This window comes from Algoriphagus marinus (assembly GCF_001936475.1).
Lineage (GTDB): Bacteria > Bacteroidota > Bacteroidia > Cytophagales > Cyclobacteriaceae > Algoriphagus > Algoriphagus marinus.
This window is the reverse complement of the sequence record NZ_MSPQ01000010.1, coordinates 1-57,671: the sequence shown is the minus strand read 5'-3', so window position 1 is coordinate 57,671 and position 57,671 is coordinate 1. Positions and strand designations below refer to the sequence as shown.

Genomic DNA, 57,671 nt, shown 5'->3' with positions numbered 1-57,671 from the left:
ATCGAATTGCAGGATATTGAGGAAACACTCGGTGATGAGGAGAGTGCTGTAGAAGTGGATTTTGAAAAGCTGGAACATACAAGAGATCGATTGAGTAGGATTTATCAGCTTCAGAAAAAACATGGCCTAGCTACGGTTGAAGAATTGATGGCTTTGGAAAAAGAACTGGCTGAAAAAGTTTTTGAAGTTCAAAATCTGGATGAAGTCCTTCAAATTACAGCTAAAGAATTGGAGTTAGCTCAAGAAAATCTTTTTGACTCTGGTTTGAAGCTTCAAAAAAAGCGGATTTCCTGTTTTAAAGTATTTAGCAAAGAACTGGAAATTCTTCTTTCTGGCCTCGGTATGGAAAATGCTAAAATTGAGTTTGAACATAAATCTATTTCACCGAATTTAAGTGGCATTGATGAAATAGAGATTCTCTTTTCTGCCAATAAAGGGTCAGCTCCTCAACCTTTGAAAAAAGTTGCTTCCGGTGGAGAGTTTTCAAGGCTACTTTTTGCGATCAAATATTTGATGGCAGATAAGATGGCACTTCCTACACTTATTTTCGACGAAATAGATTCTGGTATTTCAGGGGAAGTCGCGCTTAAAATGGTTGGGATGATGCAGGATATTTCTAAAAATCATCAGGTTATCTGTATTACGCATTTGCCACAAGTTGCAGGAAAAGGCGATGTTCACTTTTTTGTATACAAAGACAATAGTTCCGCAAAGACGATAAGTAAAATAAAATTATTGAATCGCGAGGAGAGAATTGAAGAACTTGCAAAGATGATTGCTGGGGTTTCGCCATCAGCTTCAGCTTTGGAAAGTGCCAAGGAATTACTGCGGTAATTAGGCTGTTGTTGGGGATTGAAGTCTAGAATCATATTTTTTACCTATTTTTGAACATATTTTTGAAACCAACCCAATAGCTATATGCCAGAAAATTTGCTGAAAGGAAAAGTAGGAATCATCACAGGTGCACTGGATGAGAATTCAATTGCTTGGAAAACAGCGCTAAAAGCTAAAGAGCAAGGCGCTAAATTTGTCCTAACCAATGCCCCAATTGCTATGCGAATGGGAGCTATCAACGAACTAGCCCAGGAATGTAACACGATCGTGATTCCAGCTGACGCCACAAGTTTGGAAGATATAGAAAAACTTTATACCGAAGCAAAGGAGTACCTCGGAGGCAATTTTGACTTCCTTTTACATTCTATTGGAATGTCACCAAATATCAGAAAAGGTAGATCTTATGGTGATTTGAACTACGACTGGGCGATGAAGTCCTATGATGTCTCTGCGATTTCTTTTCATAAGATGATGCAGGTAGCTGAAAAGCAAGATGTGATGAACGAATGGGCATCAATCGTTGGGTTATCCTACATTGCCGCACAACGAGTTTTTCCTTTTTATACAGATATGGCAGATGCCAAAGCTTTACTTGAAAGTATCGCAAGAGGCTATGGCTACCGATTCGGAAAATTGAAGAAAGTAAGAGTAAATACTATTTCCCAATCACCTACAAAAACAACTGCAGGGACAGGAATTGGAGGATTTGACTCCTTTTTTAACTTTGCAGAGTCTCTCTCTCCACTAGGTAATGCCTCAGCAGAATCTTGCGCAGATTACATTGTCACTATGTTCTCAGACTTGACACGGATGGTGACTATGCAGAACTTATTCCATGACGGAGGCTACTCATTTACCGGAATCTCAGAAGAGATGATGGAAAAAGTAAAAGATTTATAACAACCACCAACCTTATACCAAAAAGCCCTTGAGATTTTCTGAAGGGCTTTTTTTTATACTTTCCTTAGTCAGGATCAAGTTTTTTGTTAAAGGATTTTCAGCTATCTTATTGATCTGATTTTACCACCATACCTTATGAAATCGAGCTTGGCTTAGATTCACAAAATGTGATTGTCATAATCCTTGAGAGATTCCATGTGGTCTATTAAAAACAATTATAAACAGATGAAATCGAGTATGACTCAAAAGTTACGTATTGGGATAATTATATTCTGCGAGATTTCATGTGGCCTTTAGAAAACAAAATATGATCATATGAAAAAGAATTTCGCACTATTCATCGTACTCGCTTTCTGGACTTTGCTTCCAGCGCTCTCTCAAATCCAACCAGCCCCAGACCGGGCTGAAGGCGACGGACAATACGGACGCTTGATACTTCGGGGAGTCATCTTAATCGATGGGACAGGAGCGCCGCCTATAGGTCCAGTGGATATTGTAGTGGAGAAAAATAAAATAGCTCAGATTCAAGTGGTGGGCTATCCAGGCCTTCCTATCCCAGAAAGCCGTCGTCCAAAAGCAGGTCCAGATGACAAAGTGTATGAACTCGAAGGTCATTATTTGATGCCTGGATTTATTGATTCTCATGGACATATTGGGGGGACTGGACAAGGTACTCCTGCAGAATATGTTTATAAGCTTTGGATGGCTCATGGAATCACTACGGTGAGAGATCCTTCTGCAGGCAATGGATTGGATTGGGTGCTGGAGCAAAAGAAAAGATCAGCTGGTAATGAGATTACAGCCCCTAGGCTTTTTGCGTATACTTCTTTTGGACAAAAAGCTGAAAAACCAATTACAACTGCTGAGCAAGCAAAATCTTGGGTTAATGAAAATAAAGCTAAAGGTGCTGATGGGATTAAGTTTTTTGGAGCAAGCCCTGAAGTCATGCAGGCAGCTATTTCAGAAAATAAGCGTTTGGGACTTCGCTCGGCAATGCATCATCAGCAACTTGATGTGGCAAGATGGAATGTGTTGAACTCAGCCCGGGCGGGATTGACTTCGATGGAGCATTGGTATGGTCTTCCAGAGGCATTATTTGAAGATCGTACGATTCAGGATTTCAGATTGGATTACAACTATCAGAATGAGCAACATCGATTCGGAGAAGCAGGAAAGCTTTGGAAGCAAGCCGCAGCACCCTATTCAGAGCATTGGAATAATGTGATGGATGAACTGTTAGCGCTGGATTTCACCCTTGACCCGACATTTAATATTTATGAAGCGAATCGGGATCTTATGAGAGCAAGGACTGCCGAATGGCATCCCGTTTACACCTTGCCTTCCCTTTGGAAATACTACCAGCCTAGTCGACAATCTCACGGTTCTTATTGGTTTGATTGGACCACAGAAGAAGAGATTCAGTGGAAGGAGAATTATAGACTTTGGATGACGTTTATCAACGAATATAAAAATCGTGGAGGTCGGGTTACAGCAGGTTCAGATTCTGGGTTCATTTATCAGTTATATGGTTTTGCCTTTATCAGAGAATTGGAATTGCTGCGAGAAGCAGGATTTCATCCTTTGGAAGTCATACGGTCAGCTACAATGTATGGGGCAGAACTCCTTGGTATGGAAAAGGAAATTGGAACTGTGGAGATTGGCAAATTGGCGGACTTTGTGATTCTTGAGGAAAATCCACTTCAAAACTTAAAGGTTTTATATGGAACTGGAGCAATCAGACTTGATGAGAATAACCAGCCAATTCGAGTGGGAGGAGTAAAATATACCGTCAAAGATGGAATCGTTTACGATGCTAAAAAATTATTGGATGATGTAAAAGTAATGGTTGAAAAAGCCAAAGCTGAAGAAAATATCATTTTAAAGCAGCCAGGATTAGATTGGGAATGAAAATTCCCTTTTCGATAGATTCTTTACAAGACAACGAACCAAAGCAAAAATGGCAGAGATAGATGTAAATGGGGTTAAGATCCACTATCAAGATACTGGAATCGGAGAGGAGACTATTGTGTTTTCACATGGCTTATTATATTCCAACCGGATGTTTCAGGATCAGATTGATTTTTTAAAAACAAACTATCGGGTCATTGGCTATGATCATCGCGGTCAAGGACAAAGTGAAGCTATTGGTCCTTTTGATATGGAGACCCTGACTGAGGATGCAGCCCAGTTGATCAAAAAATTGGTAAAGGGACCGGTTCACTTTGCGGGACTTTCTATGGGAGGATTTGTGGGTATGAGACTTGCGGCCCGCCACCCAAAATTGATCAAGAGTCTTATTCTTCTTGATACCTCTGCCAATCCAGAGCCGGTTGAAAACCTGCCGAAATATAAAATGCTAAATGGTATCGTGAGATGGTTTGGGGTCATACCTCCTGTAGCCAATCAAGTGATGCCGATTATGTTCGCTCAAAGTTGGCTTAATGATCCTATTAATAAAGAGTCAATTATCTTTTGGAAAAAGCAGTTGAGTTCAAATAAAAAGTCAATTACAGGGCCTGTAGAGGGGGTAATTTATCGAAGAGGAGTAGAAGAAGAACTTTCAAAAATCAACTGCCCTACGATGGTTATTGTCGGGGACGAGGATGTGGCTACGAAACCGGAAAAAGCTAAATTTATTCAAATGGGGATAAAAGGATCAAAACTTCATATGATCCCAGGAGCTGGACATAGTAGTAGCATTGAAAAGCCAGCAGAAGTAAATCGATTAATTGAAGATTTTTTGACTAGAAACAATCCATAAAGTAAAAAAGCCTCACAAGAGGCTTTTTTACTTTATGGATTATTCTGAAATACCCTGACATAGTCAACTATCATATGCTGTGGGAAAGTTGTACTGGAATCTGGTGATCCTGGCCAATCTCCTCCTACAGCTACGTTGAAAATAAAGAAGAATTGTCTTCTGAATTCATCTAGTTCTGCTGGACTAGTATCTATGACATGATATTGTTTGTCATCGATAAACCAACGAATAGTCGTAGCGTCCCAACTGATTGAATAAACATGGAATTCATCTGCCAGCGTTCCGGCTGTCAGCTTTTTTTCACCACCGAATTGGGCTCTTGAGCCATTATTGTCCCAGTGGACTGTGCCGTGAACAGTATTCTCTCTCCCTTGGCCACCTATCATCTCCATGATATCGATTTCTCCACATGCTGGCCACCCAACAGTATTGAAATTTGAGCCGAGCATCCATAGTGCAGGCCATAGTCCTTGGCCCCTAGGCATAACGGCTCTTATATCTATTCTTCCGTACCGAAATTGTTGTTTATTAAGGGTAATCAATCGAGAAGAAGTGTATTCACTTCCTTCAAAAGATTCTTTTTTTGCCGTAATAATCAGATTCCCATCTTGTAGAGAAGTATTTTCCCTTCGATAGAATTGAAGTTCATTATTACCCCAACCATTTTGTCCTCGTCCAGTCTCAAAAGTCCAATTTGATGTATTCAGACTATTTCCGCTAAAGTCATCCTCCCACACTAAGGTCATTCCGCCATACGAGTTTGGTGAAGTGAAACCTGTCGTCGGAATAGGGATTTTAGCAGAACTGCCTCCAAGAGTGTTAGGACTCTCTTCATCACCACAAGCTGTAATTAACCCAAGTATAAAAAGAGAGAGAATTAATTTTATTTTTTTCATAATCAATGGGATTATAAATGATAATACCCGCCTACACTAAGGGAGGCGGGTATTATGAAAATATTAGGCTGATACTAAAGTAAATGTCCACCTTACTGATCCGCCTACATTGATCTCAAGAACCATTCTTTTGGTAGTTCCATCGGAAGTAAGACTTAGTACGTCGTAAGTCACCTCGGTCGGTACAGGTACACCAGGGAGTTCACCACCATTGACTGCTTTAGGAAGCACTACATGTGCCCCAGTTCCGATTAGCTTTAATTTATTACCATTAAGCTCATAGCTGTATGATCCTGTTCCATCGTGTGGAGCTACTGGTGTGCCACAGTTGCCGTCTGGACTTCCACCTTGCCAAGATTCTAACCAAGTGGAGTTACCCATTTCAATTGAAAAATCTCCATTGGCATCAAAAGTGTAAACATCATCGAACAAACAATTTCTACCTGTTACATCACTTAATGGATTAGAGAAGAATACTTGGTTACCATCGCCCACTATAAACGCTCCTGCTTCTGGTGCAATCTTCCAATTACCCTCGACAGTGGTCGCTGTAGAAGATGCTGCTCCAGAAACTAGCTTGAATGTCCACCAAGCTCCAGGGCTAACTTGGATATGAAGTGTCATTCTTCTCACATTACCAGTTTGAGACTGCTCAGCAATAGTGTAAGTGATTTGATTAGCTGGCGTATCTCCGGCCGCAAGCTCCCCATTGTTAAATACTTTGGCTAAGCCAACATGAGCGCCTACTCCTACAAGCGTCAGACTAGTAGATGAATAAGTATAGGTATAACTTCCCTTTCCGTCAAAAGGCGCAATTGGAGTCCCGCATGCATCTGGACTAACTCCTTGCCAAGATTCTAGCCAAGTAGCATCACCCATATCGATCTTGAATGTACCGTCTGCCTCGAATGTATACGTATCATCATAAAAACATGCTCTCGAAATAATCTGACCAGCGTTGATAGAGAAGAAATCTCCTGTGCCTGGACCTGGTCCTACCGCTAATGACCCTGGAACTTGCTCCACTGACCAAACCCCAGTGATATCAAATGCAGGTTTGGCAGGTGTCACAGTAAATGAAAGGTTGTCAACGTTTGAGTTACCATTTGAATCACGTGCAGTAACATCGAAATTGTAATCACCAGCAGAAAAACCACCAGCCACTCGAATAGTTACAGTCTGCGTCCATCCGGTCAAAACTTCTTTTCCTGAAGCTACTGAAGCACCACCACTTGTGATCACATAGTCAAGTTCGCCGAGGCTACTAATTTTACTCCCTTCGACAGCATCTTTAAGGGTGACACTGATGACAAAATCTTCGCCCTCGGTGGTTCCACTTGTGACAGCTCCTAGTTGGATACTTGGGGCAGTATCTACAATTGGAATATCTGCAAAACCGTTGTCGCAAGCAGATATAATAACTACTGAAAAGAACAGTAGTAATCCGTTTTGAATTAAATTTTTCATGGGTTTATTTTTTTATTTCAAATAAGCCCATATAGTTTTCAAATTACAAAATTAAGTATGCTACAAGATTTCATCAGATGGAATTTTTTAATACATCAAAAATTCATCATTTTGCGAATTATCTTCTATTAAATAGAATTGAGCAGGGTTTAAAATTATTTCGACTTTCGCAAGACCGCGAATGTCTTTTCGCAAAAGGATAGTGTATGAAATTAATTTTACAAAGATGGATCAGGGGAATCAATTTGTTTTTTTGTATACAAGTCCTCACTTTATTGAGCATCAATGCTCAAAATAAGCAAGCCTTTCAAGGACTACCCATGATTACCAATTACAGTCCTGAAGATTACAAAGCAGGCATTCAGAATTGGGACATTATTCAAGATAAATCCGGATTTATCTATGTCGCAAACAATATGGGGGTATTGCAATTTGACGGGAAATATTGGGGGCGTTTTGGAAGTGATACCAAAGTCAGATCAATTGTCCAAGCAGAAGATAACAAGATTTATTTGGGTAGCCAAGCGGATTTCGGATACCTAGGGGCGAATATTTCAGGTGAACTTGAGTATGTATCAATAGCAGATAGTCTTCCTGATTCACTAAGGGATTTTGATGAGACTTGGAAGGTCTTTGAAATCGAAGGCAAAATTTATTTCTGCACGTTTAAAGGTATTTATATTTATGATGGAAGTAATTTGGAATATATTCCGACTGAAACCCGTCTTGATGTCTCCTTCAAAGTTGATAATAGGCTCTATTCATATGAATTTGAAAAAGGTCTGGTTCAACTGAAAGACGGAAAATTGGACACCGTTAGAAATGGCGATTTTTTCATAGATAAGAGAATCTCAAATATTCTGAATTTTGATAAAGAGACTCTTTTGATTACAACCTTTAACAATGGTGCTTTTCTTTATAATGGATCCGTTTTGCCTTTTGAATTCAAAGGCGATTTTTGGAAGGATAATTATCTAATCAATTACAGCACTAGACTTCGAAATGGCTCCATAGCTCTTGCCACTCAGAATGCAGGCCTTTTCATTATTTCGGAGGCCGGTGAATTAATCTTACATCTGGACAAATCCTCAGGGATTCCAGATTTAACCATTAACTATATTTTTGAAGATAGTTTTGAGGGGCTTTGGTTGGCTCTGAATATTGGGATTTCCCGAGTTGATCTTAATTCTCCATTTTCATTTATAGATGATAGAATGGGTTTATTGGGCGCTGGATATACTTCTCTTTTAGTAGATGAAAAACTGTATCTAGGTACCAATGTTGGATTATACCTTTTGGAGAATGGGAAGCTCCAATTTTTACCAGGATCAGAAGGACAAGTTTACACCATCCAACAAATCAATGGTCATGTGTTGATGGGGCACGATGCGGGGACTTTTCTTGTGAAAGAAAAAGAGGTTCGGCAGATTTCAAACCAAAAAGGAACTTGGATTTTTAAGCAGATGCCGGGTAATGAAAATCTTATTATTGAGGGTAAATATGACGGACTTTCACTTTTAGAATCAACCCAAAGTGGGGTTAAATATCTCCGGAAAATAAAAGGGTTTAATGAGTCTTCTCGACTAATTGAATTCGATGAACAGAATCTGTGGGTTTCACATGGATATAAAGGAGTTTTTAAAGTCAGTCTGAATGATGAAAAGACTGAAGTGGAAAGCTATAAGCTTTACAATAGTAAAAACGGATTCCCGCGAGATATATTAATTAATGTTTTTAAAATCGCTAACAGGTTAGTATTCACTGGGGATAGTGGTTTTTTTGAGTATTCAGATATTGAAGATAAATTTATTCCTGTCGAACTCTTTTCTAATATACTCGGAAAGGAAGCCACGATTATTGACATTGAAAGTGATGTCTTGAATAATCTTTATTTTATAGAAAGGGATAAGCTTGGAGTATTGAAAACTGATCCGGTGGACGGATTTAGACTTGATTATTCGAGTTTTAATAAAATCAAAAGTTTTTGGAATGACGATTTAGCTAACGTTATGGTTTTAGATGAGAAAAATATTCTCATCGGAGGGAAGAATGGATTTATACATTATTCGCCAGACCTTGATTTTTCAAGAGTTTCAGAGTCCAAAGTTCTGTTTAAATCAATCGTCAATCTTGGGGAAAAAGATTCAATTCTTTTTCAGGGCCATGATTTTGATGGGGATGTTTTTGAGCGAATAAAAGAAGTAAGTTTTCCATTCGCTCAAAACTCCATGCGTTTTGAATTTATTTCACCTCATTTTGAAAGTGGTGATGAGATAAAATATCAATATAGACTGCATGGATTTGAGGAGAATTGGTCTGACTGGACCTATGAAAACAGGAAAGAATATACTAATCTCAGAGAAGGAGATTACGACTTCCAATTAAGGTCCAGAAATATATTTGATGAAATAAGTCCTGAATTGAGTTATTCCTTCTCCATAAAACCCCCTATTTATAGAAGTGTCTTTGCCTACTTGTTTTACTTTTTCGGGACTCTTTTTACTCTTTTTCTTGCCTATAAATGGTTGGACCGCCGATACAAAATCAGTACTGTTAAAATGGAGAAAGAACAAGGTTTGGTTTTGCGTGAAAAAGAAATGGAACTTGAGAACTTAACTCAACGAGCCGAGCAAGAGATTATCAAACTTAAAAACGAAAAGTTACAGACAGAAATAGATTATAAAAATCAAGAATTGACATCTTCCGCGATGCATTTAATTCAAAAGAATCAACTTCTGGCAACTATAAAAAGTACTCTGAAAACCATTTCAAGTGAAGAAAAAAGTAAAGCATTGAATACACAGCTTTCCAGATTGATTAAGTCAATCGAGCGGGATCTTGAAAATGGAAACCAATGGGAACAGTTTTCAGAAAATTTTGATCAGGTACATGGTAATTTTATCACCCGACTAAAAGAAATGTACCCAACACTCACCCCTCAGGAGATAAAGTTTGCCGCGTACATTCGGATGAACCTTAATACAAAGGAAATTGCTAATCTGCTAGGCATCTCAGTAAGGGGAGTTGAAATTGGAAGATATCGGGTTCGAAAGAAACTTAATTTGGAGCGAAAGGATAATTTGAGTGACTATCTCATAAGATTTTAAGGGCCTAATTTGTTCTGATTCACGGTTTTCCTGTTTTTTTAAAAAAAAACTCAATAAGAATAAACCTTTTCATACATTTACATGTATATACATTAAATACAATTACAAATATCATGGGCAAAATAGAAGATGCCATTCAGCAAAAAGTATTCAAGGACCCCTACAATAAAGTCGTGGTGAACTTACTCTATACCAGCAGCTATTTGGTGACTTCCCAGCATGCTTTCTTTAAACCTCATGGAATCTCGCCTGAGCAATACAATGTGCTCCGAATTCTCAGAGGGCAAAATGGTGTTCCTACAACGGTTTCTTCTATTCAAGATCGAATGTTGAATAAAATGTCAAATGCAAGTAGGCTGATTGAAAAATTAAAACAGAAGGGGCTTGTCAAAAGAGAAGAGTGTCCAAATGATCGTAGGCAAGTAGATGTTATGATTACCGAGGACGGTTTAAACTTACTCAATCTGGTTCAGCAAGAAGTGGAAAGAGCTAATAAGCAATTTATTAACCTTGAACTAGATGAAGTAAATCAGCTGAACGATCTACTGGATAAAATGAGAGGTTAAATTTTTTACCGTAATAAATGTATAGACAACAAATGTTGAAACAAATAATAAACTAATAACAAAAAAACAAACACAATTATGAGCACAACAAAATGGACTATCGACCCAACTCACTCTGAAGTATCTTTCAAAGTGAAGCACCTGGTAATCTCTACAGTGACTGGTTTTTTCAGAAAATTTGAAGGAAGTGCAGAAAGCACATCTGATGATTTTGCAGGAGCTAAAGTGAATTTTTCTGCAGCAATAGACAGCATCGACACAAACCAAGCTGATCGTGATAATCACTTGAAATCAGGTGACTTCTTTGATGCTGCTAATCACCCAAATCTGACTTTCTCTGGAGTGATCACCAATGAAGGTGGAGATTATAAATTGGTAGGAGATCTAACTATGAGAGGAACCACTAAAGCGGTTGAGTTGGATGTAGATTTCGGTGGTGTAGCTGGCGATCCATATGGTCAGACTAAGGCAGGATTTGAAATCGACGGTAAAGTAAATAGAAAAGATTTCGGATTATCTTGGTCAGCAATCACTGAAGCAGGTAGTGTGGTAGTGAGCGATCAAGTAAGATTGCACTTGAATGTGCAGTTGGTAAAACAACAAGAAGCGGAATTAGTAGAGGAAAATTCTTAATCTAAAAGCTGCCTCAATGGCAGCTTTTTTTTCAAAAAGAAAGGAAAATAAATGAAACCATTAATCACAGGAATCCACCACATTACTGCAATCGCAGGAAATCCCCAAGCGAATATTGATTTCTATACTGGGATTTTGGGATTGAGATTGGTAAAGAAGACTATCAATTTTGATGCTCCGGATGTCTATCATTTCTATTTTGGGGATGAGCTAGGCAGACCGGGTACCGTCTTTACGACATTCCCTTTTACTGGAGCCAGAAAAGGAACTAAAGGAACAGGGGAATTGACTTATACTGCTTTTTCTATTGCTGCTGATTCTCTGGATTATTGGAAAGCTAGATTAGAGCGATTTGATGTCAAAGTTTCTGATGTGTTGACTCGATTTGGAGATAAGTTAATTCGTTTCGAAGATCATGATGGGATGGGAATAGAGCTCATCGCCAATGATCAAGATGATCGGGAGGGTTGGTCTTATGGACAGATTCCTGTTTCCCATGCCATTCGTGGGTTTTATGGTGCAACTTTAAATTTGCGAAGCAAAGAACTCACTGCTCAGCTCCTCACTAATCACATGGATTATCGATTCATTGGGGAGGAAAATGGAAGATTTAGATATGGAACTCAGGGTAAGCCGGGAGATATCGTAGATATTCTGGTCAATCATAGCGGAAATCGAGGTCAACAAAGCGCAGGAACCGTGCATCATATTGCATTCCGGACAGCCAATACCACTACTCAACTTGAGATTCAAAAAATCTTGATGAATAATGGATACCAAGTCACAGAGGTAAAGGATCGAAATTATTTTATGTCTATTTATTTTCGCGAGCCGGGTGGAGTTTTATTTGAAATCGCTACCGACGAGCCAGGCTTTGCGATTGATGAAGAGGAAGCTCATTTGGGTGAGTTATTGAAATTGCCTGAATGGGCAGAACCTAGCAGAGCACAGATCACTAAAGGACTTGCGCCAGTTGTATTATATCCTGAAAAATATGTCTAAAGTTTTGTCGGCAGGCTTGCCACTCGACCAAGCGAAAAAAGTAGCAATTCTGATCCATGGAAGAGGGGCAAGTGCCTCAGGAATTCTTGGTCTCAAAGATCATCTTCACCTTTCGGATTTTGCGCTACTAGCTCCTGAGGCGGATGGTAATTTCTGGTACCCTTACAGCTTTATGGCCCCAGATGCAAGCAATGAACCTGCTTATTCCAAAGCAATCAAGCAGTTGGAAGAAATTGTCCAAGGCTTGTACGCTAAAGGTTTCAAATCCGAGCAGCTCTACTTTATCGGTTTTTCGCAAGGGGCTTGCCTTTCACTTGAATTTGCTGCGCTTCATGCTAAGAAATATGGAGGCGTGATTGCATTCACCGGAGGGTTGATTGGAGCGGAATTGAAAAGAGAAAAATATTCTGGAGATTTTTCCTCTACTCCAATCTTTATCGGAAGTAGCAAGCAAGATTTTCATGTTCCTTTAGAAAGAATTAAACTTTCTGCCGACTTACTGGTTCAAAAGGGAGCGAAAGTAAAAACGCTGATTTTTGATGACTCGGATCATACGATTCGAAAAGAAGAAATTGATTGGGTCAATAGTAAAGTTTTAACATAAGGTTTTCTTAGATGATAAAAGGCCCTGGCAATCGTCAGGGCTTTTTGCTTTTATCCAAATCTCAACCGATCAATAGGAATAGCTGACTTGTGAACCTTTTTCCGGATCAAGTTCGATCTGGGCAAAAACCCCAATTTCCTGCTGCAATTCTTCCACATGACTGATTATTCCTACTATTCGGTTTTCATGGCGAAGCGATTTCAGCGTTTCAAAAACTACCCGAAGGGCATTTCGATCCAAGGCTCCAAAGCCTTCATCCAAGAAGAAAAAGCTCTGATCGGCTTGATTGAGTGATTTTACTTTTTCTGCCAAAGCCAAAGCCAAGCAAAGTGAAGCCTGAAAAGTCTGTCCACCCGAAAGCGTCTTGAGCAATCGCCGCTTGCCACCGTTTAAATAATCAATCACCCAGAAGGTATTGTCATCATCGATCTCCAGGCTCAGACTGTTTTTGCTCAATTTCATAAATCGCAAGTTGGCCGTGTTGCAGAGTTCTTTGAGGTAGATCGAACTCACATACTTCACGAAGCCGCTTCCTTTAAAGAGCCGCTCTAGTTCTTTGAGATTACTTTCCCGGATTTCCAGTTTGGCTAGCGTCTGCTCCAAAATCACTTTCTCAGCCAATTTACTTTGTGTTTCTTTGATGGATTGCTGGAGCAGAATCAGTTCCTGCTGCAAGGCTTCATGCTGGGATTTTAAATTTTGAAAATCGAGTTTTAAATCTGAAAATCTTTCCTCCTCAAAATCCGAAACGCCCTTTTCATTCTCCAATTCCTGAATTCTGCTGACCACCGTTGCCAATTTTTGATCAAACTGGCGAATCTCCAAATCGACTTTTTCTGCATCGATTGAATGCTCAAAAAGCCGGATCAGGGCTTGCTCGTCTTGAAAGTCATATTGGAGTTTAAGCTTGGAAAAAGTGGAGGATAATTCCTCATGCTTTTTCTTCAACTCCTGTTTTCGACTTTCAAAATTTTTCAGATCGGCAAGATTGGTACTTTGTTCCGCTCTCTTTTCTCGAAGGTGTTTTTGTTTTCCATCCAAAAGTTCGATTGCTTTTTGGATGTCATTTTCCACATTTTGGATGGTAGCCTTGATGACTTCCAGGTTTTTTTGGAAGAATGGCTTGCAAAAAGTCGGATCTTTGATTTCCTCTTTTTTGGTGTTGATGGCTATCTGCTTTGACTGAAAAGAAAGCGTCGCCTGATGAAAGGATTTTTCCAAAATTTCAACTTGGGCTCGCTCGGCCTCCCAAGTTTGACGGACCGTTTTGAGTTCCTGATCGAGCTTGGTTTTGAGCTGTGCCGCTTGGTCCATTTCGCTGATTCGCTCAGCTAATTTGGATTGATCAGCTAGGCCAAAGGAGTCAAGTTTATTTGAGAGAGCTGATTGGGATTTTTGAATTTGAGCCAGTTCCTGAGTTTTTTCGTTTCTGTTTTTCTGTTGATTCTCTTTCCGAATATCCAATTCCTGCTGCTTTTGGATCAGTTTTGAAATGCGCTCCAAGTCTGACTTTAGGGATTCGATTCGATGATTGATGGCCTGAATTTCCTTTTCTTCGGCTTCGGCTTGCAGCGGATTTGGATGCTCGAGCGAACCGCAAAGTGGACAAGACTCACCCGCGTGCAATAAGTGAACATGGGCCGCCAATCCCTGCTTGGTGATCAATTTTTCCCGATCGATTTCCAAAGCTTTTAAAGCTGATTTTTGAGATTCTGACCAGCTCAGTAATGTTTTTTCTTTTTCAGGAAGATTGGCAAGTAGCGATCGATAGGCTTCTTCGAGCCCCTGATCTACTTCAGAGATTTGTCGGAGGCTTTCTTCCAGATAGGTTTTTTGCTTTTCGAGTTGCTCCCATTCCCGAGCGGCACTTTTCAAATCCGCCAGCTGGCTGGAATCTACCTTAGCCAAATTCTCGGACTGAGCCTCCAGCGCCTTGATTTGGCTTTCCAGCGATTTCTGAGCGCTTTTCTTGGATTCAATTTCAGGCTGAAGGGTTTCTACTTTTTTGCTGGCTTCAGCGAGCTCTTGATTCAAGGCTTGAATTTCAGCTACTTTTTTAAGATCCCGGATTTTTGCTTCCCGATTGGGGCGATCTTGATTTTTTTGCTTGAGCTCGGTTTCTTCCTGAACAAGTTCGGCGACTTCCTGCTCGTAGCGAATGGCAAACCTTGCGCAATCATCCGCACTCACTTTTGCTTTTTCCAGTTCTACTTGGCAATCCTGAAGCTTGTCCCAGGTTGGTTTTAGATTTGTCTTGGCGCTGATAAATTCCCGATGCAAAATTCGATTTCGCTCGATTTCAGGTTTTTGAACTTCCAGCTTAACGCTTTCCTCGCGGTACTTCAGTAGTTCGGCAAATCGTTGCCCCTTTATTTCCAGGGTTTTCAGTAATGCTTCCTTGGCTTCCAGACTTTTGCTGGAGTCCTGTGTTTTAGTTTGGACTTCAGCGTGTTGAAGCTCAGCTGCCTGAAGATTTTCTTTGGTATAGGGCTCTAAGCCTGCTAATTGGGTTTCTAAGCGGATTTTATTTTCCTTTTCAATTTTCAGCAATGCTCCAGTTTTCTGCGAAAGATCGAATCGCTCCAAGCCAAACAACTCCTTCATCATCTCCGCTCTAGGTCCCGGAGTGAGGTCGATGAATTCCCGAAATTTGCCCTGTGGGATAATCACCGTCTGCTTGAAGTGCTCCTTTTTCATTCCGATGATTTCCTCCGCTCGTGCTTCCAAAGGTTTCCAAGCTCCGCCTTTATCCTGATAAAAAGTATGCTCCGCTGGATCGACTTTTTCCCAGTCTTTTTTATTTCGCTTAGCAGCATAGCGCGCCAGATACAAGGATTGATTGTTTTGTCCTGATCGAAATTGAAAGCTGATCGTGAGCGAATCGCTTTGTAGATTGATCATGGAATTTTTTTCACCTCGATCGGAAAGCCGCTCTGTACTTCCATAAAGTGCCAAAAGTACGCCCTCTAAAATCGAGGATTTTCCGGATCCAACTGCTCCAAAAATCCCAAATAATCCAGCTGCCGTCAACTTGTCAAAGTCGATGACTTGCTTTTCCCGGTAGGAATATAGCCCCTGAATTTCTAATCGAATCGGTATCATACGCTGCCCTCCTGACTGATTACTTCCTGAAATAAGGTCAAGATTTCCGCATTGGGTGCTTCACCTTTTTCACTTTGGTAAAAAAGAGAAAACAGACTCGTCATGTCTTTTCCCAGATCCTCTACTTTCAATGCGCTACTTGCAGCTCCAGCTCGATCTTTCAATTGTGGAATCAGATTGACGATGCCATCATGGGCCTTCATAATGGCCTTTCGGGTACTCGCTTCGATGGAAGTCTCCGCCACAAAAGTCAGCTCCACAAAGCAATAGGGATTCACTTCCAGCCAAGTGAGTGTTTCGGGTAGATTATCAAATTTCATTCGGTAAAGTGGGCGACCGCTTTCCAGGGGAATGGGCTGATACGTCACTTTTTTTCTAGGTTCGGCTTCGATCAAGACCACTTGTTTCTGCTGATCTGCTTCGCTAAAAGAGTAGGCAAGTGGCGAACTCGAGTAAACCACTGGCTGTTGGGATTTACTTACCGCATGATAGCGATGAAGATGACCCAACGCAGCGTATTGAATTTGAGAAGGAATATTATCAGTGAAAAGTGCTTGAGTTCCTCCCACATGCAAGATCGGACGCTCTGATTCGGGTTCTGCTTCTAATGGTTCCCCTTCTTTGGTAAAGTAAAAATGCCCGATCAAAAGATTCACTCCATTGGCATCACAATGCGTATCGGCTAGCTTGGCCCATTTATCGGCTAGGATTTTGCGAAATTCCGCTTCCCGATTTTCCTCTCCTAGATAGGTTTTGAGGGACACCTCATTGGCATAGGGAGCTAAAATAATTCGGATAGGGAATTCAAATTTTGGAAGTCGAAGCTCCATAAATCCTAGTTCGGAAGCCGTGATTTCGATTCCGGAATCCAATTTTCCGGTGGGAATGAGATTTTGATAAGTACTGTAAAAAAAGATCCCGAGTTCTCGCGCCAATGGATCCGGAGCCTCAATGAATTGATTGCTATCGTGATTTCCTGCAATGGCGATGATCGGTCTTTCGCCATTTTTGGAGAGTTTCCGTAAGGTTTTATAGAGTAACTCCACCGCCTCATGACTGGGATTGAAGGAGTCAAAAATATCACCGGCTAGTAATACCAGATCCACTTCCTCACGGTCTGCGATAGCACAAATTTCGGCCAACACAAGCTTTTGCTCCTCGATGCGTGAGAACTCCTGCAATCGCTTGCCCAGATGCCAATCGGCTGTATGTAGAATTTTTAGCATAGATTTTTTTAAAATGCTGAACGTCAATCAAAATCCGTTTACTTCGAAAAAATGAAGAATAAGTAAATTTTCGACTAGAAATCTAAGTTAGATTTTATCTCCATTTGGAACAAACTTTAACCTTGACTTGTCAGCAATTGGCAGGCTTCTTGGAAAGCAGGGACGAAATCTTAGTTTTGTATATGCGGCTTTTCTTGCTTTCCGTCTTTCTTATGGCTTTTGTCAGCTCCTCTTTTGGACAGCTTGCCGATTCGGTAAAGATCCAAACGGGCACTGCTAGTTTCTATGGGAAGCGTTTTCATCAGCGAATGACTTCCAGTGGGGAGATTTTTCACATGGATTCCCTGACTGCCGCACATAAATACCTTCCTTTTAATACCTGGGTGAAAGTAACTCGAGTGGATACCAAAGATTCGGTCTGGGTCCGTGTCAATGATCGACTACCCAAGACTTCACGCAGAATCATCGATATCTCTAGAAGCGCAGCGAAAGAACTCCAAATGATCGATAAGGGAATCGCACAAGTGAGCATTCATGTCGCCACCATTGAAGATATGAACCGGCTTTATAAGCACTTTGAGGGAGAGGCACCGGGTACGATCCGCGTCAGAATCTATGAAAAGCCAATTTCCGTTGCCCGTCCGCAGCCGACTTGGAGCTGGGAGGTAGGAAGAGTTAGTGTTACTAACTAGCAGATATAGAGTGAGTTGAATTTGTTTTATGAACTAAAGCTAAAAATTTAACAATTGAAAATCAGTTAGTTAGAAACTTTCTAATAAAATAGTTCAAACTAATCTCGCTTATTAGTTTTCTTTTTTTTGATATTGGTAACGAAAGATCAAGGTACTGGCCAGTCGGAGATTTTTTTAATTCTATTATTTCTAACCTGCTCTCAGTTTTCGTAGCTCGAGGGCACATCCAAATTTAAAAATGAAAAAGTTAATTTTGAAATCGAGTATTGCTGTATTTGCAATGGTAGGGATGTTTTTTATCGATATTCAAAAAGCTGATGCTGCGCAATGTGTTTTTGTAAGAGAAACAGAGAATCCACTTTTTGCAATTTATAATTGTGAAGGAATAGAAATCACTGTAATGAAAGGTGCTGAAATTGGTGGATAAAAATTCAGAGGCTTAGTTTAATGGACAAAGCCTTTGTTTCAAAAGATGAAAAATTTAACAATTTTCCTAATCATTTTGCTTTTCAAATTTGGGTGTACTAGAGATCCAAAAGAGGTAGGTTTTACAATAGAAAAAGGTCAAATCGATTTTATTGATTCTGTGAAAATTCAGGAGGCGGGATATGCTTTTAACTTTGTTTTTAATGAGAAAATTTATCAAGATTCTCTTTTAATATTTGGGGATGGCTCATTTTCTTCTATTCATTTATTCAATACTAAATCGGGTAAACGAATTGGTATATTTAATTCAGAAACTGTTGATGAATACCCTATTCCAGAAAGAAGTTACACCAATGCCTTTATAAGCCAAGATTCAATTTTTTTACTTAATCATTTTTTGAATAAGATCTTTGTATTTAATATCTCCGGGGATTTTCTCTTTGAGAAAAAATTGAATTTTAGTAAGCCAAACTACGTGCTCGACTATGAAACTTTCTTTGATAGAATTGGAGATAAGTTATTTATAAGTACAAGATTTGATGGACCGATATCTCAGGCTTTTAATGAATCAACTGTTTTATCTATGTTTTCCTATGATGACGGAGCTTTTTTAAAAACCTTCGGAAATTTCCCATCAACGTATTCAAAGGGAGCTTTAGCTGTGAGCCAAAGTGAAAATGTGATTTCTAAGAATGGGTTTATATATGTCCTTAATGTGGCTGGGGTGCCAATATTGAAAAAGTATAACCTTGAAGGTGAGTTATTAGAATTTTTCGAGCTGAAAAGCGAAATCCACGAACCTTTAATGTCATATTTCAATGAGGATCCGTCAGAGTCCCAATTGATGGATCAATTCTTAAGTCTTTCGACTGATAAAAGTAAAGATGATAATATCTTCTATGCGGCCTACACTCATTTCGATGATAGGAATAAAGCATCTGGTGGAGACACCTTCAGTTATGTGCTTATGAAAATTGATTTGAATTCGAAGACTATAAAGGAAAAAGAAATTCTAGGTTCTTGGCATTATTATGAACTCAGGTCTCTGCTCCGAGAAGTCAATGGGGATACGCTTAGCCTGCTGGTCAGAGGAATGGATGAGAATTTGTACTTAAAGCGCTTTCTGTTTGATTGAATAATTTTATTCTAATTCAAAACGGGTATTCTATTATCCATTACCCTTTCCCGTCCCCAGCCTACTTGGAGCTTGGAAGTAGGAAGAGTTAGTGTTAATAACTAGCAGAAATAGAGTGAATTGAATTAATTTTATGAGCAAAGGCTAAAAACTTAGTAATTGAAAATCAGTTAGTTATAAATTTTCTAGTAAAATAGTTCAAACTAATCTTGCTCATTAGTTTGTTTTTTTTTGATATTGGCAACGAAAGATCAAGGTATTGGCCAGTCGGGCATTTTTTTAATTCTATTAATTCTTACCCGCTCTCGGTTTTTTAGCTTGGGGGCACAAATGACAAAAAAATGAAAAAGTTAATATTGAGTTTAGGAGTTTTTGCAATTAGTATTTCTGCATTTCCATGTGGAGGTTCTTGGAATTATTGCAGCACAGTAGAATCGTCAGAGCCTTTTGAAGATGATGCGATTGAAAATTGCTGTGCTGGAACCGCAGTTATGCTCAATGACCTTTGTGGTGATGAAGACAAGCTAATTATTGTAACTTCAAATGGCCCAAGTTCTAGTTGCATAGGAGAATGAAAAAAATTATCCCTTACCTATTTTTATGTTTATTCTCCTGCTCCGAAGAGAAGTCTCCTGAGCAGGAGATTCATATTGCCTTTGAAGGTCCGGAAGAGTTGGATCTCGGAGACACAGGTCTATCTTCTTATTTAATGAAGTCCTATAAGATGACAGGAACACCTCTCAATAATGGGGTATTGGTTTTCAATAATTATTATGATAGAATTGACACTTTATTTTTTCAAGAGAGTCTAAGTTATGCCAAGAAAGGTAAAGGAATCCAAAAGGAGGGACCTCGTGGGATTGATAATTTTAGATGGTTTGATTCAAGTTCCGAGGGCTTTATTTTTTATAGTCAGAATGATGTTTATATCGAGGATTCTTCGGAATTAAAACGAGTAAATCTATTAAATGACCCTCTGTTTGGGAATGATAATACACATCAAATCATCCAAGATTTTTCCTTCAATAATTTCGCAAATTATTATTTGGATTTGAAAACGAGTAGTTACTTCTTAACGAAGAATTTTATAAATGAAGAGATAAGTTTTTTTAGACTAAATCATGCTGATTATAGGCTTGAAAAGGTAAATGTCCCGTTTAAACGAAAGCTATTGGAAGACCATACTGTATCGTATTCAGCTGGAAGAGCCAAAGTATATCGACCGAATACTCCACATGTCTTAATGGACTCTACAAATAGGATTATTGTGTCATATCCATTTACAAATCTGATCCAGGTAGGAAATATCTTAACAAATGATTTCTCTGAATACGAGTTTGAAACGTTCAACTATCCGCATCAAAAGAAATTACCACTAGCAGTAAGTGGTTTTATTTCAAAAAAAGATGCTGATGAGATGGGATCCTTATGGAGTAATGATGTGCTTTTTGCACCTATATATGCTTTAGGAGAAAGAAACTATGTAAGGATAGTTAGAGGACCCAAACAAGTTGGTGAAGATTCAATATTCTATTTGGAGGTTTATGATGCAGATTTCAAAAAATTGAAGGAGTTATCTTTAAATGATTTTACCGATGATTTGGATAAGTTTCATTTGATAGTTGGAGATGAAATAATCATCAAAGCTAAAAATCAACCTAATGAAGACCGTTTTAAATTTTACAGATTGAAATTAACAATTCCATAAATAACTGTTTCGTTGACCAATTCCTTTGTAATAAAGAAATATAGATATAAGGAAGGTAGCTGTTTTCACTTCTGCAGGAAATTCGGGAATACCTTATGTAAACTAGTTTTTGTCGGTCCGCAAAGTCAACCCAATGAGGATATTCTGAATTACTATCTAATTGAGCTAAGCTAGCATTAATCAATTTTCCTAACCATGAGAGCTCATATAAGACATTTGTGATTAAATTTTTAGCAAGTTACAGGTACGATCTGAATCAGAATTTTTAAAAAACCCATTACCCCGCTCCGTCCCCAGCCTACTTGGAGCTGGGAGGTAGGAAGAGTTAGTGTTACTAACTAGCAGATATAGAGTGATTTGAATCGATTTTATGAACTAAAGCTAAAAATTTAATAATTGAAAATCAGTTAGTTAGAAACTTTCTAGTAAAATAGTTCAAACTAATCTTGCTTATTAGTTTTTTTTTTTTGATATTGGAAACGAAAGATCAAGGTAGGCGCCAAAATCTGGAATTTTTCAAAATCAATGAATTCTAACCCGCTCCCAGTTTTCGTAGCTCGAGGGCACATCCAAATTTAAAAATGAAAAAAGTTTTTGTTTTCGCTATTGGCTTCGCAATGGCAATTATGTCCACCCAAGACGCAAATGCGTGGGGTTGGAAAAAGGAAAGTGTCGATTGCACCGTTACAAAATCGTACGATTTTATTTTTTACGAGTATTCGGAATCGTATGCAGGTACAAAAAATGTTTGTAGAGATGGTGACGATTGGTGGTGTCGCAGTACTTATTGCGGATAATAATTTATGACTATTAATAAGTTTTGGGGGGTATTGATTGCCTCCCTTTTTCTGTTTTCAGCATGTGAAAGACAGAAAGATGAAGTGACAGAAACTGGAAATAGCAAATTTCTCAGTTTTGTAGGGTCTGACTCTTTGAGTACCGAATTTATCTATTCTGAAAGTGATCCTGTTGTATTAAATCTGGACGAGAATCAAATAGATGCGAAGATCAAGCTTTCAGACTTAATGACTGACTATAGATTGCTGAGTCTGAAGAATTGGGATGGGGGCGTGGTCGGAGATATTGATAAAATCCTTCTTTCGGATTCTCTGGTTTTTATTCTGGATCAGTACACCTATAACTCATTGCAAATTTTTGATTTATTCACAGGTGAGCAGGTAGGCCAATTTATCCCTACTGGGGAGGGACCAGGAGAAATGAAATCTATTTCTGAATTTGATTTGGATGAAGCGAATCGAAGAATCCTGATTTATGATAATTCTTTGGCAAAAGTCCTGTCTTTCAGTTTTGAAGGAGATTTTCTATCTGAAAAGAGACTTCCGCTAAGAGCACATTCTTTTAAGATTTTCCCTGGAAATCAACTTTTTTTCTCAAGCTTTAATAATGGGAATGGTCATTTAGGGAAAACCGCTGAAAGTGATATTTTTTTGCTGGATAGTAATTTTATCATTCGGAGCACATTCAAGTACCCCAAAATCGATCAGATGCTTTCAAATTATGTTCCTAGGGATGTAATCAGAGAAAATGGAGGAGTGGTGACTTACTTTCCAAGATTTTCAAATGAGCTTTTGAAGGTAGATGTAGCAAACAATACAATATCTCCGATCTTCCAAGTAAATCTGGAAGCTAAAGGATTGTCAGAAAAGGATTTTGGAGATATTGGTCCTGAATTTATTTCAGAAAGAAAAGAAGATAAAAAATTCTATGGTTTTGGGCTTCATTTTGTTAGCCCAACTTGGATGGGTATGAAATTTAATCGGTTTGGTGGGCCGGAACTTCATGTTTACTATAATAAAACAACTGGAGATATTATTTCAGGTACAGGATTAGAGTTTGATTTTGAGGATTTGATTTTCTATAGTTTCCCTCTGGCATGTGTCGATCAAGAATGTGTTTCCTTTATAAGGTTAGGAGGCAAACAGTATAAAGATTATGAAGAAATCTTTAAAAAGGAGGAGGGAAGTGGCAGGGATTTTACCAAGGTTAAAAAATTCTTAGAGTCCGTAGAGGATTTTGAACAGCCGGTTTTGTTGATCTTTAAATTAAAAGACTAGAGGACATATTCAAGTTGTATCTGTTATTTTGAAATTAGTTCAGTTTTGAGGAGCACTATAACTTCGAGTTAGGATTTCTGTTTTTGCTGAGTTGAATAATCAGGATTCTGATATACTGAACTAATTTTCACCCTTTTTAACAGCTTTTCCGAATTTCTCGTTTTGATTTTGAATGATTAGTTAGTTTATTCAGGTTGAAAACTAAAACCAGATGAAAAATTATACCCAATTACTTTTTGCATGCCTGCTCATCTTTACCTTTTCCTGCAAGGAAGAAAGCGAAAAAGTCGAAGAAGCTCCCACCGAATCCTTTCGAAATGAAGTTGCCGCTACAGAAGTTCGCACCGCCGCCGCCGAGCGCAAAAGCTTCGATTACCTGATCAATGCCACCGGAAAGATGGAGGCGGGTTCGGAGGTGATGGCCATCATCGAGCAAGCTGGATACCTTTTGGAAGTCCATGTGAAAGAAGGACAGTTTGTGAAAAAGGGAGATATCATTGCCAAGCTTGATCCGGCAGAAGCTCAGTTTCGCTTGGAGAAAGCGCAGATCGCCCTTCGGAATGCGAAAGCCGAATATGAATCCATGAAGCTAGGTTATGATGCCGTTTTTTCTTCTAATGATCAGGAGCGAATCCGACTGATTGATGATCAGCTCAAAGCAAAAAGTGGGGTGTTTTTGGCAGAATTGGAGCTCAAAGAAGCCCAAATGATTTTTGAGCGCTGCGAAGTCAAAGCTCCGATTTCCGGTCAGGTAGCCGATTTGAAATACAATTCCGGAAGCTTGGTCAGCAGTTCCCAGGCACTTTGTGAGATTCTAAGCACCAATCAATTGCTTCTACGAGTGAACGTATTGGAATCTGATATTCCACAGATTTCCATCGGACAATCCGCCGAAGTCTATCCGATCACTGCAACTACCGTTGCGCTAGCGGGGCGAGTGGCTGGGATCAATCCTAGAGTCGATGAAAACGGCCTAGTGCAGGTGTCTATTGCTTTGGCAGGAAATAAAAATCTGCTACCCGGCATGAACGCTCGTGCCATCATCCGAGCCCCGCAAAATAATTCTCTGGTTGTTCCAAAAGCTGCTTTGGTCTATCGTTCCGGTAGGGCGGTGGTCTTTACCATCGAGAATAATGAGTCCAAGTGGAACTACGTAGAAGTAGGTAAAGACAATGGACAGGAAGTGGAAATATTGGATGGTATCGAAGCGGGAAGTACGGTCATCACTACAAACAACCTGCAACTAGCGCATCAGGCACCGGTTCAAATCGTAAAAGACTAAGCCCATGGTACGATTTTTACTGGCCCGGCCGATCGCCGTTTTCATGACTTTTATGGCCTTGATGGTATTTGCCTTCATTGTCCTTCGCACGCTTCCAATTTCCCTTCTGCCTCCGATCGATGTGCCGCAGATCGTGGTAAAGGTCAACTATCCCAATGCCTCGCCAGAAGCCATCGAGCAAAATGTACTGAGCCCAATCCGGGAAGGATTGATCACTTTGAACGGCTTGGAGGAAATGGATTCGAAGGCTGGTTCGGAAGTGGGAACTATTCGATTGACTTTCGACTACAGCACTCAAATGGAGCTGGCTTATATTGATGTCAATGAGAAAATTGACCGACTGACTAATTCCCTTCCCGAAGATCTTGGCCGACCGGAAGTGATCCGAATTAACACTTCGGATATTCCAGTGGCCCGTGTGCAGGTGGTTCCCAAAGAAAATGTGGACGAAGTGGAGGTGAGCTTATTGGCAGAGAATGTTCTTAAAAAACGAATCGAGCAACTTCCCGGAGTTTCACTTGTCGATATCAATGGGAAAAAGGAACGCATCATCACCGTGGAGCCTGATGAGCAAGCTCTCGCAGCTTTGGGGATGACCCAGCAGCAAGTCATTTCGGCGATCCAGTCCGGCAACTCAGAGCTACCTGGAATCTCCGTAAAAGATGGGCAGTTCCGCTATTATTTGAGACTGGCAACTCGGGTGGATAGCCCAAGTGATATCGAAACACTTCCAGTAGCGGCTCCTTCCGGTGCGATTATTCCCTTGGGTCGATTGGCAAAAGTGACCTATGAATCCAAGGAAATGCTCGGCTATCATCTCTTTGGAGCCAAAGAAGCCTTAGTCATCACGGTTCACAAGCAGGCTTCAGCTAAGATGAATGAATTGATCCCAGAGCTGAAAACTGCGCTGGAACTATTTAAAACCGACTATCCTCAGGTAGATTTTGAGCTGACGCAGGACCAGTCTAATCTTTTGAATGCGGCTATTTCCAATCTTCAAACTTCCTTGCTTTTCGGAGGGATTTTCGCCTTTGCGGTGCTTTTCCTTTTTATGAAGGATTACCGTTTGCCTTTGATTATCGGGGTGAGCTTACCTTCCTCACTCTTGATTAGTTTTCTGATTTTCTACTTTTTCGATATTTCCATTAATATCATTTCCCTCTCCGGTTTAGCACTTGGGATTGGGATGCTGATTGATAATGCAATTATTGTGTTGGATAATATTACTCGCAAGCGGGAAAGTGGATTGGGACTTTTTGATGCTTGCGTAGAAGGAGTGGAAGAGGTGATGGGAGCGCTGATCAGCTCGGTGCTGACTACCTTGGCGGTATTTGTACCGCTGGTATTTTTGAGCGGAATTTCAGGAGCTTTGTTTTTCGATCAGGCAGTAGCCGTTGCTGCGATTCTGTCGGTTTCGTTGGCAGTTGCATTTATCCTGCTTCCCATGCTTTATTTTCTCTTTTTCTCCAAAAGTAAAAAAGTGGACGATGGAAAAGAAGGGCCTTTTTTCTCCAGAATTTTAGATTTATATGAGTTTGGTTATCGCAAAATCACTGCGAATCGGAAGTTGGCGATTTCGATTTTTGCGATACTGATTCCACTGGGATTGTTGATTAGTCAGGTTTTGAAAACTGAAGGGCTTCCTGAAATTGAAAAGCTGGACGCTACGCTGGAAGTGGATTGGAATGAGCCGATTTCTGCTCTGGAAAATCGGGAAAGAGTGATCCAACTGATGAAAACTTTGGAAGGAGATTTTTCTCAGGCAGAAGCAGATGTGGGAGTAAGGCAATTTTTGCTTTTCGATGGGGAGAATTCCATACAGCAATCCCTGCTTTATTTGCTATTCCCAACTGTGGAAGAAAAAGAGGCTGCGATAGTGAAGTTAGAAGAATTTGTAAGCAGCACCTATCCGCAAGCGGCATTTACCTTAGGCGACGCCCCGAATGCGTTTGATCAATTGTTCAATTCGGCGATGCCTTATTATGAAGTACGGTGGAAAGATCTGACAGCGAAGGAACCCGTGCCAGAGGAAAAAATGGATCCTTGGTTGAGTCAATTTCCAACTCAAGAATGGGAGCGAGGACCAGGTTTGCAAAAGGAAGCTTCGGTAGTTTTTACGCTTCGAGCAGATCGATTGGCAACTTATCAAATTCCTGTGAATACAATTCAGGAGCAGCTTTCTAAGCTTTTCGGAAGTTTCACCATCACAGATATTCGACGATTTGGGGAGATTACCCCGATTCGGTTAAAGGAACCGGAGGATCGATTTGAAGATTTACTCCGAAATACCCGAGTTTATGCTTCGGATTCCACCTCTTACATTTTAGGTGAGTTTGTGGATTTTCGGTATGAGGATCATTATAAATATGTGACTGCTGATAAAGGCGGAATCTATCAATCTGCTTTGGTGACTGCAGCTGATCCAGATGAACAAGCGAGTGAATTTTTCAGCTGGGGACAAGACAAAAATTTGGGAATAGCCATCGTGGGGCAATACTTCAAAGACCGGGAAAATATTCAACAACTTATTGGGATTTTACTTATCTCAGTTTTGCTCTTGTATTTTATTTTGGCAGCTCAGTTTGAAAGTTTTGTTCAGCCGCTGATTGTGGTCTTTACGCTTCCTTTGGGTATAGGAGGGGCATTTTTGGTGCTTTGGTTGGCAGGTTCTTCGCTGAATGTCATGTCTGCGATCGGATTGGTGGTGATGCTTGGAATCATGGTCAATGATGCGATCTTGAAAATTGATACAATCAATCGCTTGCGACTGGTCTATGTAGAATCGGATGAAATCAATGCTGAACAAGCTTTGGAAATGGCACTTCATCGCGCAGGTCAGATTCGATTGAAGCCGATTCTGATGACTTCGATCACGACAATTCTAGCTTTGATTCCGATTATTTTCAGCAGTGGTCTGGGAGCGGACTTGCAGCGACCTTTGGTGGAAGCGGTGATAGGAGGTTTGACTATCGGAACACTCACAGCTTTGTATTTTGTGCCATTAGCCTACTGGTTTTTTGTACCAAAGTCAAAATTAAAGCAAAGCTGATATGACACCATTTCGAATTCTTATCGCCTTTGTTTTGCTTTCCATCTGTGGATTTGCGGTTATTCCTTTGCTTTCCGTGGATTTGAACCCACGAGAGCGGGAGCCCGTGCTTCGGATCAGCTATTCGATTCCAAGGTCTTCACCTGAGATCGTGGAAAAGCTGGCAACTTCTCCGCTGGAAGGGACTTTCTCCAGACTTTCTGAGCTGAAAAAGATTGAATCAGTTTCCAATTACGATCAGGGTTCGATCACACTCACATTTGACAAGAAAGCAGACATGGAGCTCAAGAAGTTTGAGGTTTCCTCCATGATTCGGCAGGTTTATCCGCAACTCGATCAGCGGGTTTCGTATCCTTTGGTCAGTCAGACTGCCGAAAGGCGAAATAATGTCAAGTCTCCCATTTTGACCTACAGTGTCAACGGACCTTTTGCTTCCTTCGAAATCAAAAAAATAGCGGAAGATATCTTGAAACCTGCCTTGACCAAATTCGAAGCGGTGGAAGAAGTCTCTGTTCGTGGAGCGAATGATTTGCAGCTTTATGTGACCTTTGATATCCAAAAGATGCAGGCTTTTGGTGTGACTCGAAGCGAATTGAATTCGAGAATCAATCAGGCTTTTGGACGGGAATTTCCTGGCGCAGTGGTGAATACTAAAGGAGAAACACTTTTTGTACAAGTGGACCGCTCCCTGGAGGAAATGGATCAACTCGAAGAGCTGACGATCCGACAGGTAAACGGAATGCCGGTACGTCTTCGGGATGTTGCAAAACTCACCTTGGAGGAGGCTGAACCCAGTAGCTATTACCGGATCAATGGGAATAACTCTGTAACGCTTTCTATCTTTAACCGAGATGGGGTCAATAAAGTCCTGCTTGCGCAAAATCTTAAAGAATCCATCGAACAAGCCGGAAAGCTACTTCCTGCAGGATTTGAGGTTCGTCTCGAAAATGACGACACGGAGTTTCTGGAAAAAGAGCTTGATAAAATCTACAAGCGTTCGGGACTCTCGATTTTGATCTTGATCCTGTTTATTTTCTTGATCAATCGCAATTTGAAGTACCTTACGATTCTCTTTTTGGGGATCGTCGCGAATCTGAGCCTTTGCGCGATTATCCTCTATTTTCTGAAAGTGGATATTCATCTCTATTCCCTTGCGGGTCTGACTATTAGTTTTGGATTGATTGTGGACAATGCGATCATCATGATCGATCACTTGCACAAGCATCGAAACCGTAAGGTTTTCTTGGCTTTGCTGGCAGCTTCGCTGACTACGATTGCAGCGCTGATGATTGTGTTTCTTCTTCCGGAAGAAGATCGAAAGAACCTGACCGAGTTTTCCATTGTGGTATCCGTGATGCTGGGAATCAGCTTATTGATTGCCTTATTTTTCACCCCAGCCTTTTATCAGGTGATGTTTAAAGAGTCCGTCAAAAAGGCCAGAGGATTGACTATTCCTAAACTCCGTAAGCGAGTCAAGGCTTTGCGACGCTATGAAAGCGGAATTGCGTGGACTGCTCGCTACCGAAAGTCCTTTATCACGGTGATGATTTTGTTGTTTGGGACTCCCATTTTCTTTCTTCCAGCCAAATGGGAAGGTCAGGAATGGTATAACAAAACGGTGGGAAATACCTTTTACCAAGAGGAAATCCGACCTTATGTGGACAAAGCTTTGGGAGGTTCTTTGCGAATGTTTGTTCGTGGAGTTTATGAGAAAAGCTCCTATCGGGAAGCAGAGAAGACTCGACTCTATGTCTATGCCCGACTTCCATTTGGAAATACTCTGGATCAGATGGATTTCATCATGCGGGAATTTGAAACCTATCTGAAAGATGTCAAAGGAATCGATCAGTTCGTCACTTTTGTCCAATCTGGGCAAAGTGCACAGATCTCGATCACATTTGATGAAGCCTACGAAAAAGGTGCTTTACCTTATCAGCTGAAAGGGAAACTATCCGTGAAATCTACAGATTGGTCAGGAGCTCAATGGAATATCTACGGTGTAGGCCAAGGTTTTTACACCGGAGGTGGAGGAGAAGGAATCCCAAATTTCCGGGTGGAAATGCGAGGCTACAACTTTGATGAACTCGAAAAGCAAACTGAAATCCTGGCCGAAAAGCTACTCAAGCATAAGCGAATTCAGGAAGTCAATACCAACGAGCGTCTCAGCTACAATGAGCAAAAGACAGAGGAATATGTCTTGCGATTGGATCAAAATCAAATCGCTCTTGGCGAGACCAATCAGTACGAAGTCATCAATACAATGCTGGATCTGAGTAAGCCTCAAGGCCCTTCAGGGATGTTGACTTTGGAAGAAAAGAACTATGGCTTGGTGATCCGAGAAACAGATTCTAAGGATTTCAGCAAGTTTGACTTAGAGCAAAAAGGCTTGATTGGCGGTGGAGATCGGATTTTTAAAATTTCTGATTACGGTACCCTGACCAAAGAAACCACCACAAATGCCCTTCACAAAGAAGATCGACAATACCTTCGGGTAGCTTCCTTTGAGTATATGGGTTCAGCTAAATTTGGAAATGAATATTTGGATGAGGTATTAGCGGAAATGAAGCAACTCATGCCAATCGGCTATGAAGCGAAGAAGCAAACTTGGTCCTGGGATTACGAAAAAGCGAAGCGTCAATACGGCTTAATTGGGTTCCTGATTATCGGGATTTTCTTTATCTGTGCTGTTTTATTTGAAAATCTAAAGCAACCCATTTACATCATTGTCATTATCCCAATCAGTTTTATCGGCTTGTTTTTGATCTTTTCATTGTTTGATTTCTACTTTGATCAGGGTGGATATGCTGCTTTTGTGATGCTCGGGGGCTTGGCGGTCAATGCCGGAATCTTTATTATCAACGATCTCAATAACCGTTCAACAGGTCTTTACAATCGCAATGTCTTAAAATCCGTTGCCGGAAAAGCGATTCCTATTTTGCTCACGATCATGTCTACCTGCTTTGGATTGATCCCTTTCCTGATTGAGGGGCAAAATGAAATCTTTTGGTTTTCACTGGCGATTGGTACGATCGGAGGATTGGTATTCAGTATGGTTGGGGTGTTTTGGGTACTTCCGATGATGCTTTGGAAAAAAGAGGTTATTGTGGCGAAGATGGCGTCTCCCGCGAAGGCGCAAGGGCGCAAATGGTTTTTCTCACGGCGACGCGGCGGCGCAGCGAGAGAGAATGGTTGAGGGGTAACTCTTCTAAAAGCAATCTGCATTTGAAATTTAGGTAATAGCCAAAAAAATGAGTTTTGGTTTGAATGACTAAACTTTAAACTTCTATGAAAAAACTATTCCCAATTATTCTAATCGCGCTTTTCGCCTGTGGCGAATCAGAGGAATCAGGGCCGATCACTATTCAATTTGATAAATTGGAAGCAATTACTCCAGATTTTGAAATTCAAAAAGTGATTCTGCTTGAATCAGATACTACTGAGTTACTTGGTTCAGATTTGAAGGTCAGTTTTGATTCCGATCAATTTTATGTTGCTAACTATAATCGGCCAAAAGGAATTCACCATTTCTCCAAAGAGGGGAGGCACTTAGGCTTTGCCGCTGTGATAGGAGAAGCTCCCGGTCAAATCAGAAGATTTAGCGATTTCAAACTATACCAAGATACGCTTCACGTAATTGAGGGGCTAGGAGATAAAATAAACTTGTACAAATATTCACCTTCAAATGAGCTGATTTCTACTCAGGAGTATCCGATCAATGTTTTTTCTTTCCAGCCTGCGGAAAAGGGATATTGGTTTTATAGTGGCTATAACAAGGTTGCGGGGACACATCGTCTGATAAAAACTGATCAAAATGGAGAAATAAAACTCTCGCTTTTGGAAAATCTATTTGCAGATGAGATGCTCCCTATCGATGAGCAGGTTTTTTTTAAGGGGGATAATCGGATTTTGTTTCGGGAACCATTTAAAACTATGGTGTATGAAATGGAGTCTGATACCATTCAGCCGGTCATAAAAATCGATTTTGGAAAATATACCGTTCCAGAGAAGTTTTGGGAGATGACCGACCCTTTTGCAAGCTTTGAAATGATCCAAGAACAGGGTTTTTCAGATATTTATTTTATGGCTGAAACTGCAGATTACTTCTTTGCCGATGTGATCACCCAAAGTTCAGAATTTAGGAAGAAGGAGCTTTTCATCTTAAATAAGAAAACTCAGAAGCAATTGAAGTTTTTGGTAGATGAGGAAGGGCTTGGACAGTTTTATAGCCCAATCGGAATAGAAGGAGATCAGGTCGTTTTTATAGCCTATGCACCCTATCTGATCAAAAATCTAAATTCGATCAAGGCTAGTCCAGCCATTTTGGAGCAATTATCGAAACTAAGTGAGGATTCAAACCCGGTGATCTTGTATGCGAAAATACCAGAATAGTGTAATATTTATTTTACTGATTGGGATAGGTGCTTTGTTGTTTTTTATCAATCAAAAAGAGACGGAAACCCCAAAAGGAAAGCTGATTCAGCATTATAGAAACGCTGAAGTAATCAATCCTGATCTGGGCACAAAGTTTCATCCCAGTTGGTTTGATGCAGACTTTCAGGTCATAGTTTTTGCTAATAACCTCTCGGAATATTCAATATTTAACTTTGATTGGAATCCCTATTTTGAAAATAATCCTGAGATAAAATTCATTTTTTACTATTCTGGAAATGAAAAGAGTAAAATAGAAAAATGGATGAAAGAAACGGATTTTCAGCGGCCCATATTGTATGATCCTGCCAAAGCATTTTATATTCAGAATGTAGTCGGAGATACGAATGGGATTGTTTTTAACACGAAAAACGGAATAGTTCAGTTTTTAGAAAATCCCTCATTTCCCAATTATCAGGATTTTTTGGATGAGCTTAAAGGAAAATAACCGTACCGGATTGTCCTATAATGGCTAGAAAATGCGACCTATCATAAAACCAAACCCCTTCTCCATGTACAGACCTGTTTTTTTAATTTGTTTCGGGATGTTCTTCGCAGCCCTTTTTTCCTGTTCCGAAAAAGAAACCACTACAACTCCATCAAGCCCCATTCAAGAACTTCAGTTTGAGGTGGTGGATTCTATCCTAGTGGATTTGCTTGAGCCGGTTACCATTTTGGATTATCACCCTTCAAAGGATCTATATCTGATGAAAAATACCAGAGAAGGAAAGGTATTTCTGGTCAATGGACAGGGAGAAATACTTGAAAATCATGAGCTAGGAGGCGAAGGTCCAAATCAGATTCCTCAATTTTTCGAAGGGAGGTTTTACGGAGAATCCGGATATATTTTTAAGGAGCTTTCTATGGAGATGCCTTATCACCTGTTCGATGCTGATTTTACGAAGATCAAAAAAACGAAGGGTACGGTAAAAGAGATGATGATGCTTTCCATCAGTTCCAATAAACAGAGTTTTGCAGTGTATGAAGAAGACGGGAAGTATAAGATAATAGGGGAGGAACCGAACTCCTTCTCTATCGCTGATATTGATTTAGAGACAATAGGTGCTGATTTTTACAATAAGGTGAATAAGGGATTTATACTTGATTTGGAGCAAGACTCCGTGCACTACCTAAATGTATATCCTGATGAATGGACTTATAAAAAAGAGCAAAAATGGATAGGGGCAACTTATCCAAGTTTATCCTTTGACCCAACTACCAAAACCCTTTCTTCCTTACCGCAGATGGGTAATCAACTCGGGATTTATAAGCTGGATGGAAATGACGCTGTTTATCAAACAGTAGTAGAGTTGAGCCATCCTGATCGGGATGGGTATGAGGCATCTCTTGGTCTGGATGGTTTAGTATATCCAGGCTTTAACGATATCAAAGCTTTTGGCCCCTATCAGATACTTTTATTTTTCACTCCCATGCCTGAAGATATTTTAATGGGTTTCAAGGCAAAATCTGAGGAGTATTTCAGGGATCCGGAATTCAGAGAAGCCCTAACCAAGTATCGAAAACCGCGATATATTATTGTCAAAGGAGATCAGCAAATTGGAATCCTCAATGAGCTTCCAGTGGCAGGTGTTGTAAACATTGGTTTGTCTGATGGAACACTAATTGTCAAAGCAGCTGATTCGGAAGTGGAGCGGGATTATAATTTGTTTTACAAACTTAGACTCAAAACCATTCAATGAAACAAATCATACACAACGATTCCGACTGAAAAAGTCAGTAATTGGAGTGGGCCACGACGGAAATTATAATCAAATTCCCCATTTCCCTGGTCTGGAAGATAAGTCACATCGCCTTTGGTCAAAAACTGAATGCTGTTGCTGTCTTGGTAACTGGTTTTGAATTCCAACTTGGTTCCTTCATCCAAAAAAGGCAAGGGAATCTGAATTCCCGCTCCAATTCGATAAGCTATTGCCCAATCTTGGTGATCAGAGTCTGCTTCAATGGGTTCTTCATCAATTGTTGCCCGGATTTGGTATCGTGTATAAAGGTAGTTTCCTCCAAACTGAGCTTCGATGAAAGGAGTGAATTTGGTGTTTACCCAAGGCAAGTATCGCATGGTAATCATGCCTGTAACGATGTTATTATTTCTTCTCAACCTTAACTCATCGTTAAATCCAGGGTATAAATCAGTTCGCTTTTCCAACTTGCTGCCATAGAGTCCATATCCTAAATCCAGTCCAATTTGAATAGGGGAGGTTTGAAACTCATAAAGCATAAAACCTGAAATAGTAGGAAAAAAAATCGAGCCCGCTTCTTCTTTAAGTTTTCCTACTGACGAACTCCCATTGAAATGAGCACCTGCAAGAAAAAATTGAGCTTGAACAGTAAGCGTAATGAAGAAGAAAAGAGCGAAGGTTATAAATCTTTGCATCAACTGTTTTTTTAAATTGATACGGAAAAAGGAGTTGTCGGGGTTTTTTATTTTGGCTAGGATAGAGATGTTCGCCCTGGTGAGTGTCAACACTCATTGCAAGGGTGTTTATTTGAAGCTTATGATTTTGCTGTCTGTGAGGACAAAACAGCGGCAGTTAATTGTCTTTTGCGAAGTAATCTTCCAATTTTTCAATCTTGCAATCAATACTCCACCAATTCCTTCAATTTCATCTTAAACCGCTCCACGGGAAGAAACTGCTTTTCCAAACTTGGGGCAAAAGGAACCGGAGTATCCAAACTTCCTTCCCGCATGACCGGAGCATCCAAGTCTTGAAAGCAATGCTCGGAAATCCAGGCACAAATCTCCGCACCAATTCCCCCTGTCAAGCAATCCTCTTGAAGGAAAATGACTTTTCCTGTTTTCTTCACGCTAGCTTTTACGGCTTCTTTGTCCCAAGGTAAAAGCGTACGCAAATCTAGGATATCAGCTGAAATCCCCATTTCTTCCACGGCCTTGATCGCCCAGTGAACTCCCATCCCGTACGTGATGATGGACACGGTTTCACCCTCTTTCGCCAAAGCAGCTTTGCCAATTTCAGTGGTATAGTAAGCATCAGGAATCTCCGCACTGATGGAGCGATACATGCCTTTGTGCTCAAAATATAAATAAGGGTTTGGATCTTCTAAAGCTGCATTGAGCAAGCCTTTAGCATCGTATGGATTGGAAGGATAGACGATTTTCAATCCCGGGGTATGGAAAAACCAAGCCTCATTGGACTGAGAATGAAATGGGCCTGCAGCCATCCCGGCGCCGGTTGGCATCCGAACGACCACATCGGCATTTTGTCCCCAGCGGTAATGGATTTTGGCGAGGTTATTTACGATTTGGTTAAAGCCTACCGATACAAAATCGGCAAACTGCATTTCCACCATCGCTTTATAGCCTTTAATCGAAAGCCCCAATCCTGCACCGATAATTGCGCTTTCGCAGAGTGGCGTATTTCGAACGCGATCCGCTCCGAATTTGCCTTTGAAGCCATCAGTGATTTTGAAAACTCCGCCATATTCTCCAATGTCTTGTCCCATTAGGACAAGGTTTGGATACTTTTCCATGGATTGAAAAAGCCCTTCCGAGATGGCATCTACAAATCGTTTTTCGGATTTGGGACTATTTCCTGCGGAAGAAATTACTTCCTGTGTAAATGGCGCATAGACATCCTTCAATTCCAACTCTAGATCGGGTTGAATAGCCTCTTCAGCAAACGCAATCTCCAACCCATCATTGATGGCCTTTTTGACTTTTTTATTGATTTGTTCCTTTGACTTTTCATCCAAAACGCCAATGGATTCTAAGTAGGCCTCGTAATTATCCACCGGATCAAGCTTTGCCCAGTCTTCCATCAATTGCTTGGGAACGTACTTTGTCCCTGAAGCTTCCTCGTGTCCACGCATTCGAAAGGTGATGGCTTCGACAAGTACTGGACGAGGATTTTTTCGGATATCTTCTGCCAAAGTTTTGATCGCATCATAGACTTCCAAGACATTGTTTCCTTGGATTCGTAGCGTTTCCATGCCATATCCTGGGCCTTTTTCGGTAAAATATTGGAAGGCAAACTGCTCTTCGCTTGGGGTAGAAAGCCCGTAACCGTTGTGCTCGACAATAAAAATTACCGGAAGTTTCCAAACAGCCGCCACATTCAAACCTTCGTGAAAATCACCCTCCGAACTTGCCCCATCTCCTGAAAAAACCAAGGTCACTTTCTTTTCTTTTGAAAGGGTATCGGCCAAGGCGATCCCGTCCGCTATGGCAAGTTGTGGACCCAAGTGAGAAATCATTCCCACAATATGATGTTCATTGCTTCCAAAGTGAAAAGAGCGATCTCTTCCTTTGGTGAAACCGGAAGCTTTACCCTGAAATTGGGCAAAAAGCTTTTCCAGTGGCATATTTCTACCAGTGAAAATCCCCAGATTTCGATGCATGGGAAGAATATATTCATCTTCAGCTAGGGCGTTGACTGCCCCGATTGAGATCGCTTCCTGTCCCCAACCGCTAAACCACTTGGAAATCCGACCCTGACGAAGCAGAATTAACATTTTCTCCTCGATTCTGCGAGGCATGATTAAGGATTCGTAAAGTGAGAGAAGTGTTTCGTCAGAATAATTCTTTCGATCAAAAGTCAATAAGGTCGATTGGGCCAATTCAGTCATTTCTTTGGGATTTGAGTACTAAGTTAAAAGAGCTTTTAGGCTTTACAAAGCTTATAATTTGGCTTTCTGATCCAGTCTAGGTGATTTTTAAAAAATGTGTCTTTTAATCCATTTAAACCTATAAAATGCAAAACCCCGACCAAGGCCGGGGTGAAAAAATAAATGCAAGGAGTTAAAAAGTTTTGCTGTATGATTCAAAAGTAGCTATCGAAATTCCGTCCTGCGATACTTTTGGGTTATGCTTAGTTTAACAATAAAGGCGAGGTTTAATAAATTGATAATACAGGCTTGAGTGAGATTAAAAATGACTTGCCAAATATGTTTTCTTGCAAGATTTGGGTACTTTTTGACATAATTTTAAGTTAACGAAGCCCGAAAGACCTATGAGAATTACTGCTGCATTTTTAATTAGCATTCTTTTTTTTACCTCATCTGTCTGTCTTCTAGCCCAGGGCAAAACAGAAGTTGAGATCCGAGTGGAGCAGTTTTTTATTAATGGTAAACCCACTTATGAGGGGCGCACCTGGAAGGAAAATCGAATAGAAGGCTTGCTGATGAATTCCAGAATGGTTCAGGGGATATTCGATGATCTGAATCCAGAGACCGTTTTTAACTGGGAATATCCCGACACCAAAACTTGGGATGCGGATCGGAATACCCATGAATTTGTAGCCCATATGGAGGAGTGGAATTCGTATGGAATGCTCTCTTTCACTATTAATCTACAGGGAGGAAGCCCTTTTGGCTATTCGCAAAATCAGCCATGGATCAATTCAGCTTTCGATAAAAAAGGAAAAATCCGCAAAGCCTATCTCGCTCGTTTAGAACTAATTCTTGATGAAGCTGACCGATTGGGGATGGTGCCAATTTTAGGATTATTTTACTTTGGTCAGGATGAAAATTTGGAAGATGAAACAGCAGTGATCCGTGCTGTTACGGGGATTCGGGACTGGTTGCTGAAAAAGGATTACCGGAATATTTTGATTGAAATCAATAACGAATGCAATATTCGATACGATCATGCAATTCTGCAACCAGAGCGAGTTCATGAATTGATTGAATTAATGAAAATTCCAACTAAATCAGGCCGGAGATTGTTGGTCAGCACCAGTTATGGGGGAGGGGCTATTCCTTTAGAAAATGTAGTTCGAGCTTCAGATTATATCCTTCTTCATGGGAATGGAGTAAAAGGTCCCAATCGTATCAAAGCCATGGTGGAGGAAACCCGAACAGTTACGGGCTTCACGCCAAAACCTATTGTCTTTAATGAGGATGATCACTTCAATTTCGATCAAGACCTGAATAATTTCTCAGCGGCAATTTCAGCTTATGCTTCCTGGGGATATTTTGATTACCGAATGAAAGAAGAAGGATTTGCCGAGGGCTACCAGAGTGTCCCCGTGGACTGGGGGATCAATTCTGAGCGGAAAAGGGGGTTCTTTCGGCTCATGAAAGAAATAACCGGATATTGACCACAGACCACAGTCGACTGTTGACAGTGGTCTGTTGACATAAAATTTTCCCTACCTTTGCACCCTCAAAACGTCGATATCCTGTGAAAGCGAGAACTCTCAAAAAAGACAAAGTCAATATTATCACCATGGGGTGCTCAAAGAATCTGGTGGATTCGGAAGTGCTCTTGACCCAACTTCGTGGAAACGGAATCAATGCCAGCCATGAGTCCAATTCGGATGATAATAATATTGTAATCATCAATACCTGCGGTTTTATAGACAATGCGAAGCAAGAATCAATTGACACGATTTTACAGTACGTAGATGCTAAGGAACAAGGTTTGGTGGACAAAGTCTATGTGACCGGTTGCCTTTCACAGCGCTACAAAGACGATTTGGAAAAGGAAATCCCCCAAGTAGATGCATTTTTTGGAACGCGGGACCTTCCTGCGATATTGAAGAAATTCAAAGCAGATTACAAGCATGAGTTGGTCGGAGAGCGACTTTTGACGCATTCGGCACACTATGCCTATATGAAGATTTCTGAAGGTTGTGATCGCCCTTGCTCTTTCTGTGCGATTCCGCTGATGCGTGGTGGGCATATCTCCCGACCGATTGAGGAATTAGTAAAAGAAGCGCAGCATAAAGCTGCTGGGGGAACCAAAGAATTGCTTTTGATCGCTCAGGATTCGACATATTATGGCTTGGATCTGTACAAAAAGCGAAATCTGGCTGAACTCATGCGAAGACTTTCTGATGTGGAAGGAATCGACTGGATCCGCTTGCATTACGCCTATCCGACTGGATTCCCAATGGAAGTGATCGAGGTGATGAAAGAGCGGGAAAATATTTGCAACTACTTGGATATCCCATTGCAACACGGTTCGAGCGATGTCCTGAAAGCGATGCGAAGAGGAACGACCCGCGAAAAGCAGGAAGAACTGATTCATAGTATTCGGGATATTTTACCGGAGATCGCGATTCGTACAACCTTGATTGCTGGACATCCTGGAGAAGGCGAAAAGGAATTCCAAGAAATGGTAGACTTTGTGGAGCGAATGAAATTTGAGCGATTGGGTGTTTTTACCTATTCTCATGAGGAAAATACCCATGCGCATACCATGGACGATATTACTCCTCAGGAAGTAAAGCAGGAGAGAGCCAACCATCTGATGGAAATTCAGGAGCAAATCTCCTATGACCTGAACCAAGAGAAAATCGGAAAGACCTTCAAAGTCTTAATCGATAAAAAAGAAGGCGGACACTTCGTCGGCAGAACAGAGTTTGACTCAATCGAAGTGGATAATGAGGTGCTAATCGATGCAGCAAAGCATTATTGTCGAGTGGGTGACTTTGTGCAAGCGAAAATCACCGATGCGACGGAATTTGATTTGTATGGAGAGGTGATTTAAAATTTATCTTTAGATCTTACTCAACTTATGCTGCTTCTCAGGAAGCAGCTTTTTTTTACTATGGTGTGCTTTGTTAGTAGCAAGACAACTCAGAAAGTTGTAAGAAATAAACCTTTAAAAATCCCGTTTAAACTAATTTATCGCCTCATATCCTTAACAAACAAGGGGGGGGGTAATATCTTTTTATAACTTATAATTCAGGTTTTACTTTTCAACTATGTTTAATTTGAGTTATAACTTTTATGAAAAACACCTTAATCATATTAATGTTAGTAAGCATTTTTTCCTGTGCAGAAAAGAAGGATTTATCTACCAATCCTCTGGATTATATTACTGATACAACGATTATTCCTATTGATCGGAAAACTGAAACAATGACGAGAACCCTTCAGTATGTTGGTGGAGACTTGTATTGGTGGAACTCAGACCGGGAGTCCATCAGCGTTTTTGATCTCACTACAAAAAATCTAAAAAAAACGATAAAAATGGAAAGAGATGGGCCCGATGGTCTCGGTAGTCCATTAGGTTTCTTTTTATCAAATCCTGATAGTATTTATATTCCCACCGCAGCATTTGAATTAAGCTTGATCAATTCTAAAGGAGAAAGGTTTTCAGATTATGATTACTATGACTATTCAAAACTTGGAAATGTGATAGTTTCAATGACTAGGTATTCTTATATGATTCAAGCTAATAATTCAGGGGATTTTTACCTCAGTTTGCGAGATCTAAAAAATGTTTCGCCATCTGATCTGAATGAAAATGCGCTACAAGAATACCCACCCATCCTTTTATTCAATAAAAATAAAGGAACTTTTGAATACCTGGATTTCCGAGTTCCTGTATCTATTCTAAAATTTAAAAACACAATTGACTTCGGACTTACCACAACCGCAAATGCCCTACTGCTTCTTGATGGCCAAAGTAACACGCTTTATGAAGTTGATTTCAATGGTGTTGACTTCAAAGAACATCAACTTCAAACAGATTTAATTAACAACTTTTCTAACGAATATTATCAATCTCCGAGAATGTCTAGTTCCCTAGCTGATCATATGCGTTTGGCTTACAAATATTCGGAGAATTTCGGACTTACTTTTGATCCTAATAAAAATTTAATTTATCGATTCGGATGGCCTGGAGAAGAATTTTCAGAAGATATTGATGCCATGAAATTCAGTGAGACTCCAATATATTTCACAATCAGTGTTTATGACGGTTCGGACTTTTCGTTGATCAAGGAATTTACGCTTCCTAGAAACACTTATTTAGCGCATCATTATTTTGTGGATGAAAAAGGACTGAACCTCTTCCCCATGCATCCCGACAATCCTGAATTTAATGAGGATGAAATGGTTATTCATACGTTTGATTTTAGTGATTTAAGATAGTTCTTGAAAGAAGGGATTGGTAAATATTGAAATGTACTAATTGAGTTTAGTATTGCTTCCTAAGAAGCAGCACGCAAAAGAATTAATTAATTCGGCCAAGCATTATTGCCGAGTGGGGGACTTTGTGCAAGCGAAAATCACCGATGCAACGGAATTTGATTTGTTTGCTACTGTGGAGGAGTAATCCGGTTTTTAATTTTGTTCTGACTTTTGTATTTTGTCTGAAACCAAATAATTTTTTAGATGTATTTGATCGCTTTTGCACTAGTATCACTGTTTCTTCAGACAGAAACTTTGGACACTGGATATTATTATTTTGGCAATACTAATCTTATAGGAGTAGGTGTGATTGAAGGGGAGGAAAAAGAAGGAGAATGGAAAGTTTATACTAAAAATGATCCAGATGAGCTTCCTAAAAACTCATTACTTCAAGCCGACCCAGAGGAGTTTGCCCGAGATTATAATCAAGAGTTCCCGTTGTTTGTCATAGTCTTCCAAAAAGGCGTCCCAAATGGAAGTTTTTTGGAGAATCATCCAAACGGCCAGCCCAAAATAGTCACTAATATGACTAACGGAGTTTTGGATGGTGATTTTACCGAATTTGACGAAGAAGGGGAGCTACATTTTACAGGTACTATTTTGGAAGGTAAAAAGGACGGGGAGTGGATAGAATATCTAAAATCTGGCGAACTCAAAACTTCGCTGAGTTATAGTCAAGGCTATTTGGATGGAAAATCTATTGGATATTTTCCCGATGGAAGCGTAGAATGGGAGGGAGTATTCAAAAAAGGAGAATTGGATGGTCCTTATGCTTATTACCTGCCTGATTCGGAAATTAAATATAAAGGTCAATTTGCTAAGAATATTCCGGTTGGAGAATGGCTTGAGAAATTAGAAATCCTTCCGGGATTTTATAGAAAAGGAACCTATAAAAACGGCCTTAAGGAAGGTGAATGGCAGCTTGTTGATTCAGAAGAAAAGTTTTTGCAAGCAGAGCAATACCAACAAGGAAAATTGGTTTCTCTCGGGGAATTTCAGTTTGAAAATTTGGAATTGGATAAAAGCAAGGTAAAAAATGGCAATGGAAAAAGATATTTCTATAATGAACAAGGACAAGTTCTTGCCAAAGGAAAGATCTCCAAAGGAATCCAAAAAGGGACTTGGTATTTTTATTTTCCTGAATCAAATAGGATTTCAGCTTTAGGTCAACTTTCAGGAAATGAACGAGTTGGTATTTGGCGTTTTTACAGTTTTGATGGTGATATCTTAGATCAAATTGCATATAATAAAGAACAAGGGAAATCTTATGGAGCAGGAGATACCTTGAAATTGGCTGATGGTCAATCCGGTTTCCCCAATGGATTGAATGCGGATAAATTTGCTTCTACTCAAATGAATATGGCAACCATGGGTCAATTCTTAAAATAAGCATAACAGATTCTTTTCTTCCAATTCGTTCAAAAGATTCTATTTTTAAACCATGAAGAAATCCCTCTTTTTCCTTTTTGCTCTTTTACCCATGACTGTTTTTGCTCAATTCGCTTACGATCTCCAAGGCCATAGAGGTAGCAGAGGGCTGATGCCAGAGAATACCATTCCTGCCATGATCAAAGCGATGGATCTGGGCGCGACGACCCTGGAAATGGATTTGGCGATCACTAAAGACGGGGAAGTGATCTTGTCGCATGAGCCATTTATGAATCCGGTGATTTGTCTGACTCCAGATGGAGCCGCTATTGATGCGAAAGATCATTCCTATAATCTGTATGAAATGTCGTATCGTGAGATTTTGAGCTTTGATTGTGGGACTAAATTACATGCTGGATTTCCTCAGCAAGTCAAGTTTTTTGCGGCCAAGCCACTATTGAAAGATGTTTTTGCCGTGACTGAGAAATACGCTAAGGATATGAACCTTCCTGCACCACACTACAATATAGAGATCAAAAGCAGTCCCGAAGGAGATGGGATTTACCATCCTGGAGTAGCTGATTTTTCCGATCAAGTGGTCAAGTTGATTTCCGAATCGATTGGCTGGGAGCGGGTGAATATCCAATCTTTTGATTTCCGTGTCCTGAAATACATCCATGCGACTTATCCCGAAGTACCACTGGCCATGTTGGTGGAGAATGCCACGACTTACAAAGCAGATTTGGAGGAATTGGATTTTCAACCGAAGATTTTCTCTCCCTACTTTGTGGGTTTGACTCCTGAAATCATCCAGACGCTTCATGAAAAAGGGATGAAAATCATTCCTTGGACCGTGAATACTACCCCTCAGATGGAGAAGCTTCTAGAAATGGGAGTGGATGGAATTATCACGGATTATCCGAATCTGGCACCTAAGAGGTGATTTTATTATTGTAAAGTTTCTTTGGGGAAATTATAGAAGCTAGCTCCTTGTATTCGAAGTTTTTTCAGAGAATTCTTCTTTTGTCTGGAGTTTTACCGTGTTCATCGATATTTTTTTCTCGATCTTAGTTTATTAGGCAATTTGAGCCCGTCAACAACTCAAATACTCTAATTATGAAATCGAGCATAACAAACGCGTCACGCAGCGGAATGATTATTGGCCTTACGAGATTCCATGTGTCCCTAAAAAACATTTATAAACACATAAAAAAAGCAAAACTAATTTTATCATTTTCGCTTTTGGTGGTCTTAATGAATTCCTGCGTGTATTCATTGTTCCCCATCTATACTGAGGATACCTTGGTTTATTTCCCCGAATTAATTGGTAGGTGGGAAATAGAAGGGGAGTCTGGAGATTATATCGAATTTGGTCTTATCAAGAAGTCATTTGGCTGGCTATCTGATGGGACTTCTGAAGATGAATCAACTGCTTCGTCCAATGATAAAAGCTACCAAGTCGTGAGTATGGAAGATGGGGATAAACAGGTTTTTGTGGGACATATAGCCGAAATTGGTGATGACTTCTTTCTTGATCTTTATCCTGCTGAAAGATATTCAGAAGGAAATTCGGAATCCAACATGATGCCAGTACACACCTTTATAAAGTTGAATTATATCAACAATCAACTTTACCTTACTTCCTTTGATTTGGAAAAACTCAACAAGCTTTTTGAAAGTAATTTGATTAGGTTAAGACATGAAAATGTAGATGGAACGATTCTTATTACCGCTCAGCCAAAGGAAATACAAAAATTCTTGGATCGATATTCAGATGATGAGTCAGTCTTTGAAGAAACAGCGGTTTATAAAAGAGCTAGTTAATCACTTTTTATGGTCAAGCTCATCAATTCCAAATGGTTTCAGCATTCTGTTTTTTGGATGCTTTCCATCTATGCTATAGGGAGTTATTTTTCCATTGCAAGCTTGTTTAAGTTCATCGACTTTTTCTATGCATTGCTCTTTCATGTACCCTTATTTTTCCTAGTCTATGTCAATTTGAGGATTTTGATTCCCCAATTTCTCGATCAGGGAAAACACCTAAAATTTCTCTTGAGTATCCCCTTGCTTTTGCTGAGTACTTATGGGATTCATGAGCTGACTTTTGAGGTTTTATTCCCACTCATGGACTCGGATTATTACATGGTTTCCTTTACGGAATGGCAGGTTTTGATCTCCATTTTCCTGATTTACCTGGTCTTGACTACTCTCATCAAATTGTCCAAGTCCTGGTATAAATTACAGCAAGTGGAAAAGGAAAAGCTTTCTCTGGAACTCAATTCCCTCAAAACTCAGATTAATCCTCACTTTTTGTTCAACAGTTTGAATAGTATATATTCTCAAGCATTGGTAAAAAGCGAGCAGACGGCAGAGACTGTTCTGGAACTTTCGAACCTGCTCCGATACATGTTGTATGAAGTGGGAGAGGATCAAGTACTTTTGGCTAAGGAGGTAGAAATGCTCGAGAATTACATCGAGTTGCAAAAAATCAGACTGGAAGACCAATCCAAAGTGCAATTTTTAGTCAAAGGAAATCTTGATGGAGTAAAAGTTGCACCATTGCTATTCTTCCCGTTGGTCGAAAATGCCTTTAAGCATGGTCTTAAAAGAGATGATTCGGAGGATTATGTAAGGATCGAATTGACGGTCAATGCAGCTATTTCTTTTTCCATCAAAAATAATCTGGGAGAGATTGATGACATGGAAAAAGGGAGGTATGGAGGAATCGGACTGGAAAATGTGAGAAGAAGACTGGAATTGATTTATCCGGATCGACATGTTTTTGAGATCAAAAAATCAGAGCAAGATTTTCAGGTTAACTTGATATTAAAATGATAAGATGCTGCATAATAGATGATGAACCACTAAGTAGGGATGTTTTGCGGCAGTTTGTATCCGATCATCCGGACTTGATTCCCTGTGGGGAGTATAAAGATGCTTTGGAAGCCATGCTAGGAATCGAAAAGAGTCCAGTAGATCTACTTTTTTTAGATATCAATATGCCTAAGCTTTCCGGGATTAATTTCTATAAATCACTCTCTCAAAAGCCTTTGGTTATTTTCACTACAGCCTATCCTGAATTTGCCTTGGAAGGATTTGAGCTAAATGCTGCGGATTACCTGATGAAGCCTATTCCTTTTGATCGCTTTCTGCAAGCTATCCAAAAAGTCAAAGAGCGGCTAAAACCACAAATCGCAATACAAGATCACATCATGCTGAAAGTGGATAAAAAATTGTATCGGACATCTTATGACGAGATTTTATTCTTTGAGGCTTTTGGGGATTATGCCAAAGTTCATCTTGAGAATCAGGTGCTGGTAATCACTACAACGATGAAAAAAATGGAAGCTGAATTACCAACTACACTTTTTGTCAGAACGCATAAATCTTTTATCATTAATATCTCGAAAGTAGCCTTTATCGAAGGGAATCAAATCAGCATTGGAAATCAGATGGTTCCAATCGGGTTGCGATATAGAGAAAATGTGCTCCAAAGATTGACTTAAAAAGGGTCAAAATTTATCGATTTGGTTTTGTGATGCCTGTCATCTACGGTCGGTTTGGGAAATCTTAGGGAGGACTACTTCTTTGCCCTTTGGCTCCCTTTCCCTAATTTAGCAGACTAAAATCCCCCGAATGAAGTTGATTGAAGTCACCACCCCTGCCCATCAAACCGAATTTATTGAGATGGCCGTTAGGCTTTACAAAAATGAAAAGAACTGGATCAGGCCACTAGACGCAGATATTGAGGGGCTTTTTCATTCAGAAACCAATAAGCTTTTTCGCAATGGAGCCAAGGCTATGCGATGGCTTTTGCAAAATGAAAAAGGCGATACGATAGGTAGAGTTGCGGCATTCATCAATCCCAAGATGAAGGAAAAACAACCGACCGGAGGATTAGGCTTTTTCGAATGCATCAAGGATCGAGACGCCGCTTTTTTACTTTTTGACACTGCGAAAGCTTGGCTGGAAAGCGAAGGTATGGAAGCCATGGACGGCCCAATCAACTTTGGCGAGCGTGACAAATGGTGGGGATTGTTAGTGGACGGATTTTCCGAACCGAATTATAACATGCCCTGGAACTTCGGCTATTATCAGGAGTTTTTCGAGAGTTATGGATTTCAGCTTTATTTCAAGCAATTCACCTACGCGCGAAATGTGCAGAATGTCGGCTTTGATGAGAAGATGATCAAGCGGGCAAATGCGATCATTGCCGATCCTGATTATACGTTCCGTTATATCAAAGGAAAGGAGCTGCAGGAAAAAGCGCCCGAGTACTTTATGACGGTTTATAACAAAGCCTGGGCTCGGCATATGGGAAAAACAATTGCCCTAAAAGAAGCTCAACTGATGTTTGGAAAGATGAAACCGATCATAGATCCGAAGTTAATTTACTTTGGTTTTTACAAAGGCGAACCTGTTTCCATGTTTATTCAGATCCCGGAGATCAATCAGATCTTTAAGCATGTAAATGGCAAAATGGATTTGCTCGGAAAACTCAAATTTCTTTGGTACAAGACTTTTTCTCCTCCGAATAAAATGCTGGGCTTGGTCTTCGGTGTTGTGCCTGAGCATCAGGGAAAGGGTGTGGAAAGTGCGATGGTAGTGGAGTATGACAAGATGAGTGGGAAAAGCGATTTCCAATACAAAACCATCGAGATGAACTGGATTGGAGATTTTAATCCAAAAATGATGCGGGTTTGTGAACAGCTTTTGGCAGATATTTACAAAACCCACCATACTTATCGGTATTTATTTGATCGAGAAAAGCCGTTTGAAAGACATCGAATTTTCGATTGACGAAGTAGGAAATACTCGATTTAAAGCATTGCTGTCACAATTTTCTAATCCTAAAAATTTGAATGAACCTTGCTGAATATCGAATAACGAAGTGCTGTTAACCTCTGAGTCCAATTTTCCAATATTTCAATTTTAAAATTTTCCAATACAGAATAAAAGATGAAAAAATACGACGTAACAGGCATCGGAAACGCCTTAGTAGATATCGAATTCAAAGTCACTGATCAGTTTTTTACTGACAATGGCGTAGAAAAAGGCCTGATGACATTGGTCGATGAAGAGCGGCAAAATGCCTTGATGAAAGTAATTCATACCGCATCAGCTAAAAAACAATGTGGAGGATCCGCGGGAAACACGGTCATTGCCGTTAGTCAGTTTGGAGGCAAATCATATTATTCCTGCAAAGTTGCCAATGATGAGTTGGGACATTTTTTCATGGATGATATGAAAGAAGCTGGGGTTACTTCCAATCTAAATGTGGATCATCTTGAGTCAGGAATCACCGGAAAATGTTTGGTAATGGTTACCGAAGATGCGGAGCGTACCATGAATACTTTTCTTGGAATCACTCAGACTTATTCCATCGCCGATGTGAATGAAGCTGCGATCAAGGACTCAAAATATCTTTATATCGAAGGGTATTTGATTACTTCCGAAAATGGAAAAGCAGCGATGATTCATGCCAAGAAGATTGCTGAAGAAAATGGAGTCAAAGTAGCGTTGACTTTTTCTGATCCTGCGATGGTAAAATATTTCAGAGAGCCTTTTGATTCTGTGATCGGGGCAAGTGTTGATTTACTTTTTGCCAATGAGGAAGAAGCAATCCTGTTCACCGGAAAGGACAATCTTTTGGAAGCCCGCGAGGAATTGAAAAAAGTGGCCAAGCGATTTGTAATCACACAAGGTAAAAATGGAGCGATGATCTTTGATGGGGATACCTTTATCGACATCGAACCCTACGAAACAACAGCTATTGATTCTAATGGAGCTGGTGATATGTTTGCCGGTGCTTTTATCTATGGCATTACGAATGGTCACAGTTATGCCTCAAGCGGGAAATTAGCTTCTATGGCCAGTTCGAAAATTGTTAGCCAGTTTGGTCCAAGACTTCAATGGCATGAAGCAAAGGATATCTTGGCAAGATTAAATCCTTAAAAAAATTAAACCCGAAGCAGTTGTTTCGGGTTTAATTTTTATAAAAACTGACTAAAAATTTTTCAGTTTGATTAAAATGTCATTTTTTAGAGGATTAATTGTGATAAAAGGTTCTGAATAGAGCTAAGAAGTTTAAAATGGCTCTTTATCGGTATTTTTAAAACAATTTTAACTTAGAATTAATTTATTGAAAACAAACCCAATTTGATTATGATGAGAAAAATTACCGCTTTGGGCTTGGTAGCAGGCATGTTGACTTTGCCGGCACTCGCCCAAAAGAAAATCGAATACAAAGAATTCGATTTGGAAAACGGTCTGCATGTGATCATGCACCAGGATGAGACGACTCCTATTGTAATAACATCTGTACTCTACCACGTAGGGTCAAAAAATGAGCAGCCTGACCGTACTGGATTTGCTCATTTCTTTGAGCATTTGATGTTTGAAGGATCTCCGAATATTGAGCGAGGAGAGTATATGAATATTATCCAGAGCCGTGGAGGAACGCTGAATGCGTTTACTTCAAATGACATCACCTATTATTATGAATTGCTTCCTTCCAATGAGTTGGAGCTTGCGCTTTATATGGAAAGTGAGCGAATGCTTCAATCCAAGGTTGACCAAACAGGAGTAGAAACGCAACGTGAAGTAGTAAAAGAAGAAAAGCGACAGAGCTACGACAACAGACCTTATGGTTCTATCCTGATCGAAACTTTGAAAAGAGCCTACACAGTTCATCCTTACCGATGGGCACCGATTGGATCATTGGATGATTTGAATGCCGCTTCGATTGAAGAGTTTCAGCAGTTTTACAAAGATTTCTATGTGCCAAACAATGCAACTTTGACTATAGCTGGAGATCTTGATTATGATCAAACTGAAAAATGGGTAAGACAGTACTTTTCCGAAATTCCAAGGGGAACCAAAGAGATCTACAGACCAAATGTAGTAGAGCCTAAGAAAACTGCTGAGGTTAGGGATATCATTTATGACAATATTCAGATTCCTGCGGTGATTCAAGCTTACAATTTACCGAAGCGAACTGATCAGGATTCCTATGCACTATCCATGCTTTCAACCTACTTGACTGGAGGTAATTCTTCTTTGATGACAAAAGAATTGGTGGATAAGCAGCAAAAAGCATTGGCTTTGGCGGCGATTCCTTTGGAATTAGAAGATGGAGGCATATTTATCATGTATGGCATTACCAACATGGGAGTTGAACCAAAAGATTTGGAAACTGAAGTAGATAAGCTGATTAAGCAAGTTCAGGACGAAGGTATTTCTGATCAGGATTTTGCGAAGCTGCAAAATATCATAGAAAACAATTTGGTTAGCGGGAATTCATCTATGGCCGGAATTGCACAAAATCTGGCAGAATCTCATGTGATTTTTGGTGATACAGAGTACATCAACAAAGAAATGGAAATGTACAGCAAAGTGACCAAAGCGGATCTTCAGCGGGTAGCCAAAGAATACCTAGATCTAAATGGTCGGGTAGTATTGTATTACCTTCCAAAGTCAGCTCAGCCAACTGAGTAATTGTTTCTCCTAATCAATCAAAAAGACATGAAAAAAATAGCAATAGCATTTGTATTGACGTTTTTGGTCGCTGGGATGAGCATTGCCCAGGTAGATCGAAGCAAATTACCATCATCAGGTCCTGCGCCGGAAATCAAAATCGGTGAGGCCGAAACCTTCACTCTTGATAATGGTCTAAAAGTATTTGTCGTTAAAAACGATAAACTTCCAAGGGTTTCATTTACGCTTGTTTTGGAGCGTGATCCGATAATGGAAGGTGATAAAGCTGGATTATTAGGCCTTGTAGGTCAAATGATGATGGCTGGAACTGAAAGCCGGACCAAAGATCAGCTAGATGAGGAGATAGATTTTATTGGAGCTAGCCTTTCAGCTGGATCAACTTCAATTTTTGCATCCTCTCTTAAAAAACATCAGGATAAAGTTTTGGATTTAATGGCAGATGTGCTTTATAATCCTTCTTTTCCTGCTGAGGAATTAGAGAAATTGAAGAAGCAGACCTTAACAGGCTTGGCCACAAGTAAAGATGATCCAAACTCGATCTCGAGCAGATTGTCTTCTGCACTTGTTTATGGAAAAGATCATCCTTATGGAGAAGTCGAGACCGAAGAGACTGTGAAAAATGTAGAATTGTCTGATATCAAATCTTACTACCAGACATTCTTCAAGCCAAACGTAGCGTATCTGGCAATAGTAGGAGATATGGACAAAGCTGAAGCTGAGAAAGTGGTTAATAAGTATTTTGCAAAATGGCAAAAAGGTGAAGTGCCTAAATTTACTTACGATAAGCCAGCTCCTGTTTCAAAAAATGCAGTCGGTTTGGTGGATAGAAGTTCCTCTGTACAGACTGTTATTGATATTGCTCAGCCAATCGATTTGAAACTAGGAGACGAGGATTATATTTCAAGTCGAGTTCTAAATCAGATTTTTGGTGGAGGGTCATCGGCTCGTTTGTTTATGAATCTTCGGGAAGATAAAGGCTACACTTATGGAGCTTATTCATCCCTATCAGCAGATAAGCTTGTGGGACAATTCTCAGCGAGTGCATCGGTTCGAAATGAAGTAACCGATTCTGCAGTGTATGAATTTATATACGAAATCAATAAGTTGATTGACGAAGGTGTGACTCAGGAGGAATTAGACATGGCGAAAGCAAACTTGGCAGGTTCTTTTGGTAGATCACTAGAGAGCCCTTCTACGATTGCAAATTTTGCTTTGAATACCGAGCGATATAATCTCCCAAAAGATTACTATGCGACTTACTTGCAGAAAATGAATTCCTTGACGGTGGAGGATATCAACGAGACTGCTCGCGAATTAATCGATCCAGATAAGCTTTACATTACTGCAGTTGGAAATGCGAGTGAGATTAAAGATAAACTAGCTCAATTTGGCGAAGTGACTATGTATGACAACATGGGCTTCCCTGCAAAGGAAATGAAGATGGCGGATGCTAATATGTCCGCAGAAAGTGTGATCGAGAATTACCTAAATGCGATAGGTGGTAAGCAAAATGCTCAGTCTGTAAAAACTGCAAAAATGACATTGGAGGCTGATGTGATGGGTAATCCTTTAAGTATTGCCATCGTATTTGATGCTGAAAACAGTGCTTACGGGCAAAAAACCTCAGTTATGGGTAATGTGATGCAAGCAACCAAAATCAAAGATGGAGCAGCTGAGATAAGTGCTCAAGGTCAAAGCATGCAGCTAACTGGAGCTCAACTCGAAGAAGCTATGATCAACGCTTATTTATTCCCTGAGGCTTGGTATACAGAGAAAGGATATACTGCTACACTAGAAGGGCTAAAAGATGTAGATGGAATTGCGGCTTATAAAGTTGTGTTTGCTTCTGCAAACGGGGCTAAACTGGTAAACTTCTATTCTGAAGAAACTGGATTAAAAATTAAAAACGAAAATCCAGCCAGTGGTGATACATTCTTTAGCGATTATCAGGAAAAGGGCGGTGTGCTAATCCCAATGATGTGGACTATCAAATCAGCAATGATCCCAGTTCCTCTTGAAGCTAAGGTGACGAATCTTGAAATCAACCCTGCTTTAACAGACGCTGATTTTTAATAGTGATTTGAAATATAAATTAGGAAGGGAGCTCAAAAGGCTCCCTTTTTTTAATTCATCCATTTGATCCGGAGATCAGTTTCCTCATTTCTTTTTAGAGTGTAGGAAGGGAAATACTCCTGATTTCTGAACTCATAAGTAGTACGAATAAGTTGCCCAGTTGATCTTTTTGCTTCTAATTCAACTGATTTTTCGGAAAGTGAAAAACTGATTTCATCACCTATCATTAGGGTTTTATATGCAGCACTTTCAGGATGTATTTTCGTGATTTTGCCATTAGAAGCTAGGATGCCTGCCTTAGATGCCAGAGGATTAATTTTTGGATCTGAGACTAACTCCAGCCCTAGAAGTGGGATGAGTGCTTTGACTTTTTCCAGTAAGTCTTCTTTTCCAACAATGTATTCTTCATAAAAAACCTTGAACTCATTTTCATTCAGAGCTTTTTCTAAAAAAATAAACCAGAATGTCCGTTGAGAATACCCCTTATTTCTTTTTCCAAACTTTTCCCAAGCATCTCTCATTACGTCAGCTAAAGAACATCCATTTCTTCGCATCAGCTTGATGTCCAAACAAAGACAGATTAGTGCACCATGCGAATAGATATTTACTTTACGATCCGGAATACCAGATTGGTAGCCATCCAGCCAAAGGTCCATACTGGATTCAAGTATGGTGTAATTTTTCCATCCAAAATTTTGAGACTCTCGGTTAATGATTTTTTCGAGATGTTTTAGATAGGTTTCTAACGGATACACGCCGGATTTCAATAAGTACAAATCCCCCATATAAGTTGTTATTCCTTCTAGCATCCAGCCAGCAGTGGTGAATGTTTCTTTTGAAAAATCATAGGGTAGTAGCTCAGTGGGTCGAATACGACAGACATTCCAAGCGTGATACAATTCATGGGAACTCACTCCTAAAAGCTCTTCCATCTGACTGAGGTCAGTGAGGCTTTCTGCCGGTCCAAATGTGATTATTGTTCCCTTTTTGTGCTCCACTCCATGGTAATGTGGATAGGGAAGTAATTGGAATATGAAATGGTACTGAGATTCTGGAAATTCTCCAAAGTCCTCAATTTGCCTTTGGGTAAATCTTTTAAAATATCCTAGAAACTCTTCTTTTGAGAAATGAATTTCGCCATTAAACCAGCAGTTGAATTGAACTTTATCGATTAGATACTCCCAACGAGTCAAATTTTCTGAAGCTAAAAAGGAAGAATCAGCCAATTCTTGAAAATTTGAAGCGCTGAATTTGTTTACCTCTTTTGGAGTAAGTGTCGTGGCAATTTTGAATTTGGGATTCAGATCGAAAGAGAGTTCGTAATTCAAATCCGGAAAATTCAGAACCTCCATGCAGCAGTTTACAAAGTTGAGATAAATCTGATTTTCGTCTACCCAGCAGGAACCGGCATCCATTTTTGCTGCATAATATTCATAGCTTATAAAATAATCCTGTCCATTTTTAGCCAAGAATTGCCATCGATTTTTGGATGCTTTTTCAAAAGCGACTGGTTTGTTTCCACCATCTTTAATTTGAAAAAAGCGAACATATTGAGCATAATCGGCTAGCTGATACCTGCCTGGCCGCCAACTGGGCATTTGAAGCGTAACCTGATCACAATCCACAGAACATAGTTTTATTTTGATTTGAATAAATTGTGAGGCAGGATTATCGCAACTGAAATGGTAATTGATTTTCATGTATTTCGAATTAGAAACAATTTTATTTGCTTGGCTTGTATTTAAAGAAATGGTACTTATCTTTGCAGTCCTTTTTGGGGGGTAATCCAGGGATTTACAAATTAGAAAGCAATTAGATAAAGATATTCGATCATGAAAAGAACATTTCAACCTTCGCGCAGAAAAAGAAAAAATAAGCACGGCTTTAGAGAAAGAATGTCTTCTGCTAACGGTAGAAGAGTATTGAAGGCTAGAAGAGCAAAAGGAAGACACAAGTTGAGTGTTTCTTCTGAAAAGACATTGAAGAAGTAATTCTTTGTACTGATTTTCGTATGTTCACATGCGACTACAGTATCTGCGATGAATTATCGACTTCCAAAAAGTGAAAGGCTTTACGCCGATAAACTTATCAAGGAACTTTTTAACGAAGGTTCCTCTTTTTTTTTATACCCATTTAAAGTCCTTTTTTTTGTTAAAAAGGAGGAGGGGAACGGAACTGCTCAAGTCCTTTTTTCCGTTTCAAAGAAGAAAATAAAAAAAGCTACCGAAAGAAATTTGGTAAGACGTAGGATTAAAGAAGTTTACAGGTTAAATAAATCACTTCTTAACTTAGCGTCTAAAGATGTTTCTGTAGGCTTGATTTATGTGTCCTCGGATTTGATGGAATTTGCCAATTTGGAATCCAAAATCATCCCAATCCTCAAAAAGCTATCAACGATCATCGATCAAAACGATTCAAAGAATGAATAAAACAACAAAAAAAGCAGGGATTATTGCCCTTTTGGGAATAGTGCTACTCTCAGGATTACTAGCCTTTACTTTCAAGAACGATAGACTTTTTGCGATAGCTAAGAACATAGACATTTTTGCTACGATGATTCGAGAACTTGATTCTTATTATGTAGATGAGATTGATCCAGATCAGTTGGTGGCCATTGGTATCAATGCCATGTTGGAAGAGTTGGATCCCTATACGGAATATATCCCAGAGGAAAACTCAGACGACTTCAGAATGCTGACTACAGGGGAATATGCCGGGATCGGAGCAGTGATAGGTAATCGAGGAGAAGGTAATATGGTAATCATGCCCTATACAGGTTTTCCGGCTCAAAATGCGGGGTTGAAAATCGCGGATTATATCATTCAGGTAGATACTACAATTGTGACAGGTATGGGTACTGCCGAGGTTTCCTCTCTTTTGAAGGGGCCAGCAAATACCGAGGTCTCTTTGAGGGTGAAGAGAAATACCGATACCCTGGACTTTAAACTTGTGAGAAAAAAAATCGCAATTAAAAATGTGCCTTATTACGGTAAAATTGATTCGAAGACTGGATATATTAAATTAAGTGATTTCACGACCAATGCCGGAAATGAAGTAAGAAACGCGCTGGTTGATTTGAAAACTCAGGGCATTGAGCGTCTAGTTCTTGATGTCAGAGATAATCCGGGAGGGCTTTTGAATGAGGCGGTTGAGATTGTGAATATTTTTATTCCGAAAGGAAGGGAAGTGGTAAAAACTATTGGGAAGTTAGAAAACGTCAATTTCACGTATAAAACTACCAAGACACCTATAGATAAGGACATCCCATTAGTTGTGTTAATCAATGAGCGAAGTGCGAGTGCATCCGAGATTGTCGCGGGAGCTCTTCAAGATTATGATCGGGCAGTTCTAGTGGGTAGAAAGTCTTTTGGAAAAGGCTTGGTGCAGACAACAATCCCTCTTAATTATAATGCGCAGATGAAAATCACAACTGCCAAATATTATATACCAAGCGGAAGATGTATTCAAGCTATAGATTATATGCAGAGTCGAGAGAACGGAGAGCTGACTTCTGTACCAGATTCACTTAGGAAAGAATTCAAAACCAAAAATGGTAGGATAGTTTTGGATGGTGCTGGAATAGAACCTGATGAAAAAGTTGAGCCGATTAGCTACAAACCTATTTCTTACAGCTTGGTTGCCCGAAATCATATTTTTGATTTTGCAACTGAATATTTTTATAAGCATTCGGAAATCGCTGACCCAACTTCGTTTTCTATTTCAGAAGAAGATTACAATGACTTTGTAAATTGGCTTAAAGGGAAAGAATACGACTATACCACCTACTTGGAAAAGTCTGTGGAGGATATGAAAAAAAATGCTGAAAAAGTGGATTATTATCCTGAGATCAAGGATCAAATAGAGGCTTTAGAAAAGCGCGTTAATCATAGTAAGGAACAAGATTTGATTACTTATAAAGGAGAAATCAAGAAAATACTTTCAGAGGAAATCATTTCAAGATATTATTTTCAAGAGGGAATGATAGCTGCGGGTTTGGTCAAAGATCCTGATCTTCTAGCTGCAAAAGAATATTTCAATCAGCCAGAAAAATTCAAGTTAACATTGACAGCCTCTACTAAATAGTTTAAAATGGCTCTTATTCTATCTATAGAGACTTCGACTCCTATCTGTTCAATCGCGTTGCATAGAGATGGAATTTTGATCGATTCTGAGTCTATCGAAGTTGCTGGAGCTCATTCCGAGAGATTGATGATTATGATTCAGCAGCTTTTGGAAAGAAATCAGTTTCAAACAGAGTTATTGGATGCGATCGCCGTTTCTGAAGGTCCAGGCTCATACACTGGTCTGCGAATAGGTGTTTCTACCGCAAAAGGCTTAGCCTTTGCATGGGACTTGCCGCTTATTGGTATCTCTACTTTGAAGATTTTAGCTTTTGCTGCTAAAAGCAGTATTTCGGACAAGGCTTATATTGTTGCTCTTCTAGACGCCCGAAGAATGGAGGTTTTTCATCAGGTATTTAATCAAGATCTAAAATCCATTGTCTCTTTAGGATCGGCACTGATTGACGAAGATTCGTATCGTGAGATTTTAGAAGAAAGACCTACCTACTTCGTGGGGGATGGGGTTGAGAAGGTAAGTCAAGTAATTGCTCATGTTAATGCTACTTTTCTTGATACAAAAATTGATGCTAAACATATGGGGGAATTGGCTTTTGAAAATTTTGAAAAAGGAGAATTCGTTAATTTGGCTTATTTCGCACCTAATTACTTAAAAGAGTTTAAAGCACTTCAGGCTAAAAAGAATCCTTTATTATTATGAGTGAAATTGTAAATAGAGTTACGCAAAGTCCTATAGTTTCAATAGATCTAGAAGAGATTTACCCTAGAGAAGAGCGGGTAATTTTTGATTTGAAGCCTTTTTTATATCAAGAGTTTGTGTTGAGAGAGAAGGAATTTAGGTTAGCCTTGAGAGATATTGATTGGAAGGAGTATTCTGGTAAATGGGTTTCTATTATCTGCTCTGCTGATGCGATTGTTCCAAATTGGGCGTATATGTTAGTGGCTACCTATCTTACTCCTATAAGTAAAGGATACGTGATTGGAGATTTGACTGAGCTTGAAGTTTTAATTTCTGAATTGGTTTTGGGTGAAATTGATTTGGAATCCCTTACCGATAGACCAGTTGTAATCAAAGGTTGTAGTAATTTTCCGATTCCGCTTTTTGCTTACGGAAGACTTGTGTCATTGATTCAGAGTCATGCCAAAAGTATAATGTATGGGGAGCCATGCAGCACAGTTCCACTTTTTAAAAAACCAAAAGCCTGATATTGAAGGGGTAGAAAAAATCTTTTAAAATACTTTCAATTTTGATTGGCAAAGGCTTGTGAAATATCCTTCACTGAGCTATGTTTGCACTCCCATTTGAGGAAAGACTTAATGGGGAGCAGAAGTTGAAATGTGAGAAAAATCAAATATTTTATTTTTTTTCAAATTAAGCTTTGAATCAAAAATAAAATCCCGATATTTGCACTCGCATTTGAGGAAAGCGATCCTCACAAACCCTTTAAAAGAAAGGGATAAGTTCTTTGAAATGATGTAAGGCGAAAAAAAATAGTAACCTGAGTAAAGAAAGAGAAGATTTGGGCACTTCGGTGTGCCAAGTCAAAATAGTGTATATAGTAACTTACAATGGAGAGTTTGATCCTGGCTCAGGATGAACGCTAGCGGCAGGCCTAATACATGCAAGTCGAACGGCAAGAGTTTTAGCAATAGAACTCCTAGAGTGGCGAACGGGTGCGTAACGCGTATGCAACCTACCCTATACAGGGGGATAGCCCGGAGAAATCTGGATTAATACCCCATGGTACTAAGTTGAGGCATTTTGATTTAGTTAAAGATTCATCGGTATAGGATGGGCATGCGTCTGATTAGCTAGTTGGAGGTGTAACGGACCACCAAGGCGACGATCAGTAGGGGTTCTGA

The 57,671-nt window shown here is 39.8% G+C and carries 45 protein-coding genes, 1 rRNA gene and 1 pseudogene (1 of these 47 running past the window's edge); 40 read left to right on the top strand and 7 right to left on the bottom strand.

Annotated elements, in window-relative coordinates; translation table 11 throughout:
* From recN to BVC88_RS15935, 4 genes are all read left to right on the top strand, one after another.
* A protein-coding gene (recN, locus tag BVC88_RS15950; protein WP_075351719.1) for a DNA repair protein RecN crosses the window boundary here: on the top strand, positions 1–834 show its 3' portion. Its footprint begins 816 nt before the window's first position; 834 of the gene's 1,650 nt are visible here — the last part of the coding sequence; its start codon lies off the left edge, out of view; it ends in the stop codon at positions 832–834.
* A gap of 84 nt (positions 835–918) precedes the next feature.
* Positions 919–1,734 (top strand): enoyl-ACP reductase FabI, encoded by an 816-nt coding sequence (locus BVC88_RS15945; protein WP_075351718.1) that lies wholly within the window; start codon positions 919–921, stop codon positions 1,732–1,734.
* Positions 1,735–2,049: 315 nt separating this feature from the next.
* Entirely contained in the window at positions 2,050–3,642 is a 1,593-nt protein-coding gene (locus BVC88_RS15940) for an amidohydrolase family protein (protein WP_075351717.1), read from the top strand.
* A gap of 49 nt (positions 3,643–3,691) precedes the next feature.
* Complete coding sequence (locus BVC88_RS15935) at positions 3,692–4,495, top strand: alpha/beta fold hydrolase (protein WP_075351716.1); 804 nt, start codon at positions 3,692–3,694, stop codon at positions 4,493–4,495.
* Between the two features lie 32 nt (positions 4,496–4,527).
* Here the strand turns inward: BVC88_RS15935 and BVC88_RS15930 are convergent, their stop codons facing one another.
* Positions 4,528–5,391 carry a glycoside hydrolase family 16 protein gene (locus BVC88_RS15930; RefSeq protein WP_083639133.1) on the bottom strand — a complete coding sequence of 288 codons (864 nt, stop codon included), beginning with the start codon at positions 5,389–5,391 and terminating at the stop codon, positions 4,528–4,530.
* A gap of 63 nt (positions 5,392–5,454) precedes the next feature.
* Positions 5,455–6,858 (bottom strand): COG1361 family protein, encoded by a 1,404-nt coding sequence (locus BVC88_RS15925; RefSeq protein ID WP_075351715.1) that lies wholly within the window; start codon positions 6,856–6,858, stop codon positions 5,455–5,457.
* Between the two features lie 206 nt (positions 6,859–7,064).
* Between BVC88_RS15925 and BVC88_RS15920 the strand changes: the two genes are divergently transcribed.
* The 5 genes from BVC88_RS15920 (at position 7,065) to BVC88_RS15900 (ending at position 12,770) form a co-directional block, all read left to right on the top strand.
* The gene (locus BVC88_RS15920; RefSeq protein WP_075351714.1) at positions 7,065–9,965 is read left to right on the top strand and encodes a triple tyrosine motif-containing protein; all 2,901 of its coding nucleotides are present in this window, start codon (positions 7,065–7,067) and stop codon (positions 9,963–9,965) included.
* 113 nt (positions 9,966–10,078) lie between these two features.
* A complete protein-coding gene (locus BVC88_RS15915; RefSeq protein ID WP_075351713.1) occupies positions 10,079–10,531 on the top strand; it encodes a MarR family winged helix-turn-helix transcriptional regulator in 453 nt (150 codons plus the stop codon).
* 78 nt (positions 10,532–10,609) lie between these two features.
* Complete coding sequence (locus tag BVC88_RS15910) at positions 10,610–11,164, top strand: YceI family protein (protein ID WP_075351712.1); 555 nt, start codon at positions 10,610–10,612, stop codon at positions 11,162–11,164.
* A gap of 51 nt (positions 11,165–11,215) precedes the next feature.
* Positions 11,216–12,166: a ring-cleaving dioxygenase gene (locus BVC88_RS15905; protein ID WP_075351711.1), complete on the top strand. Its 951-nt coding sequence runs from the start codon at positions 11,216–11,218 to the stop codon at positions 12,164–12,166.
* Positions 12,159–12,770, top strand: coding sequence for an alpha/beta hydrolase (locus BVC88_RS15900; RefSeq protein WP_075351710.1), 612 nt, complete (start codon positions 12,159–12,161; stop codon positions 12,768–12,770). The genes BVC88_RS15905 and BVC88_RS15900 overlap by 8 nt, the downstream gene beginning before the upstream one ends.
* Positions 12,771–12,839: 69 nt before the next feature.
* Here the strand turns inward: BVC88_RS15900 and BVC88_RS15895 are convergent, their stop codons facing one another.
* On the bottom strand, positions 12,840–15,872 hold the full coding sequence (locus tag BVC88_RS15895; protein WP_075351709.1) for an AAA family ATPase: 3,033 nt from the start codon (positions 15,870–15,872) through the stop codon (positions 12,840–12,842).
* The gene (locus BVC88_RS15890; RefSeq protein ID WP_075351708.1) at positions 15,869–17,098 is read right to left on the bottom strand and encodes a metallophosphoesterase family protein; all 1,230 of its coding nucleotides are present in this window, start codon (positions 17,096–17,098) and stop codon (positions 15,869–15,871) included. The genes BVC88_RS15895 and BVC88_RS15890 overlap by 4 nt, the downstream gene beginning before the upstream one ends.
* 104 nt (positions 17,099–17,202) lie before the next feature.
* On the opposite strand from BVC88_RS15890, the gene BVC88_RS15885 reads away from it, so the two are divergent.
* The 12 genes from BVC88_RS15885 to BVC88_RS15825 all read left to right on the top strand — a co-directional run bounded on the left by BVC88_RS15885 (position 17,203) and on the right by BVC88_RS15825 (position 33,593).
* A complete protein-coding gene (locus BVC88_RS15885; RefSeq protein ID WP_245803659.1) occupies positions 17,203–17,790 on the top strand; it encodes a septal ring lytic transglycosylase RlpA family protein in 588 nt (195 codons plus the stop codon).
* Between the two features lie 238 nt (positions 17,791–18,028).
* On the top strand, positions 18,029–18,217 hold the full coding sequence (locus BVC88_RS15880; RefSeq protein WP_075351707.1) for a hypothetical protein: 189 nt from the start codon (positions 18,029–18,031) through the stop codon (positions 18,215–18,217).
* Between the two features lie 45 nt (positions 18,218–18,262).
* Positions 18,263–19,351 carry a hypothetical protein gene (locus BVC88_RS15875; RefSeq protein WP_075351706.1) on the top strand — a complete coding sequence of 363 codons (1,089 nt, stop codon included), beginning with the start codon at positions 18,263–18,265 and terminating at the stop codon, positions 19,349–19,351.
* A gap of 341 nt (positions 19,352–19,692) precedes the next feature.
* Entirely contained in the window at positions 19,693–19,926 is a 234-nt protein-coding gene (locus BVC88_RS15870) for a hypothetical protein (RefSeq protein WP_075351705.1), read from the top strand.
* Positions 19,923–21,059 carry a hypothetical protein gene (locus tag BVC88_RS15865; protein ID WP_075351704.1) on the top strand — a complete coding sequence of 379 codons (1,137 nt, stop codon included), beginning with the start codon at positions 19,923–19,925 and terminating at the stop codon, positions 21,057–21,059. Before BVC88_RS15870 ends, BVC88_RS15865 begins: the two co-directional genes overlap by 4 nt.
* A gap of 803 nt (positions 21,060–21,862) precedes the next feature.
* The gene (locus tag BVC88_RS15855) at positions 21,863–23,134 is read left to right on the top strand and encodes a 6-bladed beta-propeller (protein WP_075351702.1); all 1,272 of its coding nucleotides are present in this window, start codon (positions 21,863–21,865) and stop codon (positions 23,132–23,134) included.
* Between the two features lie 211 nt (positions 23,135–23,345).
* Complete coding sequence (locus BVC88_RS15850; RefSeq protein ID WP_075351701.1) at positions 23,346–24,416, top strand: efflux RND transporter periplasmic adaptor subunit; 1,071 nt, start codon at positions 23,346–23,348, stop codon at positions 24,414–24,416.
* 4 nt (positions 24,417–24,420) lie between these two features.
* Complete coding sequence (locus BVC88_RS15845) at positions 24,421–27,465, top strand: efflux RND transporter permease subunit (RefSeq protein ID WP_075351700.1); 3,045 nt, start codon at positions 24,421–24,423, stop codon at positions 27,463–27,465.
* Position 27,466: 1 nt separating this feature from the next.
* Positions 27,467–30,658 carry an efflux RND transporter permease subunit gene (locus BVC88_RS15840; protein WP_075351699.1) on the top strand — a complete coding sequence of 1,064 codons (3,192 nt, stop codon included), beginning with the start codon at positions 27,467–27,469 and terminating at the stop codon, positions 30,656–30,658.
* 92 nt (positions 30,659–30,750) lie between these two features.
* Positions 30,751–31,854 (top strand): 6-bladed beta-propeller, encoded by a 1,104-nt coding sequence (locus tag BVC88_RS15835; protein ID WP_075351698.1) that lies wholly within the window; start codon positions 30,751–30,753, stop codon positions 31,852–31,854.
* Positions 31,835–32,341: a hypothetical protein gene (locus BVC88_RS15830; RefSeq protein WP_075351697.1), complete on the top strand. Its 507-nt coding sequence runs from the start codon at positions 31,835–31,837 to the stop codon at positions 32,339–32,341. The genes BVC88_RS15835 and BVC88_RS15830 overlap by 20 nt, the downstream gene beginning before the upstream one ends.
* 64 nt (positions 32,342–32,405) lie before the next feature.
* Entirely contained in the window at positions 32,406–33,593 is a 1,188-nt protein-coding gene (locus BVC88_RS15825) for a DUF4221 family protein (protein WP_175574434.1), read from the top strand.
* Here the strand turns inward: BVC88_RS15825 and BVC88_RS15820 are convergent.
* Together BVC88_RS15820 and BVC88_RS15815 are read right to left on the bottom strand one after the other, a co-directional pair.
* Entirely contained in the window at positions 33,587–34,285 is a 699-nt protein-coding gene (locus BVC88_RS15820; RefSeq protein WP_075351695.1) for a hypothetical protein, read from the bottom strand. The two genes, BVC88_RS15825 and BVC88_RS15820, sit on opposite strands and share 7 nt — an antisense overlap.
* Positions 34,286–34,488: 203 nt before the next feature.
* Positions 34,489–36,495, bottom strand: coding sequence for an alpha-ketoacid dehydrogenase subunit alpha/beta (locus tag BVC88_RS15815; RefSeq protein WP_075351694.1), 2,007 nt, complete (start codon positions 36,493–36,495; stop codon positions 34,489–34,491).
* A gap of 383 nt (positions 36,496–36,878) precedes the next feature.
* On the opposite strand from BVC88_RS15815, the gene BVC88_RS15810 reads away from it, so the two are divergent.
* The 13 genes and pseudogenes from BVC88_RS15810 to BVC88_RS15755 all read left to right on the top strand — a co-directional run bounded on the left by BVC88_RS15810 (position 36,879) and on the right by BVC88_RS15755 (position 51,729).
* A complete protein-coding gene (locus BVC88_RS15810) occupies positions 36,879–37,967 on the top strand; it encodes a hypothetical protein (protein ID WP_075351693.1) in 1,089 nt (362 codons plus the stop codon).
* Positions 37,968–38,050: 83 nt separating this feature from the next.
* Positions 38,051–39,361 (top strand): 30S ribosomal protein S12 methylthiotransferase RimO, encoded by a 1,311-nt coding sequence (gene rimO / locus BVC88_RS15805; RefSeq protein ID WP_075351692.1) that lies wholly within the window; start codon positions 38,051–38,053, stop codon positions 39,359–39,361.
* 242 nt (positions 39,362–39,603) lie between these two features.
* Complete coding sequence (locus tag BVC88_RS15800) at positions 39,604–40,752, top strand: DUF4221 family protein (protein WP_083639132.1); 1,149 nt, start codon at positions 39,604–39,606, stop codon at positions 40,750–40,752.
* A gap of 82 nt (positions 40,753–40,834) precedes the next feature.
* A pseudogene (locus tag BVC88_RS21205) lies at positions 40,835–40,936 on the top strand (TRAM domain-containing protein); the annotation flags it as partial.
* 59 nt (positions 40,937–40,995) lie between these two features.
* Complete coding sequence (locus tag BVC88_RS15795; RefSeq protein WP_075351690.1) at positions 40,996–42,180, top strand: toxin-antitoxin system YwqK family antitoxin; 1,185 nt, start codon at positions 40,996–40,998, stop codon at positions 42,178–42,180.
* A 52-nt stretch (positions 42,181–42,232) separates the two neighbouring features.
* A complete protein-coding gene (locus tag BVC88_RS15790) occupies positions 42,233–43,102 on the top strand; it encodes a glycerophosphodiester phosphodiesterase family protein (RefSeq protein WP_075351689.1) in 870 nt (289 codons plus the stop codon).
* Positions 43,103–43,275: 173 nt separating this feature from the next.
* Positions 43,276–43,983 carry a hypothetical protein gene (locus BVC88_RS15785; RefSeq protein ID WP_175574433.1) on the top strand — a complete coding sequence of 236 codons (708 nt, stop codon included), beginning with the start codon at positions 43,276–43,278 and terminating at the stop codon, positions 43,981–43,983.
* A gap of 9 nt (positions 43,984–43,992) precedes the next feature.
* On the top strand, positions 43,993–44,994 hold the full coding sequence (locus BVC88_RS15780; protein WP_075351687.1) for a sensor histidine kinase: 1,002 nt from the start codon (positions 43,993–43,995) through the stop codon (positions 44,992–44,994).
* The gene (locus BVC88_RS15775; RefSeq protein ID WP_075351686.1) at positions 44,991–45,665 is read left to right on the top strand and encodes a LytR/AlgR family response regulator transcription factor; all 675 of its coding nucleotides are present in this window, start codon (positions 44,991–44,993) and stop codon (positions 45,663–45,665) included. Before BVC88_RS15780 ends, BVC88_RS15775 begins: the two co-directional genes overlap by 4 nt.
* A 130-nt stretch (positions 45,666–45,795) precedes the next feature.
* On the top strand, positions 45,796–46,959 hold the full coding sequence (locus tag BVC88_RS15770; RefSeq protein ID WP_075351685.1) for a hypothetical protein: 1,164 nt from the start codon (positions 45,796–45,798) through the stop codon (positions 46,957–46,959).
* Between the two features lie 159 nt (positions 46,960–47,118).
* Positions 47,119–48,114 carry an adenosine kinase gene (locus BVC88_RS15765; RefSeq protein ID WP_075351684.1) on the top strand — a complete coding sequence of 332 codons (996 nt, stop codon included), beginning with the start codon at positions 47,119–47,121 and terminating at the stop codon, positions 48,112–48,114.
* 213 nt (positions 48,115–48,327) lie between these two features.
* Positions 48,328–49,656 carry a M16 family metallopeptidase gene (locus BVC88_RS15760; RefSeq protein WP_075351683.1) on the top strand — a complete coding sequence of 443 codons (1,329 nt, stop codon included), beginning with the start codon at positions 48,328–48,330 and terminating at the stop codon, positions 49,654–49,656.
* 27 nt (positions 49,657–49,683) lie between these two features.
* Positions 49,684–51,729, top strand: coding sequence for a M16 family metallopeptidase (locus BVC88_RS15755; protein WP_075351872.1), 2,046 nt, complete (start codon positions 49,684–49,686; stop codon positions 51,727–51,729).
* 50 nt (positions 51,730–51,779) lie between these two features.
* On the opposite strand, the gene BVC88_RS15750 is transcribed toward BVC88_RS15755, so the two are convergent.
* Positions 51,780–53,429, bottom strand: a complete 1,650-nt coding sequence (locus tag BVC88_RS15750; protein WP_075351682.1) for a M61 family metallopeptidase — start codon at positions 53,427–53,429, stop codon at positions 51,780–51,782.
* A gap of 132 nt (positions 53,430–53,561) precedes the next feature.
* On the opposite strand from BVC88_RS15750, the gene rpmH reads away from it, so the two are divergent.
* The 6 genes from rpmH to BVC88_RS15720 form a co-directional block, all read left to right on the top strand.
* On the top strand, positions 53,562–53,720 hold the full coding sequence (gene rpmH / locus BVC88_RS15745; RefSeq protein WP_074226946.1) for a 50S ribosomal protein L34: 159 nt from the start codon (positions 53,562–53,564) through the stop codon (positions 53,718–53,720).
* Between the two features lie 48 nt (positions 53,721–53,768).
* On the top strand, positions 53,769–54,158 hold the full coding sequence (gene rnpA, locus BVC88_RS15740; RefSeq protein WP_075351681.1) for a ribonuclease P protein component: 390 nt from the start codon (positions 53,769–53,771) through the stop codon (positions 54,156–54,158).
* A complete protein-coding gene (locus BVC88_RS15735) occupies positions 54,151–55,812 on the top strand; it encodes a S41 family peptidase (RefSeq protein ID WP_075351680.1) in 1,662 nt (553 codons plus the stop codon). Before rnpA ends, BVC88_RS15735 begins: the two co-directional genes overlap by 8 nt.
* Positions 55,813–55,818: 6 nt before the next feature.
* Positions 55,819–56,508, top strand: coding sequence for a tRNA (adenosine(37)-N6)-threonylcarbamoyltransferase complex dimerization subunit type 1 TsaB (tsaB, locus tag BVC88_RS15730; protein WP_075351679.1), 690 nt, complete (start codon positions 55,819–55,821; stop codon positions 56,506–56,508).
* Positions 56,505–57,014, top strand: a complete 510-nt coding sequence (locus BVC88_RS15725) for a DUF2480 family protein (protein WP_075351678.1) — start codon at positions 56,505–56,507, stop codon at positions 57,012–57,014. Before tsaB ends, BVC88_RS15725 begins: the two co-directional genes overlap by 4 nt.
* A gap of 360 nt (positions 57,015–57,374) precedes the next feature.
* Positions 57,375–57,671, top strand: a 16S ribosomal RNA gene (locus BVC88_RS15720); the annotation flags it as partial.

Excerpts from the sequence above, each read along its gene's own strand:
- BVC88_RS15880 (WP_075351707.1), top strand. The coding sequence starts at position 18,029 with ATGAAAAAGTTAATTTTGAAATCGAGTATTGCTGTATTTGCAATGGTA.
- BVC88_RS15935 (WP_075351716.1), top strand. The coding sequence starts at position 3,692 with ATGGCAGAGATAGATGTAAATGGGGTTAAGATCCACTATCAAGATACT.
- BVC88_RS15750 (WP_075351682.1), bottom strand. The coding sequence starts at position 53,429 with ATGAAAATCAATTACCATTTCAGTTGCGATAATCCTGCCTCACAATTT.
- BVC88_RS15915 (WP_075351713.1), top strand. The coding sequence starts at position 10,079 with ATGGGCAAAATAGAAGATGCCATTCAGCAAAAAGTATTCAAGGACCCC.
- rnpA (WP_075351681.1), top strand. The coding sequence starts at position 53,769 with ATGAATTATCGACTTCCAAAAAGTGAAAGGCTTTACGCCGATAAACTT.
- tsaB (WP_075351679.1), top strand. The coding sequence starts at position 55,819 with ATGGCTCTTATTCTATCTATAGAGACTTCGACTCCTATCTGTTCAATC.
- BVC88_RS15910 (WP_075351712.1), top strand. The coding sequence starts at position 10,610 with ATGAGCACAACAAAATGGACTATCGACCCAACTCACTCTGAAGTATCT.
- BVC88_RS15770 (WP_075351685.1), top strand. The coding sequence starts at position 45,796 with ATGAAGTTGATTGAAGTCACCACCCCTGCCCATCAAACCGAATTTATT.
- BVC88_RS15780 (WP_075351687.1), top strand. The coding sequence starts at position 43,993 with ATGGTCAAGCTCATCAATTCCAAATGGTTTCAGCATTCTGTTTTTTGG.
- BVC88_RS15940 (WP_075351717.1), top strand. The coding sequence starts at position 2,050 with ATGAAAAAGAATTTCGCACTATTCATCGTACTCGCTTTCTGGACTTTG.
- BVC88_RS15850 (WP_075351701.1), top strand. The coding sequence starts at position 23,346 with ATGAAAAATTATACCCAATTACTTTTTGCATGCCTGCTCATCTTTACC.
- BVC88_RS15790 (WP_075351689.1), top strand. The coding sequence starts at position 42,233 with ATGAAGAAATCCCTCTTTTTCCTTTTTGCTCTTTTACCCATGACTGTT.
- BVC88_RS15920 (WP_075351714.1), top strand. The coding sequence starts at position 7,065 with ATGAAATTAATTTTACAAAGATGGATCAGGGGAATCAATTTGTTTTTT.
- BVC88_RS15930 (WP_083639133.1), bottom strand. The coding sequence starts at position 5,391 with ATGAAAAAAATAAAATTAATTCTCTCTCTTTTTATACTTGGGTTAATT.
- BVC88_RS15800 (WP_083639132.1), top strand. The coding sequence starts at position 39,604 with ATGAAAAACACCTTAATCATATTAATGTTAGTAAGCATTTTTTCCTGT.
- BVC88_RS15725 (WP_075351678.1), top strand. The coding sequence starts at position 56,505 with ATGAGTGAAATTGTAAATAGAGTTACGCAAAGTCCTATAGTTTCAATA.
- BVC88_RS15945 (WP_075351718.1), top strand. The coding sequence starts at position 919 with ATGCCAGAAAATTTGCTGAAAGGAAAAGTAGGAATCATCACAGGTGCA.
- BVC88_RS15840 (WP_075351699.1), top strand. The coding sequence starts at position 27,467 with ATGACACCATTTCGAATTCTTATCGCCTTTGTTTTGCTTTCCATCTGT.
- BVC88_RS15845 (WP_075351700.1), top strand. The coding sequence starts at position 24,421 with ATGGTACGATTTTTACTGGCCCGGCCGATCGCCGTTTTCATGACTTTT.
- BVC88_RS15760 (WP_075351683.1), top strand. The coding sequence starts at position 48,328 with ATGAGAAAAATTACCGCTTTGGGCTTGGTAGCAGGCATGTTGACTTTG.
- BVC88_RS15775 (WP_075351686.1), top strand. The coding sequence starts at position 44,991 with ATGATAAGATGCTGCATAATAGATGATGAACCACTAAGTAGGGATGTT.
- BVC88_RS15855 (WP_075351702.1), top strand. The coding sequence starts at position 21,863 with ATGACTATTAATAAGTTTTGGGGGGTATTGATTGCCTCCCTTTTTCTG.
- BVC88_RS15905 (WP_075351711.1), top strand. The coding sequence starts at position 11,216 with ATGAAACCATTAATCACAGGAATCCACCACATTACTGCAATCGCAGGA.
- BVC88_RS15765 (WP_075351684.1), top strand. The coding sequence starts at position 47,119 with ATGAAAAAATACGACGTAACAGGCATCGGAAACGCCTTAGTAGATATC.
- BVC88_RS15755 (WP_075351872.1), top strand. The coding sequence starts at position 49,684 with ATGAAAAAAATAGCAATAGCATTTGTATTGACGTTTTTGGTCGCTGGG.
- BVC88_RS15890 (WP_075351708.1), bottom strand. The coding sequence starts at position 17,098 with ATGCTAAAAATTCTACATACAGCCGATTGGCATCTGGGCAAGCGATTG.
- BVC88_RS15870 (WP_075351705.1), top strand. The coding sequence starts at position 19,693 with ATGAAAAAGTTAATATTGAGTTTAGGAGTTTTTGCAATTAGTATTTCT.
- BVC88_RS15795 (WP_075351690.1), top strand. The coding sequence starts at position 40,996 with ATGTATTTGATCGCTTTTGCACTAGTATCACTGTTTCTTCAGACAGAA.
- BVC88_RS15810 (WP_075351693.1), top strand. The coding sequence starts at position 36,879 with ATGAGAATTACTGCTGCATTTTTAATTAGCATTCTTTTTTTTACCTCA.
- BVC88_RS15785 (WP_175574433.1), top strand. The coding sequence starts at position 43,276 with ATGAAATCGAGCATAACAAACGCGTCACGCAGCGGAATGATTATTGGC.
- BVC88_RS15835 (WP_075351698.1), top strand. The coding sequence starts at position 30,751 with ATGAAAAAACTATTCCCAATTATTCTAATCGCGCTTTTCGCCTGTGGC.
- BVC88_RS15820 (WP_075351695.1), bottom strand. The coding sequence starts at position 34,285 with ATGCAAAGATTTATAACCTTCGCTCTTTTCTTCTTCATTACGCTTACT.
- BVC88_RS15900 (WP_075351710.1), top strand. The coding sequence starts at position 12,159 with ATGTCTAAAGTTTTGTCGGCAGGCTTGCCACTCGACCAAGCGAAAAAA.
- BVC88_RS15815 (WP_075351694.1), bottom strand. The coding sequence starts at position 36,495 with ATGACTGAATTGGCCCAATCGACCTTATTGACTTTTGATCGAAAGAAT.
- BVC88_RS15825 (WP_175574434.1), top strand. The coding sequence starts at position 32,406 with ATGTACAGACCTGTTTTTTTAATTTGTTTCGGGATGTTCTTCGCAGCC.
- BVC88_RS15925 (WP_075351715.1), bottom strand. The coding sequence starts at position 6,858 with ATGAAAAATTTAATTCAAAACGGATTACTACTGTTCTTTTCAGTAGTT.
- rpmH (WP_074226946.1), top strand. The coding sequence starts at position 53,562 with ATGAAAAGAACATTTCAACCTTCGCGCAGAAAAAGAAAAAATAAGCAC.
- BVC88_RS15875 (WP_075351706.1), top strand. The coding sequence starts at position 18,263 with ATGAAAAATTTAACAATTTTCCTAATCATTTTGCTTTTCAAATTTGGG.
- BVC88_RS15735 (WP_075351680.1), top strand. The coding sequence starts at position 54,151 with ATGAATAAAACAACAAAAAAAGCAGGGATTATTGCCCTTTTGGGAATA.
- BVC88_RS15865 (WP_075351704.1), top strand. The coding sequence starts at position 19,923 with ATGAAAAAAATTATCCCTTACCTATTTTTATGTTTATTCTCCTGCTCC.
- BVC88_RS15830 (WP_075351697.1), top strand. The coding sequence starts at position 31,835 with ATGCGAAAATACCAGAATAGTGTAATATTTATTTTACTGATTGGGATA.
- BVC88_RS15895 (WP_075351709.1), bottom strand. The coding sequence starts at position 15,872 with ATGATACCGATTCGATTAGAAATTCAGGGGCTATATTCCTACCGGGAA.